The following is a 57,671-nucleotide window of genomic DNA, read 5'->3' on the forward strand; positions in this document are numbered from 1 at the left end:
ATTCTTTCAGCGCTGGCGCTGGCCATCTCGATGGTTCCCGAAGAATTCCCCGTGGTCCTCTCCATATTTATGGCAATTGGCGCCTGGCGCATCTCTCAGAAGAAAGTTCTGACGCGGCGCTTCCCTGCTATCGAAATGCTCGGCGCGGCAACAGTTCTTTGCGTCGATAAGACCGGAACCCTGACGGAAAATCGAATGGCCGTGCAAGAGGTCTTCCTCGCCCCTCAGGCAGATGGAACCGCGGCCAGGGAGGAACTGCTAAACACCGCAGCGTTCGCGTCCGAGCGCAACACTGCAGATCCAGTGGACCGCGCTGTGCTCGCGGCCGCACCGCCAACCGAACCTCCGGGAAAGCTGATTCGGGAGTACCCATTGTCTTCCGAGAGCATGCTGGTTGCAAAAGCATACCTTGATGAATCCGGTGGCACGCTTGTGGCAGCCAAGGGTGCACCTGAGGAAATACTCCGGCTGTCGACGGCTACGACGCTGCATCGGGAGGCATACGAATCAGCATTGCAGCGCATGACGCAAAGCGGCATGCGTGTGATTGCGGTAGCAAGACAAAGAATGCAGGACGGCGCGCTTCCCGATGCGAAGACACAGTTGCAGCTTGAAGTACTGGGACTGATTGGGCTCGCGGATCCGATTCGATCCACCGTACCGGCGGCGGTAAAAGAACTTGCTGAAGCGGGGATCAGAGTCGTGATGATTACCGGCGACTATTCAGGAACCGCCAGCGCGATTGCCCTTCGAGCTGGACTGCTGAATCCGTATGACGTGACTACAGGAAGTTCCGTTGAGGCTCTGGATGACGCATCGCTGCGAGCGTTGGTTCGCAGTTGCAATATATTCGCCAGAGTTCGGCCGGAACAAAAGCTGCGGCTGGTCAACGCACTCAAAGCAAATCAAGAAGTAGTAGCGATGACTGGGGACGGCGTAAATGATGCTCCCGCGATGAAGGCCGCACATATTGGCATCGCAATGGGCGCAAGAGGCTCCGATGTAGCCCGCGAGGCCGCAGCTCTGGTGCTAGCGGATGATGACTTTCCAGCTATCGTCGATGCGGTCCGGCTAGGAAGAATCATTTATGACAACCTCACAAAAGCGGTTCGCTATATCTTTGCGGTGCACGTCCCCATCGCCGGCATGGCAGTCCTTCCTGTGCTATTCAATTGGCCAATCTTGCTGATGCCGCTACACATCGTTTTCTTCGAACTCATCATTGACCCTGCATGCTCAATCGCCTTTGAAGCGGAACCGGGCGAACCCGGAATCATGCGCCGAAAGCCACGGCCCGAGCTGGCACGCCTCTATGACAAATCGACGATCGGGATAGGACTGCTGCAGGGGCTGGGACTTTTCCTTGCCGTGCTCGGCGCATTTGTTCTGTCAATGCGTTGGGGAAGCGGTCCCGAAGATGCACGCGCGATTGCATTCACCGCGCTCGTGGCTGGAAATCTGGCCCTGATCTGGGCGAACCGGTCTGCCCTCAGAACAGTTCTGGAGACGCTTGGCACGCGAAACGTAGCTCTATGGCTAGTCACACTGGGAACCGTCGCCACTCTGCTTCTCATCCTTTACGTACCGGGGCTGCGGGATGTCTTCGAGTTCTCGTTTTTGCACGCTCGCGATCTCCTCGTGGCCTTCGGGCTGGGGTTCGCGAGTATAGCCTGGTTTGAAGTGCTGAAGTTGATTCGTCGGCGGAAGGGCCTGCGGACACTGCAAAGTATTTGATTCCTGTGAACTTCCCTGGCCAAATGAGCCCGGGAGTTTTTTGATCTGCTCGATCTGTGATTCGCATCACAGACCATGAAGCATGCGAAGCTCACATTCAGAGTAGTGTGAGTCAATAGACTGATTCCCCGTTTGCTGACCAGACACGATTTCTGAAAGACTACTCAGCCCTATCTGCACCACGCACTACCCTTAGCGAAATCAGGAAGAGCATGAAAAGGAAATTTACGGATCGCAGTTCGAATCATCGTCACATCCTGGCCTGCACGGCAATTGCTCTGGTAGCAGGCCTGACCGCGTGTGGCGGCGGTAACAGCAGCACAACGACTTCGACCCCATCACCTACACCGTCAGCCAGCACAGTGGTCCAGCTAAATATGGGCGACGCGCCCGCGGACTGGATGCTCGCTTTTTCGATGAACATCAACTCTATGACGCTTACACGAAACAACGGAAGCGTCACTGCTGTTTCCTCCACGACGCCGATGGAAATGATGCATCTGATGGGCACCATGCAACCGCTTGCGATGATCTCCGCACCGCAGGGAAACTATACGGGAGCCACGATCAGCATCGGTTCGGCAAACATCACATATATGGATCCGGCAACGAAGCTCCCCGTACAGAAGACGATCCCCGGCCCCATCACCGGAATCATGAACTTCAACAGTCCGATCACTGTAGGGTCGACGCCAATGGCAATCGGGTTCGACCTGGATTTGGCCAATTCCGTCACCAGGGACGCCAGCGGCAACATGACCCTGAACCCGGTATTCCACGTCACGTCGGGAATGCAGGGCGTCGGCAATCCGCTTGATCCGGCCAATGGGGGCATTCAACAAATGATGGGAGCCGTATCGAGCGTCTCGGGAACTTCGTTCACCATGGCCTCAATGCAGGCCGCGCAGGCTCTTACGTTTCATACCAGCTCCACTACCACGTTCGACAACATAACAGGCATGAGCATGATGGCGAACGGAATGCTCGTAATTGTGGATGCTAGCCTTCAGCCGGATGGGTCGCTCATGGCAACTAGAGTGCAATCGATGATGAACTCCGGCGGCTTCATGGGCGGTGGCGTCATCACCACGATCAGTGGACAACCAGCAACTCAATTCACAATCGTCATGCAGAATGGGGCCGGCGCGGGCATGATGTCCTCATATTTTTCCCAGGAAGCAACGGTAAATTTAAGCGGAAGCACCGTCTATCAAATCAAGAATGTTGGCGTAAATCTGTCCAACCTTCCGTTTGCGCCGATCTTTGATGCAAATCACATTTATGCAGGCCAGAGTGTTATGCCAATCAGTGCCGGCGGGATGATGATGGGCGGAGGAACAGGCATGATGGGTGGCACATCGACTCTGGGCTCTATCACTGCCTCGGGCGTCGCTCTCCAGCCTCAGGGGTTTAGCGGCTCTACGTCGGCTTCCATTACCAGTGGTTCGACTGCCAGCTTCACGCTGACTCTCTCCCCCGATTCCGCTTTTACTACACTCACTGGCGCAACTGCGATCACGGTCTATCAGCTACCCGATACAACAATTTCGAGTACGTCGCCTATAGCGAGTGGGGCTACAGTTCGCGCTTTTGGACTGCTATTTCGCGACAATGGTCAGTGGAAGATGGCAGCCTTGAGAATCGGCACGAATTAACTCACTTGAATCATTCGCGCGCTCTTCTCGAAATCCGCCCGCGGACAACCTTGTTTACAACATTTTTGATGAGCACACACTCCTCAAGATCTCCTTCTAGAACCTCTGTAAATTGCCGAATGCATGGGGGCTATGAATCTCCGCCACTATTTCCGGTACACGGCGCCTGAGTGGCCGTTCTTCGCATCCAAGTGGACAATAGTATTTGAGTTTTGTTAATGTGGCGCGGAACTTTTGGGGCTTAGCTTTTCTGAGTTTTGCCGGGGCCAGGATCGAAATGACTTACCTGCTCGAGAGTAAACAGACCGGTGTTCTTCCTCACCTGGGGTAACCGGTCGTAGCTTTCGAGCAGAGGGACCCCAATTCGGAATAGAGCGCCATGATTCGCAGAATTGCAATCCCGGCATTCGTCATCCTTTTCATCGGGCTGCTGGGTTTCTGCGTCCTGGCATGGCGGCCAGCAATCGCCCCGATTGAGCGCCCGAATCCGGCTAGCTTCAGCGCTGCTTCTATCGCGAAAGGAGAGGCCCTCTCCGCCACCGGACATTGTGTATCGTGCCATATTCGACCGGGCGGACAACCCTTTGCCGGCGGGTATGGCGTGCACACCCCTTTTGGCATAATCTACGGCACAAATATAACTCCCGACCCGAATACCGGAATTGGCCTCTGGTCCCTGGCGGCTTTTACCCGCGCCATGCGCGAGGGCGTCGCGCGGGATGGATCGCATCTCTTCGCGGCATTCCCTTACAACGCGTACACAAAACTCAGCGACGACGACGTGAGCTCGCTGTATGCGTATCTGATGACCCGTCCGCCGGTACGCGCTACGGTGCCCAAAAACACGGTTCCATTCCCGCTTAACATTCGTCTTCTCGAAGAAGGGTGGAAAATCCTGTCCTTCCGAAGCGGGCGCTACCAACCCGATCCGGCAAAGAGCGAAGAATGGAATCGCGGTGCATATCTCGCCGAGGCGCTTAGCGACTGTGGCGGATGCCACACTCCGCGCAATGCACTTGGCGGGGAGAAGCTCCAACATAGTTATGCAGGCGCCGTCATTGATCGATGGATCGCTCCCCCGCTGACAGAAGCGAATCCATCACCAATCCCTTGGACGCAAGAACAGATTTTCAGCTATCTGCGTACCGGGGTGGATCCGCTTCACGGAGCAGTAGCAGCCACAATGACTCCGGTAGTCCGCGACGCGCTGGCACGACCAGTAGTCCCCGACAGCGACGTGAAAGCTATTGCAGTCTACTTCAGCGATATCAACCATGCAGCGGTTCGCAACGCCGACGTTGCGGCAAGTGCGAAGGCAGCGATACAGACGTCCTCTCTTGGCAGTGGCCAGGGGTATGATCCTGACGCCAATCTCTATACCGGCGCGTGCATGTCCTGTCACTACAATTCCGGGACAGTTCCCCTTCCAACGCGTCCGGAACTGGCGTTGAACAGCTCGCTCACAATGTCCCAACCCACCAATTTTATTCAGGCTGTTCTAGAGGGGATTGGAGCCAAAGACGGCGCTCCTGGCCTGGTAATGCCTGCCTATGCCTCGTCACTTTCGGACTCTGATGTAGCCAGACTTGCTGCCTATCTGCGCCGTACAAGGACCACACTTCCCCCCTGGACCGACTTGGAGAAAAAGGTATCCTCCGCGCGCCGGGGGCTAGCTGTGTCGCACTAACGGGAAACGGGAGAGGAGCGCTGCAATCATGACCACGTTCAATCTCAATGGCCGCACGGTTTCGGTGCACAGTCCGGATGATGTGCCGTTGCTTTGGGTAATCCGAGATGAACTCGGTCTCACAGGAACCAAATTTGGCTGTGGTATCGGCTACTGTGGCGCATGCACCGTACACGTCGAGGGACGTGCCACTCGATCCTGCATTACGTCTGTCGGTTCCATCGCTGGCGCTGATGTAACGACGATCGAGGGCCTCCATCCCGAAGGAAAACATCCGCTACAGCTTGCCTGGATCGAGTTGCAGGTTCCTCAATGCGGCTATTGCCAGTCGGGACAGATCATGCAGGCGGCCACACTGCTGAAGGACTATCCAGATCCCACCGACCAGGACATCAACGCGGTGATGGCTGGAAGCCTCTGTCGATGCATGACGTACATCCGGATACGCAAGGCGATAAAGCTGGCAGCGTCGAGGATGCGGGAAGGGAGCGCCACTTGAACAGTTCATCGGCACCCGACAAGAGCCGCGCTCATCTGCTGTCGCGCCGCAGCTTTCTGATTACCATGGCGGGAGCTGGTGTCGTGCTGGGGTACGCTCGGTCCGGCGTGGACGCCTTGGAATCCATGGCCTCAGGTGCTCCTGAGGCGAGCAGCGCCGGGGAACTGTTTGAACCGACTATCTGGTATGGCATCAGCCCTGCCGGAGACGTGACGGTCAACGTAATCCGCGCCGAGATGGGTCAGCATATCGGCACTGCATGCGCTCGCATCCTGGCCGACGAGTTGGAAGCCGACTGGGGCAAGGTTCGCGTGGTGACGGTCGACTCCGATCCGAAATGGGGAGAAATGGTCACGGGAGGCAGTTGGTCCGTATGGCAGACTTTTCCGGTATTCAGCCGTGCAGGCGCCGCTGGCCGCATGGCTCTGATTGAAGAAGGCGCAAGACTGCTTGGCGCCAGCCCGCAGAGTTGTACGGCTCGCCTTGGAGCCGTGCATGCCGGTGGAAGATCAATTTCTTATGGTGACATCATTGTGCGCGGTAATTTACGGCGCACTTATACGCCCGAGCAGCTCAAAGAAATCCCGCTCAAAGCGCCGCGAGATCGACGCTTGATCGGGAGGGATACTTTGGCGCTTGATATTGCGTCAAAAACCGACGGTAAAGGTCTCTATGGAATTGATGCCGCCGTCGACGGCATGATTTATGGACGTCCCAAAATACCGCCCACGCGGTACGACTCCAAAGTCATCTCGATTGACGATTCAGCAGCAAAGAACCAGCCCGGATACATTCGCAGCATCGCTCTGGACGACCCTTCGGGCACGGTGCCTGGCTGGGTCATGGTGTACGCGCACAACTTCCCCGCAGCCATTCGTGCAGCAGATCTTGTAAAGGTGAAGTGGAGCTCAGGCGAGGCGGCTCACGTCTCCGAGCGGGATTTGCAGCAACGCGCGGAACAACTGATCGCAGACCCAAAGGGAGGCTCCCTGGTCGTCGATGATCCAGGCGTCGATGCGGCTCTCGCCTCCGCGAAGCAGAAGATCGAGCGAACCTACACTGCAGGCACCGTAATGCACTATGCGCTGGAGCCAGTCAACGCACTGGCATTTGAGAAAGATGGCATCTTCGAAATCCATACCGGAAATCAATGGCAAACTCTGATCCTGCCAGTGCTGGCCAAGGCGCTGGGCCGCAGCCAGGACAAGATTGTGATGCGCAGCTATTTGCTTGGTGGCGGATTCGGTCGTCGGCTTGACGGTGATTACGCGGTGCCGGCCGCGCTCGCTGCCAAGGCGGTCGGCAAGCCGGTCAAAATGATCTGTACGCGAGAGGACGACATGCGCTTCGACTGTCCGCGATCTCCATCGGTCCAGGTCCTTCGTATGGGCTTTGCGGATGGCGGCCAGGTGATCGCAATGGATCATCAGGCTGCTGCGGGTTGGCCTACAGCCACAATGGCTCCGGCGTTCCTGATGAAGGACGCTCATGGCGCTCCGTTCGATCCGTTCGCAATCCACGGTGCCGATCATTGGTACACGGTGGGCGCTCAACGGGTTCGTGCAATACAGAACGATCTCGCGCAGCGTACATTTCGCCCTGGGTGGCTGCGCTCGGTGGGAGGAGGATGGCTCTACTGGGCTCTGGAAAGCTTCATGGACGAAGCGGCTCATGCAATCGGTATTGATCCCGTTGCATTCCGGTTGCGTCTTCTTGACGGTGCCGGCCGCAATGCCGGGTCAGCACCGAACTCCGTCGGAGGAGCGAAACGGCAAGCGGCAGTGATTGCCCGTGTCGCGCAAAAGGCAGGCTGGGGCACCGTAATGCCCGCTGACGTGGGACTTGGGATTGCTTCCAGCTTTGGACAGGAACGCGACATGCCCACCTGGTGCGCCTGTGTTGCTCGCGTACGGGTCGATCGCACCAGCGGCCAAGTCACTGTAGAGAAACTGACCCTTGTTGTTGACGCTGGCACGATCATTCATCCCGATGGCGCCGCGGCCCAGGTAGAGGGCTGCGCATTATGGGGATTGAGCATGGCCTTGTACGAGGGATCCGAGTTCGTGATGGGCCAGCCGAAAGATTTAAACCTGAACACTTATACCCTGCTCCGCATGGGCAATGTGCCCGACGTGGAGATTGAGTTTATCCCAAGCACAGAAGCGCCCGTGGGGCTGGGAGAACCGGCGACAGCAGTGATTGCGCCAGCAATTGCCAATGCAATCTTCGCGGCTTCAGGCGCGCGCCTTCGTCATCTGCCGATCCGGCCCGAGGACGTCCGGCAAGCGCTCGCGCATCCAGGCTGATTTGAGGGAGCCACAGCGCGGATTATTTCATTTGCTGCAACTCGCAACGCGGTATTTCGCTTACCACAGATATGCGTGGGCAGCTTACCTCGGGTTCGCGTGCCCGCGTTTGAACCACCTTTGACATGCAGATCGACTGTCTCAGTTCTCAGTTAACTTCAAAGAAACAAATCGCATCTATCTATTACAAGGACAATTGAAGAAAACGAGAAGAGGGGAACAATGAATAATCCAGCGAACATCCCAGAAAAGCCGAAGCAAGATCAGGCCAAAAATCCCGAACCGCCAACGAACAAAGGGGTGGAGCGTATCGCCAACGAAGCTGCGGAGAAAGCTCAAAAGTCGGAGCAGAAGTACGATGAGGACCATAACATCTTCACAAAATGAATTGATTCGTCTGAATGGCGCGAGGTGTCAAACGCCAATGACCATTTCGATCGCGTCCTAATGACCCATCGTTCGAACAAGGCCAGCAGCGAACACAATCGAATATGGGATGGCAGAGCATTCGGGCCACTGCTGGGAGGAATTAACGTGCCGATTCCCTGGGAACATTCACCGAACTGTTCAGCGTGTCATATAGAGGTTGTGCCGGAGTAAGTGTTGGGTTCTCATCTACAGCCGAAATGGCAAGGATACGAATCTTCTCATTGTGAGGTAACCTCAGTATTCTCGCACTACCGGATACATCTATTGGATAGGCAAACAAATAGGAGTATTGATATGGCTGGTTAAGGCCATCGGCGGTGTGCTGGTGTGAGGCGTACCATGCAAGGCTTGCCCGTTTTACGTACCCCGCCTGAAGGCCGATGTAGTCTTCGGGGTAGCGAGGAGAGACGGGGCGTTGCTCGCGCTGCTGCAGATCGGCCGGTGGCCAGACCGCGTGGTTCGCTGAGATAGCCCAGTCACGCTCCTGCTTGTTCTTCCAAAGCCGCGTATCCCATTGACCGATAAATCCGGTCCAATCCTGAATCTTTAAATCAACCTTTGCACCGCCAACCTGGAATGTCGCGTTCTGATCTCCCTCTGCCGATGCGGCAAGGATATAGATACGGTTATACCGTCCTTCGGGCAGTGTGATTGTCTGGCCTTTTGCAATCACGGCATTCGGGCTGCCTGTTTTAGCGGGCGCGAGCTCAAACTCCACGTCGTGGTATTGGATCTTTGATGGCAGCATCTCCGCTGGCAGAGCTTTGCCTGTGCTATCGAAGCCACCTGAAGTTTTGGTGTCGTCATTACTCGCGACGGCGAGATCGTAGTGAAGCGTCACCGGTTGCGACTTCACAGGACTGAGCTTCGTGGCTGGCGCACCGAGGCGGAGCGCAAAGGTTCGCGGCTGATATGGAGTAAACGACGTCATGAGCACACCGTCGCTTACGTCGGCGGTCCCAACGGGTTGCTCCTGAGCGTTTACTTCGCGTGCGGCAGCGATAGGGCCCGCAAAAGAGACCCTCACATCCGGCACTGGTTGGCCGTCGAGTTCTACCATCCTGAGAATGACCTCGTCACTTCCTTCCGCTTTCTTCAGAGCGAGCACACGGATGCGCGAGTTGTTCATATGGAAGAGAGAGAAGCTCTTGCCCAACGAGCCATTGTGCTTTGCCGTCTGAAAAGCGATCAACGGATCGCTCAGCCGGTAAGCCTGCCAATCCGTCTGGGCGGCGCGCCAATCCCCGGGATGCCCGGTCAGCCCAAACACAAACTCGTGGTGGCCCCAATCCTGGTTGGCTTGATCGCTGTATCCCGACGGACGTCCGTTGGCAGGTGGCTGAATTCCCGGCGACCGAATAAGGGTTAGGTGCAGAGTGTTGTCATTCGGCTTGTCGGACCCGTTCTTGCAATCCGTCAGGATCGTTGTTCCGAAGCTGCCGCTCTTGTCAGAGAGATCGATCCAGCGGTGAGATGCAACCTCGAACTGGCGCTCGTTGGCATTAGGCCGCTGTATGGTTCCGATATCCCAGTTGTAAGTCGCATCTTCATTAGAAGCACTTAGCAGAAACGTTGCTTTGAGATTGGCCGATAGGGTCTTCCAGTCGATTGCGTTGCCGAACTCTACGCGATTGCCGCCGTCCCCTGCCGAAAGGCTTACCGTCTGAACAAACTTGGAACCTTCGGTCTCGCGTGTGACTTCGAGAGAGACGCGAACAGGGCCGTTCTCTCTGATCCGAATGCGAGCAGCACCGCCGATGTAAGCACGCGGAGCGGCCTGCTCCTGATCGAAGTCCATATTCCACGCCGGATAAACCTTGGGGTTGTCATTCGAGATGGCTAGCCGGATTGGAGCTGCGAGCAACTCCTTGTTCAAGGACTTGTCGTAGATGCTGGCGACATCACCGCTCGTGTTCAGCTTTACGAGGTATCGAGCATTCTCAAGTGAGGAATACGTTACTTTCAGCTCTGAACTTGAGTTAGATGTGCGTCCAGGTAGAACGTTGTAGACTGCATAACCGACCGAAGGTGCTTTCGCTACGAAAAGTACCTTGCCATTTTCAACCTGAGACGGCACTTCTTTCCCTTCCGCATCCATTACCTGGACGACCTTCGGCGCGTCACCCGGAAAGTCGACGTTAGCTTCTACTACATCTTCACGAGCGACGTTGAGCGGATTAAAGACAATGATAGGGACGCCGCTAACCTCAGTGTCGAGTCCTGAAGCTACCGCCTCGCTGGCGTTCGTTAAAATACCCGCAAACTGATTCGCTGCGATAATGTCGTCGTTCCAGGCAAACTGATATGACCGTGGGGTCGCGGTTCCAGCTCCGGTATCGTGAAAATGCCCTGCCAGCGCCAGCATCCAGGCATCATTGAGCCGTTGCTGAGGGTACGTTCGTCCTCCCATCCACATAGCTGCGATAGACGCCTTCTCTGCTGCATCGGCGAGAAGTTCGTTTTTCAGAACCCAGCGCTTGTGATACGCCTGCGACGTCAACGAGCCGGCGGAATGGTTGATGAGCTCGAGGTCGCCCTTGTACTGCGGCAGCCGCGAGGACATCGCCGGGGTTATGTCGTTGAAAATCTGGTCAGCAGCGGATTCTACAACGTGCACTGGCCCCTCACCTACTCTTACCTCGGCGCCACTGACCTGAGCTGCCGGGGTTTCGCCCATTGCGAAAGGGGTTCGTGGCGGCAACGGCAACACGGTCTCGCTCTTCGTCACAATGGCTTCAAGTAGCTTCACTGTGGACTCTTGTGTAGCGCCCCCAATATCGCCCGTACCCACATAGTGATAGTCAGCAAAGATGCCAGTGACTTTTCCGTTCAGGTCGACACGCTTGACCCAGTTCTGTTCCTGCGGCCTCTGTCTTGCAACCGCAACGGCCTGCTGCGGTGTAAGGCGCGCGCGTTCCTCGCTGGTCAATTGCGGCCCCGATACCGAAGCCGCCGTAGGCTCCTTGCTGATATCTGTGTATACGTTGCTGCCGTAACCGCCAGGATTGAGCGCGGCGATCACTCCTTTTCCATCAAGGCCGAGCCACATCCCCACATTGAAAGGGATGCCTTCCGGAGTGTCTTCGGGTGAGCCCGGCCCGCCAATCTTCGGCGCCGGTTGCCATTGCGCATTGAGCTTCTGAGTCGAAAATCCCTTCACGCCTGCGTGCGCGAGAATGCTGGGTAGCGATGCGGGAAAGCCGAAACAGTCGGGCAGCATATACTCAGCGCTCGCTTTGCCGAATTCCTTTCTAAAATACTCATTGCCATAAAGAATCTGACGAAAGATCCCCTCTGCGCCAGGAAGATTGACGTCGCCTTCCTCGACGGAAGAACCCGCGGGATACCAGCGTCCGGCTGCGACATACTTTTGCAGCCTCGCGTAGTCTGCGGGGAAATATTCCTTCATCAGCCTATATCGATTCGCTCCGGTCCAATTGAAGATATAGTGCGGATATCGATCTATGTAGTCGAAGTTCACCCGCATCGTCTTCAACAGGTATTCACTGATGGTCTGCGGAAACTCCCACCGCCATTGCGTATCCAGATGCGCGTATGGAACGACATACAAAGTATGGTCCTTGGTGATGTCGGGAGCCTTCATCGTCTGACTACGAGCTGTGCCGGCCGGCAGAAGCCCCGCGATGGTTAGATAAAGAGCGGTGAGCCGAAAGCTTTGGCGAGTGAATTTGGGTCTAAGAAAAAACAAGCGGAGTTGTGGCCTCAGTCGCATATTTATAGCTGACCATTCTGTTGGGCTAAATGCGGTCGGAGTAATGTCGAAGCCTGGGTGTGAAGCGATCCCGCAAGCCCGCACAAAATGCGATTCAGATTTTCTTGATTGATAATGCTTTGATTAAACGAGACCGCTACCACTAAAAGGCATAGCGGAGGCTGAATTGGAATTGCCGTTCTGAGGGGTAGGTATTTCCCTTTCCAGTGATACGTCCGAAGGTCCCGCTGGTCGGACCCATGTCCGGATTATCGTAGTTAGGATGGTTGGCGTAGTTGAAGGCCTCAGCCTTGAAGATGAGTTGATGGTTGTCATGGCCTGGGATGACTTGGAAGGCCTTTTGTAGGGCAGCACTGAAGCTCTGGAAACCCGGGCCATAGATCAGCCCTCGGGTTCCGCGTGGAGCAAAGGTGCCAATCGGGGCCGGCGAGAAGGCCCGGGACTCAAACCACTGCTTAGAGCTTGTTCCGCCTGAGAACTGGTGATACAGAACAGGACTTCTCGTGGCGACCCAGAACTGGTTGCCCGACCCGGGGCCAACGCCTGCGCGGTCGTTGTTCTGTGAAACCGTCAGCGGGCGACCCGACTGCCCCTGAATCGTTCCGGAGAACTGCCAGTTCCCGAGCGTGTTGCGGACAAACCCGTTGGTCGAATGCGTTCCGTAGGGAATGTCCCAGACGTAGTTCGCCACAAGTACATGGCGAGTATCGAAGTCACTAGGACCATGCATAATGCTGTTGTCGTATGCGTTGATGATGTTGGTGCCGTTGGAGGACCCGTAGTCCAGGCTCTTTGACCAGGTGTAAGCAACGCCGAAGAGCAGGCCATTGGTGAGGCGGCGCCTCAGGTTAGCCTGCATAGAGTGATAAAACGATCCACCCACATTCTCTGCTTCGATAATTGTGGAGTAACCCTTGTATGGGCGAAGCGCATCGGGGTTGACGCCAGGGTTCGCCTGCACGGTTCCGGGCCGGAGCTGGTTAACGTTTGCGAGTTGCTCCAGATGATATCCACGCCGGCCCACGTAGCTAAGCGTGAAGACGCCGATATTCTGGAACTCGTGTTCCGCGGTCACGTTCCATCCCCAGGCCTCCGGACTCGGATAGGTATGAGCATGGGAGGTAAAGGCGAGTGGTGTAGCGTTGGTACCAATGCCGCCCGGATTATCTACGATGCCACGAGTTACGTTGGAAGCAGGCTGGAAAGGAGCATTGCCACCAACGTGAACCGTGTCGCTAATGCCGAGACGTTGAATGTAGCGGCCACCTCCGGCGCGCAAGACAGTACCCGGCATTACCTGATAAGCGAATCCCAAACGTGGCTGAATATTGCTGTAGACAGTGGGAGAATAGCCGCTGTCATAACCGCGGAATAGACGCTGATAGCCGCCATTCAGGATGCTGTCAGGAACGTGTCCCTTGGCTGAGCTTGGGAAGCCGCTGCCCGGGATGACCACACCGTTCAGGGGATCGCCACCAGTAATGAAGCCGGTCGAGGGGTTAACGGCAGGAGCGAGAGCCGGGTTGTAATCCTTCTCGCTGAAGAAGGCCTGGTTACCCCATAGCGCGTGATATGGCATCATGACGCTGTAGCGGGTACCATACTCCAGTACAAGCTTTGACGAAACGCGCCACTGGTCCTGCGCGAAGCCCTCAAACATATTGCCGCGGAAGAGCGTGTAGGAGCGCGTGCCGATCTCGCCGTAAGTGTCAAAGAGGCCAAGAGCGGCATTGGCAACCGCTGCCTTGGACGTCGGTACGGGCGACGCCGAGCTGCCCCCGCGCGCATCAGTAAAGACAAAGAGACCATTCTGGTTGTTGGTTGTACCAGGCCGCGTGTTATCGACGCTGATCTGGTCGTAATTATTCTCTCCGGCATACTCCCACAATCCGCCGACCTTGAGAGTGTGATTCCCCCAAACCTTAGTGACGGTATCACCGACGTCATAAACGATGCCGCCCGAACGCGATGGGTATGGGCCACCGTCAAGCGTACCGAAGTTCGACAGCTGAATAGTCGGAATCTTATTGGGAACTACCTTGGTAGCAGATCCGAAGAGATATGGGTAGTTGATGCCGTATTTGGTGCGGTCGTAACGACCCGACGATGTGTCGATGTTGATATCGACATGGTCAGCCGCACCGGAGACGTAAGCGTCGTTAACGATGGTGGGATTGACGGCCCACGTGTAGTGGAACACAGCAATCTGATTCGGCCGCTTGAAGATGCGCGGGTTGGTATTGAAGTTGCCGAAGTGCGGCTCGTAATCGTTGTAGTTATAGTTCAGAAGGCTGAAGCGGAAATGATGTGCATCGGCGGGAACGAAGTCGACGACGATGCTGTCCTTACGCTGCTTCTCTGTGTAGGGCGCAGAATCGATCCAGTTGTTTGGATTGTTGGATGCATTCGGTGCCGGATAAGCTCTGAGTAGACCGGTGCCGTTGGAACTGAGCTGGTCGGGCGGAATGATATTGCCCGGATACGGAACGCCTGTTGTCGGGTTCACAATTTGCACGGGCGAGTTGTAAAAAATGTTAGGTCCGAGCAGCTCGCTGAAGTTACCGGTACGCATCAGTTCCGTCGGAACCTTCTGCTGTGACAGATCGTCGTGGTTGTAGCGTGTCCACTCCTGTCCGAGGAGGAAGAACAGTTTTTTGCGGTCACTGTTGAAGTGGCCGGGAATGTAGACGGGACCGTTCAAATTCCATCCGAACTGGTTATAGTGGAAACCCTGCCGATTGCGATGCGCGAAATTGCGGGACCAGGTATTGGCATTAAGGGCGGTGTTTCGAAAATACTCAAAGGCGCTGCCGTGGAAGTCGCTGGTTCCGCTCTTCGGAACCATTCGGATCTGACCGCCTGATGTACGGCCGTACTCCGCCGGATAGCTGGTGGTCAGCACTTGTACTGCCGAGGTGGAATCCACATCGGCTACGCCTACGCTTGTGCCATTCGATCGCGTGCGCACCATCGGTGCGCCATCATACGTGATTACGCTCTCCTGCGAGCGCGCGCCGTTCACATTGATGCCGTTATCAAGTCCGAAGGCAAAGGACGCCATCGGGTTGGTGCGTACAACGCCTGGCTCCATCTGCGAAAGATACAAGGGATTCCGGCCGTTGAGTTGGATGCTCTTCACCTGTTCCGGAGTGATCAACTGCCCGACCGATCCGCTCTCCGTCTGCACCGTGTTGGCAAGCGCCTCCACGGTAACCGAGGTGGTGGTGTTGCCAACCTTCATCGCGATGTCAACATGGCGCCCGATGTTGGGATCAAGGTGCACGTCATTGAGAGTAGTCGTCTGAAAACCGGCAGCTTCTATGTGCATGCTGTAGATGCCGGGCGCTAGATTGGTGATGGTGAAATTGCCTGTTTCATTGCTGACGACCTCCCTGTTGATCAGGGTGGCGTTGTTGTGCACGGTAATCTTTGCACTTGCAACCATTGCTCCGGATGAATCTGAAACAGTCCCTGAAAGGGATGAAGTATCCGATTGCGCAAAAGCAGGAGCGGCACCTATCACGCCTATCGCGAGAAATAAGAAAAGCACGCGAATGCTAAAGAGTGTGTTCTTCAACTCAGCCTCCGAAATAAGATATGACTGTTGGTTGAGGACCCGTTTCTGATCAAGCCGCCACGTGTGTTTACTAGCTTCCTCGCCCTTTCCCGAAGTACGCCTGTTTCTACAGTCGGACAATTCTGAGTTATCCACATCAGAAGAGAATTAAATTTTGAGATACGGCGTCACGATTCAACCGTCAAAGCAGTGTCGATGTATGTACACAGCCACGCATGATGTTGTCAACCGAAAAAGATAATTCCAGGCGGGCGCGACGTATAAAAACTACGACCAGATAAATCGATCGCTAGCAACCAAGCGGGTGCAGCGCGAGCTGCTGGGGGTGTGGCCCCATGACTGTCTCGAGAACTATTAATGAGCATTCTTATGTAACAGAAAAGATGCCGAGGCGCGCGTGCTGCCAATCGAAAAACTCGACTATCGGCCCAACCGACGCCGGGCATGAGAAAGTGATTCCGAATAAAGCCAGATGGCAGATGGGCTGACTTGGCTGCACTTGCATCATCCGCAGTCTATCTGCTGCGATATTCCGATTCTGATGACCACGCACAGATTAAGTACATCTGGCACACATTAATCGGCACACATTCGCGAGCCGATTGGTGATCGCTGGTGCGGACCTGCGAACCGTGGCACAATTAATGGGTAACCGGACGATTCAGATGACTAAGCGATATGCCCATCTCGCTCCAGATCATCGGCAAAGCGTGGTCGAGCGCCTGGTAGACAGTGGAAGAACGAAAAGAAGTTAAACGCTTTTTATATGAATAGATACAAGAGATGCGAAAGTGGCGAAATTGGCAGACGCACCAGACTTAGGATCTGGCGGGTAACCCCCGTGGGGGTTCGAGTCCCCCCTTTCGCACCAACAACTCAGGGTTGATTCTATTCGACCCGGTTTTGCGCCACATAATTCCTTATCAAGTACCGCTCATTTCCCTTCAGCGAAAGAGGAATGCTGCGGGGATACATCCTCGCCAGCCTGCCTAAAGATGATCCTTTGGCGATGGCGATCCCCGCAATCTCTCACCTAAAACAGGATCTTCGCTCCAAACTGAATCTGCCGCGAAGTCGTTGAACTGGAGGTAATCACTCCCGCGGTAGGCGACGGCGTGTCCGCAGCAGAGGTGAAGACAACGGCATTCGGCGTATTCAGATTTGTGTGGTTGAAGACATTGAATGCCTCCGCACGGACTTGCAGACTCACTCGCTCCGAGACGGCCGTGTCCTTTCTGAAAGCCACATCTACATTGGTAGATCCTGGCCCGGTAAGTGTATTCCGCGACAGATTTCCATATGTACCCGGCGCGGGTAACACAAATGCCCTCGGATCGAAGTACCCACTTACCTTCCCCAGAATCACCTTTCCTCGGAATGCAGGATTGACGGAGGGGCGTATTGGGTTTCTGCTATCGCCGTTGTTTGTGGGATTGAAGCCAAGCTGCGGTGTAAACGGAAATCCTGTCTGCGTACTCACAATCCCGCTAAGCATCCATCCAGCTACAAACTTCTGAGTTACTCTGCCTGCCTTCGATAGAAATACCTTGCCGCGGCCAAAAGGGAGTTCATAGCTTCCATTCACAACAGCAAGCTGCCTCACGTCCGTCGTCGAGGGGCCCCAATCCAGCTTCGGCTTGGCGGGGTACATCACAAAGCCCGGAGCATTAGCCGCAACGCTGCTGTTCCACCCCGTTCCATCATCGAGACTCTTTGAGAAGGTATAGACGCCTCGCAACTGGAAGCCCCCAGAAAAGCGATGGTGAATATCCGCCTGCAAGCCGTTGTAAGAGCTAACTCCATCCGACACCCAGGTCGTCGTGTTTGCCAGCGCCGGATTGGCAAGGGGCGATCCGGGCGCATAGTACACCCGCCCTGAGGGAAGGATGGAGGGGACAGGCTCATTCACATCCTCCGATAGCATCTCGTGGTAACCATGGGAGCCTACATATCCAAGGCTCAAAGATGTGGCTGGAGCTATCTCCTGCTCAACCTTCAGCGTATAGGAGAGAAACGTCGGCGTATGCGCATCGGGCTGCACTCCACTTGGCGATACCAGGCTGTTACCACCAAGCGGCTGCCCCGGAGTTACTTTCAAGCTAGACACCGATACATTCTTCAAGGACTGCGTTGTGTTGAATGGAGCCGTCTGATCCAGTCGGTAGTCGAGGTTATCGAGAAGTGCGTTGTACATACCAAAGCTTGCGTGCACAATCGTCTTCCCTTGCTTGAATGGATCCCAAGCCAGCCCCACGCGCGGCTGCGGAAGAAACTTTGCATGGTTGACAGTAAGTGCCGAGGAGCCAATATGAGGATTCGTCTCGATAACTCCCTTCGAATCGAAAAGATAGTTGGACGCTCGTGATTGCACCTCGTTCCAGCCATCCGTCGACTCAAAACGGAAACCTATCTTGACTTCAAGGTTCGGCCGAACCTTCACCGTGTCCTGAACAAAGCCAGCCCATTCCAACGAGCGCCAGCCAAGTTCCGTTGGCGCAGGAACAACGGTGAATGTCGATACCTTGCCCTGGAGAAAATTCGCAAGGCTGCTGAAGGAAGCTTGACCATACTGATACTGCGCCAGATTGTCATTCGCCTGAATTCTCTGCAGCCACACTCCCGCTTCCAGTTGGTGGTTCCGATGCGATACGAACACGTGATCATCCAGAGTGAACAGGTTTCTCGCGGTCGTCAGATTACTTCCCGCATTCGTTCCAGCCAGGCTTATCTGGGATGCTCCATTAAGAGCCGTGCCGCCACCTATCACCAATGCGCCGATAGGACGCCCCACCACCCAGCCGGGAACATTCACGGACGTTGTACCAGTAAAGTTATAAGCTGCGCGGGAAAACCCCACGCGCGCGGTATTCAGCACATTGGCGGAGTACACATGCTGCTCCTGAATGCTGAAGACCTGCTCGCGAAGCCCTTCCACAACTGAGCTGAGTGGATTCACGCTGGGAGTATTCGCAAAGCTGTCGTCTATCGTGTAGGCGGCAGAGAGCGTATCCGCATTGGAGATATTCTGATCGAACCGCGCGGTGCCGAAGTCTTCCCGAATCTTCTGCAGCGGATGGCTGTAGGCCGTCGCGATGCCATCACCAAGCTCAGGACCATTCTGTACAGGCCACAAGGCGAGCAATGGCTGGACACTCGCGACAGCCGCCGCACGAGCTGCGTTGTCGGGCACCAGCGTCACATTGCTAAGTCCGAGATTCTGGCGAAATCCTTCATAGTTGCCAAAGAGAAAAAGCTTGTTCGTGCGCAAAGGTCCACCCAGCGACCCGCCAAACTGGTTTCTCTGGAAATTCGGAATTGAGCCGTGATCAAAGTAGTTGCGGGCATCCAGCGCGCTGTTCCGCAAAAACTCAAAGGCAGAGCCATGAAGCTTATTCGTGCCCGGAGCTGTCACAATGCTGATCTGCGCACCAGGCCGCTTGCCATACTCTGCGCCATAGCTGTCCGTCACAACGTTGAACTCACGAATGCCGTCTACGCCAAGAAGCTGACCGCTGGTGCCTCCGGGCGTGACGTTGATCAGCGAAGCGCCTGTATATTCAATGCCGTTCAAGAGGAAGATATTTTCCTGTGGACGATGACCGCTGACTGCGAACATATTTCCGACGGAGGAATTCGAAGTCCCAACTCCACCGGTTCGCTGAGCTGTGTAATTCACCACTCCAGGATTCAGAGTGACCAGTTCGTCGTAGCTGCGGCCATTCAACGGCAGTTCTTTCACCTGGCGCTCATCCACAAGCCCAGAGGTTTGCTGCGTAGTCAGACTAACTGTCGGCGGAAGCTCGGCAACTACAACCTCCTCCTGAACTGTACCGAGCGGAAGAACCATATCGACAGATGTGCTTTGGCCAACAACCAGCGTGATGCCCGTCTTCACCTGCGAGTGGAAGCCATCCTTGGAGGCGAGTACGTGATAATTGCCAACTGGGATGGAAGGTGCCGCGTATCTTCCGACAGCATCGGTCACGAGGATTCGTTGCGCGCCGGTGTCAATGTTACGCAAGGTTACGCTAGCGCCGGGCAGTTCTGCTCCGGAAGGATCGCGCACCGTTCCAGAGATCGATCCTCCAACAACCTGCGCCTCCATCGAGCCAGTCCACGCCAGGACCAGCAGCGCAGCAACAAACACAACCGCGAACCGGGTACGAATTGAGACGAACGAAGGTACAAACATTATTCAAGCTCCTAAAGAAATAGGTTTCAGCGAGCTCGTGGGCATTTCTGCACGAACTCCTGGCAATCACGGATGGAAATCTGAAATCGGAGTACTGAGTCGACAGGGCGTCAACAACAGGAGCAACAACAAAGCGAGAGCTTCGGAGTAAAGCTCATGCGCAGCAAGGGCGCGCGCCATTCGAAGATGAAATCAAGTTCTACCAAGAGATCTTCCTGAGCCTGAAAATGAAAAACCGCCGAACATTGAAGTTCTGGCGGCGGGGAATTCCGATTCCTTGAAGATGGAGATCAGAGATTCATGGTCCGATTCATGGACGCATGCCGCCACATGCAACTACGTGGAGTCCTACACATACAACACGTGAATGGGGCGGAAAGGCGCATAGCTTTCGTTGAGCATAGGGAGAGTTGCGGAAAACGTCAAGATTGATTGGGGCCATTCTTCGTTCTGATCGTCTGATTCTGTGCTGCCAGGTGGCTCCTTCGGTTGACATATCCGGCAATATCAAGCAATCTAAAAGAGCAATGATATCCACCCTTCCCATCCGCGCATGTCGCATGAACCGCAGCTGTTGTACGTGTAACAGCATGGGGGTTTGTCGGCGTGGATGCGAGCATGGATAGATAAAGACTTATCTAGATCAAGCTCCTATAAAAGAGCCCACCGCCTGACCTCCTTCGGCGCGTGGGCTTTTTCCTTTTCACCTCAAAATTTGCAGGATATCCACTCCGCGAACCAGGCGGCGAGTAGAGAAAACAATGGCTACAAGCGTAGTAGACACACAAGCAGTTCAGGCAAGGCTCAGTCACCTCCAACTGCTGGAGGCAGAGAGCATCCACATCTTTCGCGAGGTGGCTGCCGAGTTTCAGAAGCCCGTCATGCTCTACTCCATTGGCAAGGACTCCTCGGTGATGTTGCGCCTGGCGCAGAAGGCCTTCCATCCCGGCCCAATTCCCTTCCCACTGCTGCATGTGGACACGGGTTACAAATTCCGCGAGATGCTGGAATTTCGCGACTCTTACACGCGCGAGCTTGGCCTCAATCTCATCGTGCATCGCAATGAAGAAGCATTGCGTGACGGGACGAATCCAGTCCGGCTGGGAACGCAACGTTGCTGCGCACTGCTGAAGACCACGGCGCTGCTGGATGCGCTCCGCGAGCATGGCTTCGACGCGGCGTTCGGTGGCGCGCGGCGCGATGAAGAGAAGTCCCGCGCAAAGGAAAGAATCTTCTCCTTCCGCGATGCGGCAGGACAGTGGGACCCCAAAAACCAGCGTCCGGAATTGTGGAATCTCTACAACGGCCGCATCGGACCGGGAGAGAGCATCCGCGTGTTTCCGCTATCGAATTGGACCGAGCTGGACATCTGGCACTACATCCACCTGGAGAAGATCCCTATCGTGCCGCTGTACTTTGCAAAGGAGCGGCGCATGCTCGTGCGCGGCGACAGCCTCATCCCCGTGGAGCAGCCCTTCGTCAAGGGTCTGCCGGGAGAAGAGCAGTGGATCCGCTGCCGTTTACGTTCGCTCGGATGCAGCCCCTGCACAGGTGCGATTCGGTCCGATGCAGACACCTTGCCGAAGATCATCGCTGAGTTAATTTCCTTTCGCTCCTCGGAGCGAGCCAATCGCGTCATCGATCACGATCAGGATGGATCGATGGAGATCAAGAAGAGGGAGGGCTACTTCTAAATGCCGCATATTACAGATGCCCCAGATATCTTGCTGGATACGGTCGCGGATACCTCTCTGTCCATCGAAGAGTTTCTCGCTCAGGAGCAGTCCAAGGATCTGCTGCGCTTCAGCACCGCAGGCAGCGTAGATGATGGCAAATCGACGTTGATTGGCCGCCTTCTCTATGACTCGCAGAATGTGTATGAAGATCATGTGCGAGCGGTAACTCATACCAATGGTGCACAAACTGCTCCCACCATCGACTTTGCGCAATTGACAGATGGGCTGCGCGCCGAGCGGGAACAAGGTATCACCATCGATGTAGCCTATCGCTATTTCTCCACCAGCAAGCGCAAGTTCATCATCGCCGATACTCCCGGGCATGAGCAGTACACGCGTAACATGGCGACCGGGGCCTCGACCGCGGATCTAGCCATTATTCTGCTGGACGCACGCAAAGGAATCCTTACCCAGTCGCGGCGCCATGCTTACATTGCATCCCTGCTCGGCATTCCCAAGCTGGTAGCCGCCATCAATAAGATGGATCTCGTCGATTATTCGCAGGATGTCTTTGAGCAGCACCAGCGAGATCTTCAGGCACTCGCTGCCAGCCTGGGGAACGTCGAGCTGGAGTGCATACCCGTCAGCGCATTGCAGGGCGACAACGTCGTAACGCGCGGCGAGAATACGCCGTGGTACTCGGGGCCAAGCCTGTTGGAATATCTTGAGACGGTGCCAGTCGCCGAGCGTCATTCGCATCTCGGATTCCGTATGCCGGTGCAGCGCGTCATCCGTCCGCACCAGCATTTTCGCGGCTTTGCCGGTCAGATATCCGCGGGCGCCATCCATCCTGGAGACACCATCGTTGCACTACCCTCGGGTCGCAAGAGCCGGGTGCAATCGATCAGCACCTTCGACGGCGAGCTAAGCGAAGCGCACGCACCACTCTCAATCGTGGTCACGCTGGAAGATGAACTCGACATCAGCCGCGGAGACTTGATTGCCAGTGACCAGGCACCACCGCAGGTTGCGAAGAACTTTGAAGCTTCACTCGTGTGGCTGCATCCGCAACAACTAAATGTCGGCAAGACATACCTTCTCAAGCACACGACGCAAACCGTGAAGGCGCGCGTCAGTTCCATCCATCACAGGATTGACATCGAGACGCTCGCCGAGCAGCCCGCGGAAACGCTGCAGATGAACGCGATCGGCGTCGTCACGGTAGAGGCTAATCGAGCCTTGATCGTCGATGCCTACAATCAGAATCGGAGCACGGGAAGCTTCATCCTCATCGATCCCGCGAGCAGCGCGACTGTAGGCGCCGGCATGATTCGTCAGGTGATGGATGACCGCGACGGAACTTTCACTACCGAAGAACTACAGGCGTCAGCCCTCATCGCTCTCGGCAACCGGCACACGCTGGCTGCAACTCTCGAAGACAGGCTGCTCGCATCTGGAGTGGCGGTCGTTCGCACGCGCGTGCAGAACCCAGACACATGGCGGGCGCTCCTGCTCGCCGGTGTCGTCACTCTCGTCGAATCCGACTCAGCGGAGCTCTCCATCGCGTCGCTGCACGGAGGTCAATCTGAATTGATTGCAGATCCCCTGGCTGCACGCTCGGAGAGCGACACGGATCTCGTCGAAGCTGTGCTGGATGCACTAGGCGAAAAACAAATCATCGCATTGCCCAACGGAGGCAAAACAAAATGACGGAAGCAACTCAAGTGGGTACCGCGAGCCTCGCAGAGAAGGTCGCCGCAGCGAAGCTGCTTGTGAAACAGCAGGTCGAAGAAGCGCAAGGGAAACTATGCGTGACCAGCAGTTTTCAGGCCGAGGATGTAGTTGTGCTTCACCTCGTCACGCAACTCGCTCCTCGTGTTCCCGTACTCTTCCTGGACACTGGTTACCACTTCAAAGAGACCTACGAGTATCGCGACCGCATTGCAGCGGAGTGGAATCTGAATCTTGAAAATCTGTTACCTCGTTTGACCGTCCAGGAACAGGAATCGCAGTTCGGCATTCTGCATCAGACTGCCCCCGACAAGTGCTGCAGCCTGCGTAAAGTGGAGCCGCTCTTCGCCGGGTTGCAGCGCTTCGACGCGTGGTTTACCGGGCTCAGGCGGGAGCAGGCGAAAACTCGCGCCGATCTGCAGACGGTTGACCTGTTCACGCTGCCCGGAGGCAAACAGCTGCGCAAGATCAGCCCGCTTGCCGACTGGTCCACGCGAGACGTGTGGCACTACGCCGCGGAACACAACATTCCCTTGTTGCCGCTCTATGACAAAGGCTATTCGAGCATTGGATGCGAGCCATGTACCAGCCTGCCACTTGATCCGAACGATCCTCGCTCCGGCCGCTGGTCGGGACGCAAAGTAGAGTGCGGGATTCACATTCAGCCGGCATAACGGCAAGAGGGCTTACATGGAATACGCAATCGGGTTTCTGATTGCTTTTGTTATCGCGGTAACTGGAGTAGGCGCCGGATCTATTACCGCACCACTGCTGATCTTCTTTCTCCATGTTCCGGTGGCTGTCGGAGTCGGCACTGCCCTGGCCTATTCAGCCATTGTGAAGTTCCTTCTCGTCCCGATCCAGATGTGGCGGCGGCAGGTGAACTATCGCATCGTTGGTTTCATGCTGCTTGGTGGTCTTCCGGGCGTGATCCTCGGGTCCATCCTCTTCCGCTATTTCGATCTGAAGGGCCAGCAGAATGTGCTCTATGTCGTGCTGGGTCTGATCATCACCGCCTCCTCCGGCTGGCACCTTTACCGGCACTTTCGTCCGGTGGACCGCGAAACAAAACAGAAGGATCGTCCGCGATCCCTTGCTGCCCTCATGCTGCCCGTGGGTTTTGAGGTAGGCTTCTCTTCTTCCGGCGCTGGAGCATTAGGCACCATAGCGCTACTGGGACTTACTTCCCTCACTACAGCCCAGGTTGTAGGTACTGATCTTGCCTTCGGCTTCTGCGTCTCGCTCATCGGAAGCAGCATGCACATTCTGCATAGCAGCTATGGCACGGCCCTGCTCATCAAACTGGTTTGCGGCGGCATGGTCGGAGCCTTGTCCGGCTCCCTTCTCGCACCCCGCCTGCCCAACCGGCAGCTCCGTCTTGCGCTCTCCGCATGGCTGCTGATCCTGGGCCTGCAGTTCTGCTATAAGGCGGTTACGAACGAAGTGGGATCCAGGCCGATTCCATCCGCTATATCCGCACCATCCATGCGCCCAATCCCAGCCTCCATCCACGTGCGCTGAACATCGTTCCTCCAAGTGACTTAAGTCCCTGCATCGCTTCTGACAATCTTCTAATGTCAGAAGCGTGGACGATTTGTATCGAGGCTGCAGCGCATGTCCCGGAACAAACTAATGCGTGGCAGATGTCCATCCAGAATCCAGAGGACAAAACTATGAACTACACATTCATCGCCGATCTCATGAAAGAGTTTGAACTTCCCGAGCAAGGAATTTTGAGCCGCATCCTCCACAAGGACGACAAGGTAAATATCACCGCATTTTCCTTTTCGGCGGGGCAGGAGCTATCCGCCCACTCAGCACCGACGCCCGCGGTTCTCTACTTTCTTGAGGGAGAAGCCGAGGTACTGCTGGGCGAGGACAAGGTCCAGGCCAGGGCCGGCTCCTTTATCTACATGCCTCCGATGCTCGCTCACGGCATTTCAGCGCAGTCTCCGCTCAAGATGGTGCTGATCCAGATCAAGGTTCCCGCTGCCGCCTGAGTAGCCTCCAAATTAGAAGAGGCGCCAGAAGAAACATTCAGGAGTAACGCGGAAGGAGCGCGAGCCACTCGCAGTCCTTCCGCGTTACTCTAGAACCATGAACCAACCCACACAGCAGCCCCGCGTTGTCCTGACCCAAACCCCCGATTATCGCGAAACCTACGCCAATAGCGTCCAGGTTCGTGTCAGCGTCTGGGATTTCCTCCTGACCTTTGGCACGGCCCAGCAGCAAACACCAGAAGAAGTAACCATCCATAACCAGCAGGGCGTCTACCTCAGTCCGCAGCAGGCCAAAGCTCTGTGGAACATGCTGGGCCAAAACCTCGAACAATACGAGATGACTTTTGGCAATATCGCGTTGGAGCCATTGAAGCAACCCCACGGACCAGTACACTAAGAAGTCATTTAGACTGAGCCGTGACGCGCATACCTCTGAAACTCGAGCCGCCATTGGATCGTCCGCTGCCTCTATGGATCGTCTTCCCCGTGATCTTTATTGCGGTCTATCTCTCACACGCGGCGCTTCTGCGGCTCCCCTACTATTGGGATGAGGCGGGCTATTACATTCCCGCAGCCTACGACTTCCTGCGGACGGGATCCCTGATTCCCTCTACCACGCTGTCGAATGCGCATCCCCCTCTTCCCTCTCTCTACCTCGCTCTCTGGTGGAAGACCTCCGGCTTTATTCCTGCGGTCACCCGCACGGCCATGTGTATGGTGGCGGCCCTGGCTCTGCTGGCGGTTTATGGACTGGCGCTCAGGCTGAACCACCGCCCCGGAGTGGCCATCTGGACCACCTTGCTGACCGGGCTCTACCCGGTATGGTTTGCGCAAAGCACCATGGCGCACGCCGACCTGTTTGCGGCTGCCGCTACCCTCTGGGCGCTCAACTTCGTCCTTCTGCCCCTGCCCACAAGAAGGCAACTCTGGGCGGGGACAGGTTTTTTCGCGCTGGCCGCTCTGGCAAAAGAGACCGCCATCATTACGCCTCTCGCCCTGGTCCTCTACCAAGCCGTCCAGGCCCTGCGGGGAGAGGCGAATCTGCGGCTGAAGAGGCTGGCAAACGCCGCAATCCTGCTGTTTCCTCTGCTGCCCCTCGCCATTTGGTATGCCTACCACCGCGCGCGCACCGGATATATCTTTGGCAATCCGGAGTACCTCCGCTACAACGCTACCTCTACCCTTACGCCGCTGCGGGTTCTGGTTGCGTTCGGGCATCGCACCATGCAGCTCACCGCGCACATGAACCTCTTTGTTCCGGTGCTGTGCATGCTTGCAGCAATGCTGCTCGATCCGCTGCGCGAAGACGACGGAGAACTGCGTCCGCGCATTCCGCTGCCATCTCAGGCGCGAATCTACGTTGTGCTGCTGGCCAATGCGGTGGGCTTTTCCCTGCTGGGCGGAGCGCTACTCACGCGCTACCTGCTGCCCATGTACCCCCTGGTGCTGCTGCTGGCAGTTTCCACCTTTCGCCGCCGTGTCCGCTACTGGCAGGCCCTTTGCGCCCTGAGTGCGCTGGCCTTCCTTCTGGCGCTCTTCATCAATCCGCCCTATCGTTTCGCGCCGGAAGATAACCTGGCGTACCGCGATGTCATCCTGCTGCACCAGCAGGCGGTTCGTCAGATCGCCCTCCATGCCCACGATGCCACGGTTCTGACCGCGTGGCCGGCAAGCGACGAACTCAGCAAGCCGGAGATTGGATACGTTCGCAAGCCGATACGCACCTTCACAATCGACAACTTCTCCGCCGCAGAGCTTGCCAAGGCCGCAGCCCAGCCCGGTTCCTATTCCGCAGCTTTTGTCTTCTCTACCAAATACGATCCTCCCCACCTTCCTCTGAATCTAGGAGCAAGGAATGAGGCTCTGGACGAGCGTTACTTTGGCTTCCATCACGATCTTTCGCCAGATGAGATCGCCCGGCTGTTGGGCGGAAGAGTAATCTGGCGCGGAGAGCGCGACGGGCAATGGGCTGCGGTTCTTCAGTTTGACCGGACCGGACCCTCTCAGCAGTAATCCCGGCGCAGGCCCGCCGGGGCACTATAATCACCTTGACGTGAGGCCTCTTCAACCAATTCGCTCCATCCTGTCGACGCTGCTGTTCGCGGCGTTGTGCCTGTCTGCTGCCGCGCAAAATGCAGCGAACTCCGCAGCAGCCGCGATGCCCCGCAATGGACGGCTGCTCCTGGTGATGCCGTTCGACAACCGCTCCTCGCAGTCCAATCTGGACTGGATCGGCGAATCGATGCCGGAGGTGCTGAATCAACGGCTTACCTCGGCGGGTTTCCTTCCCATCACCCGCACCGATCGGCTCTATGCGCTCGATCACCTGGGATTGCCGGAGAACTTTCGGCCTTCGCGGGCAAGCATGCTCCGCATGGCGCAGACCCTCGATGCAGACTACGTCATCTACGGCACCTATACCCTCGACGGCAGCACGCTCAAAGCGACCGCGCAAATTCTTGATGTTGCGGGGTTAAAGCTCGGACAGCCCATCGAGCAACAGGCCGAACTCCCGCATTTGATCGACCTCTTGAATAGCCTCGCGTGGCGCACCGCCCGGCAACTCGATCCCAGCTACTCCGTAGCGGAACAGAGCTTTGTCGCAGCAAATTCGGATATCCGGCTGGATGCCTTCGAGAATTACATCCGAGGACTAGTCGAAGCGCAGTACGCTGAGCGGATTCGGCACCTGAAAGAGGCGGTCCGGCTGAACCCGCGCTTTTATGCCGCATGGCTGACCCTGGGCAGAGCCTACTTCGCCCACCAGGATTTCGAGCTGGCGTACACCACGCTTGGCAAGCTGCCGAAGAATGACTCGCATGCGCTGGAAGCGCAGTTCTATCGCGGTCTCGCGCTCTTCTATACCGGTAACTACGCCAAGGCGGAGGATGCCTTCGCCTTCGTTGCCGCCATGCTTCCCCTGCCCGAGGTGGTGAACGATGAAGGGGTGGCGGCCAGCAGGCATGGCCGCGATGGCGGCCCGCTGTTTGAACAGGCGATCGCAATCGATCCCAAAGACCCTGACTACCACTTCAACCTCGCGGTAAGCATGCGACGCCGCAACAATCTCGCTGGCGCGCAGCACGAGATCGAGATAGCCGGGAAACTGCGGCCGTCCGACTCCGAGATTCAGTCCGTGGCGGCTCTCCTTAAATCGGAGCCTGCCCGGGTGGTTCCGACGAAAGCCTACCCCGGAGCCCCGGAGAGCGACCCGCCCTCGGAACCGCTGGAGCGGATCAAGCGCGGATACAACGAAGCATCGTTCCATCAGGCTGCGTTTGAGCTCGAGCAGGTGCAGGCCATGCAACTCGCCACCCTGCCCGCTGCCGATCGCGCCAAGGCTCTCACCCGGCAGGGCACCCTGTTCCTGAATCGCGGATTCGTTCTCGAGGCTGAGCGCCAGTTCCTGGATGCGGTCAAGGCCGATCCCTCCAGCGCGTCCGCCCATGCCGGCCTCGCACAGGTGCGCGAGCATAGCGGAGATCCGGCGGCTGCGCGCGAGGAAGCCCAGAAATCCCTCTCCCTCCAACCCAATGTCACCGCCTATCTCGTGCTGGGACGGCTGGATCTGGCCGCAAATCAGCTCCCTCAGGCCACCACCGACGTCAAAGAAGCTCTTCGCGTAGAACCTGCCAATCCAGAGGCTCGCGCCCTGCTGCAGGCAATAGATTCGAGAGGCCAGAAACTGCCATGAGACATGGAAGCAGAATTGTCCTGTTCCGGCTGCTAATGACGGCGCTGTTCCTGACATTCTGTTTTCCTGCCGTTCTCCGTGCCGCGTCCCCCGCCGATTCCGGTCGGCACATCGTCCTGCTGCGAATTCACGATACCGTCCAGCCGATGAGCGATGAATACCTTCAGCGAGGCCTGAAGAGCGCCGCTGACACCCGCGCCGAGGCCGTTGTGGTGGAGCTCGATACGCCAGGCGGCCTGCTGGATTCCACCCGCGATATGGTTCGAGGGATTCTCGACTCGCCGGTGCCGGTCCTCGTCTTTGTTGGGCCATCCGGCAGCCGCGCGGCATCAGCCGGTTTCTTCCTGCTGGAGGCGGCAGACATTGCTGCCATGGCTCCCGGCACCAATACCGGGGCCGCGCACCCCGTTGTAGAGATCGGGAAGGTCGACCCCATCATGAAGCAGAAGGTTGAGAACGACGTTACCGCCTTTCTTCGCTCCTATGTGGGCCAGCGCAAGCGCAATGCCGAGGCGGCCAACGCGGCGGTAATGGAGTCCAAATCCTATACTGCGGAAGAGGCGCGCCAGCTCAACCTTATCGACGTCGTCGCACCCACCACCGAGGAACTGCTGCGAGCCGTGGATGGCCGCACCATTACCCGCTTCAACGGGCAGACGGTTACCCTCCATACCCACGGAGCATCGATTCTCCCGATCGAGCCTACACTGCGGGAGAATATTCTCGATCGCCTCATGGACCCGAACCTCGCGCTGCTCATCCTGGTGGTCGGGGCGCTGCTCATTTATCTGGAATTCAATACCCCGGGGACGATCGTTCCCGGAGCAATCGGCACCTTGCTGGTGCTGCTGGCGCTCTTCGCGCTCAATCTGCTGCCGGTTCGCTATATGGCGGTGCTCCTCATTGTCGCGGCCTTCACCCTCATGCTGCTGGAGGTCAAGTTCGCCAGCCACGGAGTGCTTGCGGGCGTGGCCATCCTGTGCCTGATCTTCGGTGCCCTCACGCTGGTAGCCGGTCCGATCCCCGAATTGCGCGTCCATCCAGCGACAGCCATCGCCGCCGGATTCGCCTTCGGACTGATAACCGTCTTCCTCGTCCGGCTGGCAATCCGCGCACGAAGGTCCAAGTCACGTACCGGAGTCGACGCCCTGCTTGGCGAGGTTGGAGTGGCGATGCAGCCGCTCGAGCCCAGCGGGCAAGTCCTTGTCCATGGCGAGTTATGGCAGTCCGAGAGTCCCGACCCCATCCAGAAGGGCGAGCAGGTCCGCGTCCGAGGGGTACGTGACCTTACGTTATTAGTGGAGCGGGTTCCCTCCAGCCAATCCGCGGTCGTTTCCTCCCATCACGGCTGATACGCTGCGGTACAATCCGTGCTGAGCGAGGCTCATGGAAATGGATACTCTAGGAATACCCGGCCTGATCGTTGTCGCTGTCATCATCCTCTATCTCCTCAACTCCATCAAAATCCTCAGGGAATATGAGAGAGGCGTGATCTTTCGGCTGGGCAGAGTATTGCCCGAACCCAAAGGCCCCGGCATCATCCTTGTCTTCCGCCCCTTCGACTCGATGGTCCGCATCTCGCTCCGGCAGGAAGTGCTCGAAGTGCCGCCCCAGGACGTGATCACCCGCGACAATGTAACCATCAAGGTGAATGCGGTCATCACGTTACGCGTGCTCAACCCCTCGCGGGCCGTTATCGAAGTCAGTAACTACGTCTACCAGACCTCCCAGTTTGCCCAGACAACCTTGCGGTCCGTGCTGGGTGAAGTGGAGCTCGACGAGCTTCTCTCGCATCGCGACAGCCTCAACATGCGCATTCAGACGATCATCGACCAGCGCACCGAGCCCTGGGGCGTCAAGGTTGTCAGTGTCGAAGTAAAACAAGTTGACCTGCCGGAATCCATGCTGCGCGCCATGGCCAAGCAAGCCGAGGCAGAGCGCGAAAAGCGCGCCAAGGTGATCCATGCCGAGGGTGAGTACTCCGCCGCGCAGCGGCTGGTGGACGCCGCCGCACTGCTGGCCACGCAGCCCGTCACCCTGCAACTTCGTTATCTGCAAACGCTGACTGAGATCGGAGTCGAGAAGAATACGACCATCGTCTTCCCGCTTCCCATCGAGATTATGTCTCTACTCAACAGGTTTGCCGGCAGCACGCACAGTCCGGATCACCCGGAGAAACAAGGATGAACACCATTTTCGAAACAGAAGAACGCGAAGACCGCCAGGATTCCGAGTTCACACTCAGCACCGGAACCATACTGGGCATCTTCTTTGGACTAGTTGTCGTTTGCGGAGTGTTTTTCGGCTTCGGATACTCCATGGGCAGGCGCGCAGCGGAAGCGAAGGCAGCAGCAGCCCAGACCGCCGCGACCACGGAGACTGCCGCAACCACCGTTACCCGGCCCAAGCCCTCCGCGCTCGAGGTGCTCCCACCGCAGACCCAGGCGGCCACCACACCTCCCGATGAAACCGCAGCCCCAACCCCGGCCGCACCAGCCGAGGATGCCAACTCCGCCAGTGTCGAACCGGCTGCCGCGCCGAAACCACGGCCAGCACCGCGCTTGATCGCCGCTGCCGCACCTGTGACGCCACCAGCATCGCGGCCAGCGTCCACGGCGGTACAGTCCCCCAGAGCTATTGCCAGGCCAGTCGCACAAACCCAGGGCCAAACCCAGAGCATGGTACAGATTGCCGCTGTATCCCACGCGGAAGATGCCGACGCGCTCGTAGCAGCGCTCAGAAAACATGGATATGTTGTCTCTGTTCGCAGTGAACCGCAGGACAAGTTGATGCACGTGCAGATTGGCCCCTTCGGCAGCCATGCGGACGCTGTGGCCATGCGCCAGAAGCTTCTCTCCGACGGCTACAACGCCATCATCAAGTAGTCTCCATGCGGGGGCTCGCGCTCGGCTCCCGCATCCACTCCGGCAGAGATGAGGCAACCGCATCTCGCGTTGCGCTCATTAAAGCCTCGCGGCTCGCAAAGTCCTTTGGCCACAATGGCTCATGAAAGCGAACGTGTGCCGTGCCCGGAATAACGCTCTTGCTCCCGACGGGCATCAGCTTCTCCGTTCCCCATATTGAGACCGGAATAACCGGAGCGCCACTGTCCATTGCCAGGTAGAATGGCCCTTTTTTGAAGGACATCAGCCGCCCATCCCGCGAACGCGTGCCCTCCACAAATGTGGTGATGTGAATGCCCTCCCCCAGCAGTCGGGCAGCAGTGTGCACGCTCTCCCGTGCACTGTCCAGCCGTCCCGCGCGGTCAACCGGGATAAAGTCAGCAAGCTTCATTCCCAGGCCCAGCAGCGGAATCTTCATCAGGGATCGCTTCAGAAAAATCGAGGTCCTGCCCGGAATCGCCCCCACCAGCACTGGCGGATCCATGTTTGATATGTGATTCGACATGAAGATGCAGGCTTGATTTGCCGGCACATGCTCGCAGCCTTGCACATCGGTCTCGATCCCTACCAGATGCAACCCCGTGCGCACCAACCACAGAGACATGCGATAAAGGGGCATGATGTCCCCGCTCAGCAGTCGCCAGGGGATGCCAATGGCCGCAACTGGAACAGCAAGAATGGAATACCAAAGAAGCAGGATAATTGCACGAATCATTTGATCTGGCAGCTCTACTATCTAGCCTAACAGCAACCTTTGTGTCACTGCTTCCCGGCCAGTTGGCGCAGGCGTCGCGGCAGCTTTTCATAGATCCCATCGAAGCCGCCATTCGACAAAATTGCCACTACATCTCCAGCCCGCACTTGCGGCGCAATCGCTTCGACAATCTCATCGGCGTTGGCATGCAACTCCGCCGGATGACCGGCTTCGCGTAACCGCTGCACGATGATCTCAGGATGCAAACGCTCTGCCGCCGGGATGCTCTCCTGCTTGAAGATCTGCGCCAGCACGACTTCATCCGCGAGCATCAGGCTCTCCACCAGTTCGCGTTCGAATACATTGCGGCGAAGCGTATTCGATCGCGGCTCAAGGATGGCCCAAAGCCTCGCCCCTGGATACGACGCACGCAGGGCCTTCAGCGTCTCGCGAATGGCAGTAGGATGGTGGGCAAAGTCGTCGATAATCGTCACCCCATGCACGACTGCCTTCACTTCCAGGCGGCGCTTCACGCTTTCGAATGTAGCCAGGGCCTCCGCGATCGAAGCCACATCGATTCCCTGTCCATAGGCCAGCGCCGCGGCAGCCGTGGCGTTCAGCGCATTATGCTCGCCAGCCATGCCCAATGACAGCTCGGCCCACGGCTCACCCGCGTGCAACAGGCTCCAGTGAGTGCGCCCGTCCACGTGGCGGAAGTCGGTTAGACGCCAGAGGGAATCGGCTTGAAATCCATATCGCTCGACAGGGCACAACGCACGGCTCACACATTCGGTAACATTCGCGCTGTTGTCGTATGCCACAATGCGTCCCCGCCCGGGAACCAGGTTCACCAGCCGCTTGAACGCTGTCTTTACGGCTTCCAGATCACGGTAGATATCGGCATGGTCAAACTCCACATGCGTCAGGATCAGCCCATCCGGAAAGTAGTGCATGAACTTCGGCCCCTTGTCGAAGAATGCTGTATCGTACTCATCGCCTTCGATCACAAATGGTCGTGTAGACCGCAGTTGGAAACTGGTATGAAAATTCTCCGCCACGCCTCCAATAAGAAATGAGGGAGCCAGCTCCGGCCGCCTGCGCGAAGCTACCTCGTAGATCCAGGCCAGCATGCTGGTCGTCGTCGTTTTGCCATGCGTCCCAGCCACCACCAACGAGTCGCGTCCCCGCAGAAAATGATCGTGAATGCTGGCTGCCAGCGAGGCGAACGGGATTCGCTCATTCAGCAGATACTCCACCTCTACGTTGCCCCTCGAGAGTGCATTGCCCACAATTACAAGATCGGGATGCGGCTCCAGGTTCGCAACCGCGTACGGCTGCGACACTGGAATGCCCAGCTCCGCCAGCAATTCACTCATCGGCGGATAGACCGCGCTGTCCGAGCCCGTCACCCGGTGTCCCAGCAGTTGCAGCAATCCGGCAAGTGAAGCCATTGCCGTACCGCAGATTCCAATCAGATGAATGTGTTTTTTAGCAATGTGAGTTTCAGAGGACATCAGTGTTTTCGATTTACCGCCGGCTCCAGCAGTTGAAGCATCGGCTCTCCTTCCAGATTCAATTCCGCTGTCACGCCCAGCGGCAAAGTAACATTGCCATGCGAAACATGGCCTGCGCGCAGACCGATCGCAATCGGCCCCTCAATCGAACGCAGCACCTGCAGGATCACTTCATCCAACAGTCCTGGGTCGGCTCCCGGAGAAACGCAGTCCAGCATCTCTCCAAAGATCACGCCAGTCACTCCATCCAGCTTTCCGCCCAGCAGCATCTGGCGCAGCATGCGATCCACCTGGTAAGGCTTGGCGGCAACATCTTCCAGAAACAGCAGCTTGCCTTCGGTGTGGGGCGCATAGTGCGTGCCCATCGCAGCCGTCAGGATACTCAGGCAGCCGCCGTAGAGCGTGCCCTTCGCAGTTCCCTTCCGCAGAACGCGCAAGCCGTGCGCGGGCCCGTAGCAGGCACGCTCTCCAGCGAGAACCGCGCGGAAGCTCTCCAGATCGACGCCATTGTCCGCGGCAAAATCTGCGGAAAGCATCGGCCCATAAAACCCCGGTAAGCCAACCTGATCGAGCAGCCAGGTTTGCAGTGCAGTCAGGTCGCTGTAACCGATAAGCGGCTTGGGATTGCGCCGGATAAGCTCAAGGTCAAGCCCCGCCAGCAAATAATTGGATCCGTAACCGCCACGGCTACAAAGGATCGCCGCCACTTCGTCATCCTGAAATGCAGCATGCAAATCCTGCAACCTCTGCTCCGCCGTGCCGGCAAAATAGGGACGCGCCTTCGACAACAGATGCTCACCGCGCTTCACCTTGTATCCCTGCTGCTCCAGAAATGCAATCGCACGCGCAATGCGCTCCGGACGCGGATGGCTTGCTGGAGATACGAGGGCGATCGTGCACCCTGGCGTGACTGCTGGTGGCTTTCGATTCGGCTGATCGCCCATCTACCAGGATTCTCCCCTGGCAATAAGCTCCGCTGGTCCGGTCAACACGATCTCCGCGTCGCGCTCCGGCCACTCCACCTGCTGCGTACCCCCCGGAGCGTGCACGCTCAACTTGCGGTGGACGTTTCGCAAAACCATGCTAGCCGCGGAGGTGGCACAGGTTCCGGTTCCCGAGGAAGTCGTCGGTCCGACTCCGCGTTCAAAGATGCGAATCTCAATCTCATCTGGACTCACGATGCGAACAAACTCCACATTGGTCTGCCGGGGAAAATCCGCGTGATGGCAGATCTCCTCGCCGATGCGCTGCCAGGGCTTTCCCTGCACCGTGAATTCCAAATTCTCTACGAAGATCACAAAGTGAGGATTGCCCGTGGAAACCACAGCGCCCTCAATTCGCTCGCCGGTTGCAAGCTCTACCGCACGAGCCTCAACCGTTGGCACCCCCATGCGCGAGGCAATCTGGAAATGAGGAGTCTTCGCTGCAATCAGGAAACACTCCCGCAGCCCCGCTTCCGTTTCAATCCTGAGCGATTCTCCCGCGTGGGCTCCTTTGCTGTGGGCCATCCACGCCGCCACGCATCGCGTACCGTTGCCGGAAATCTCCGCTATCGAGCCATCGGCGTTGTAGAGCGTGATCCTGCCGGAGCGCTCGCCCGTCCACTCGAAATATTCGACGCCGTCGGCTCCGATGCCCGTGTTCCGCGAGCAGAGCCGTTGTGCCACTTCGCGTTGTGCAACTGATTCCACATCGCGGCTTTCGACAATCAAAAAATCGTTGCCGCATGCATGTGCTTTGGTAAATGGAATCACTCTTCCTCCGGATCGCGAAATGTCAACACCTCGTCGATCGACTTCTTTGCGCGCAAGGACTGTTGCAGTCCCAGGTGCTGTTTACTGGTTGCTACGACGGGAAAGGAGATGCGATGCACCTGGTCGAAGTTATCCTGCTGCACGTCGAACAGTCTCCGATTCTCGGAATCCATCGCTTCCAGGATCTCTCCCATCATGCGGGTATTGTCCTTCCCGCGAGCCTCATAAATCAGCGGATACACCTTGAGATTGAAGCGCCCCTCCAGCAATCCCACCGACTCCAGCGCAATCAACACCACGGCAGTCGCCAATATCGCGGGAAGATAAAGGCCAGCGCCACACGCCATTCCGATGGAAGCAACCACGAAGACTGTCGCTGCGCTCGTCATCCCGCTGATGCGATTACGATTGTGCAGGATCAGACCCGCGCCAAGAAAACCTATGCCCTGCACGATATTCGACGCCACGCGCCCCTTATCGGGATTGGATTCCCCCGCCAGCACGACGGAGAGAAACGTGAAGAGCGCACAGCCAAAGCAGATCAGCAGATTCGTCCGCAGACCCGACGGCTTGTGGCGGAACTCGCGATCAAATCCGATAGCCGCGCCCAGCAGCGAGGCCACCAGAAGCCTGCTCATCGCTCCGCCGGCAAGCACCACCTGCTGCAGTTGATCGAAGCGGAAACCATGGCCGAGTTGAACCAACGCTATGAGCATCTCAGCATTCCATTCAGCGTGATGCTATCACTGTCCCGGGGCCGCTGGCGCCACTGGAGTATCCACTTGAGAACGATAAACCCTGGCGCAGGGCTGCCCCGTGGAACAGGTGACACTCATCAGCTCCAGGTGGTCAGGATGCAGCTTGATCGCCTTGTCCACCACATCGCCATCGGTCGCAACCACCCACCGCGCCGACTCTGCCGGCTTCTCCAGCGCCGGTTTGAAGCGGTAATAGTCCGTTTCGTTGATCGTCCGGCGCAGCGGAATCGCCGCCTGTTGCAATGCCCCTACATGCTCCGAGGTATACATCAGGATAAGTCCGTCCGGCGGCAACGATCGAAGCGCATCCGCCAGCGCACCCTCGAAAGGGATGCGGGTACGCGAGTTTGCAATAGCCTCCTGGAGAACAATGGGTCTTGCATGCAGCAGCGCCGCCGAATTTGCCAGGATCAGCAGGATCATCGTGGCATATACCCATTGGCCGGCCTTTGGAGAGCGCGCCTGAACCCAACTCAGCAGCCAACTCGCCGCGAAGGCAGCAAACAGCGCAAAGACCGGCAGCATTTCCATCCCGTAGCGCGTGTTGTACCAGGAGAAAGGCCACCATACCGGGATGAAGATCGGAACCGATCCGTAGGCGATCGAGTAAGCATAAAACGGCAGCGGAATCCACAACAGCAGCGCCGCCCCAATCGCCCGCGAACGCGCATATAGCGCCAACCCGGTGCCAGCCACAGACAGCCACAACAGCTTGTTGGCCCAGCGGATGGGTACAGCGTCAAGTTCGGCGGCCTTCAGAAAATGCAGCGCCGCCACCCGCATGCTGTGCCACCCCGGATAATGCGGCGATCCCGGAGTCGCGGTTCGCAGTTCGATTGCGCGCGCCGAGTAGGGTCCGCGCATGAAGTCCAGCGGATCCCCGAACTGTCTCGCGTTGTACGCCAGCCACAATGCGGGTGCGGCTCCCAGCATCACGGTGAACAGGATGAAACTGCCCATCACCGGCTCACGCAGTTTGTGCTGCCTCCATAGCGCAATGGCTACAACCAGCCACGCGAAGCTGGCATAAATCCACCCGTCGTAACGGGTGTAGACAGCCGCTACCAGCACCAGCCCTGCAGCGATGAGGAGGCGGTCGGCTCGCCGTCCAGCTTCTCCGCTATCCAGTTCCAGGCAGAACTCCGCAACCAGCAGCGCGACCCAGATCATCTCTGCCAGGAAGAGCGGCTCGGTCATCGCAGTGGATTGCAGATACAGCAAGCCAGGATTCAACGCGAAAAACGCCAGCGCCAGCAGAGAAACGCGCGGCGCCAGCCACAACCGCGCAAGCCGATAGATCCCCACACAGCCCGCGATGTAGCAGGCCATCGATGGAAACGCTCCGGCAGCACCGTTCTGCCACCAGTCCATCCGCTGCACGAAAGGGATCAGCAGGAGATGCGGCAGCGGCAGCCAGACGGAACCTAGCTGCCGAAAGCCTGGATTCATCGAGTCAAAGACGCGGCGAGCGATGTGCAGGTGCGCCACCGCATCGCCGTAGAGCAACAGCAAATGATGTTCGAAGCAATAGTCAAACGCAACAAGAGCGAGCGCCGTTGCGGCCACCAGTACCGGAAGCCATTCGCGGCGCTGCGATCGCCGGTCTGCCTCCGTGCTACTCAAGGTGACTGAGTCCGCGGAAAAGCCCGAACCGCTGATCGATCTCGGCACGGTCCAGCGACTGCAGCCGCTCCGTTCCGAAGCGCTCGACCGCAAACGATCCCATCACTCCGCCATAAAACATCGCCGTCTTAAAGACGAGAGGGGTCAGCCTGGGCTGCGAAGCCAGATAGCCGAAGAAACCGCCCGCAAAGGAATCGCCTGCTCCGGTCGGATCCATAACCTTGGACAGCGGCAATGCCGGCGCACGAAATGGCAGCGTCACAACCTCGGTCCCCTCGGGAAACGAGCGATCGCTGAAGAAGGCCGTGGCTCCGTATTCGCCATGTTTCACAATCAGCGTCTTCGGGCCCATCTCGAGAATCTGGCGGGCAGCGCCCACAAGATTGTCATTCTTCGCCAGCATCCTGGCTTCCGTGTCGTTGATCAACAGGGCATCCAGGCCCTTGAGTACGCGGGCCAGCTTGTCTTGATGTCCGGTGATCCAGTAGTTCATGGTGTCGCCGCCCACCATGCGCACGCCCGACATCTGGCTGCGCACGTTTTCCTGCAGCACAGGATCGATGTTTGCGAGAAACAGAAATTCGCTGTCCTCGTATGCCGCCGGAATCTTCGGCGAGAATCTCTCGAAGACATTGAGTTCCGTCTTGAGCGTCTGCGCCTCATTCAGGTTCTGCATGTAGGAGCCGGTCCAGTGGAAGCTCCGCCCATTGGCCCGCTCCAACCCCGACGTATCGACGCCACGATTGGTCAGTACGGCTTCGTTCTCTTTGGAAAAGTCTTCGCCCACCACGGCGATGACGCGAACCGGCGCAAAGTAACTGGCCGCCAGAGAGAAATAGGTAGCCGCGCCTCCCAGGCAGTTCTCCACACGGCCGTGCGGAGTCTCAATACTGTCAAACGCAACACTTCCGACTACAAGAATCGCCATTGCTTCTCCCGATTTACTGGTGCGCGTTTACTGGTGCACGGGAAGATACTTCCCGATGATCAATTCCAACTTTTCCCGCGTGGCCTGGGGTACTGCATCCGCATGAGTCAGGATGGCGTACTGCAGTGCCGTGGCGCAGGCACAGGTACGCTCCCGAGGCATCGCCGCCACCGCAGCGCGCACCACCTTAGCTGCATTCGTCGCGTTCTGGTTCAACACGGCTACAATCTGCTCCACCGTCACGGCATCGTGCGATTCATGCCAGCAGTCGTAGTCGGTCACCATTGCCATCGTCGCGTAGCAGATCTCCGCCTCACGCGCCAGCTTCGCCTCCTGCAGATTCGTCATGCCTACCACATCTGCACCCCAGCTTCGGTACAGGTTGGATTCCGCGCGGGTAGAGAATTGCGGCCCCTCCATGCAGACATACGTGCCGCCGGGTTTGCCCACAACTCCCACACTCCTGCAGGCATCGACAAATACCCCGGAGACGGTGGCGCATACCGGGTCGCCAAATGCAACGTGGCCCACGATCCCGTCTCCAAAGAACGTCGCATTGCGGAGAAACGTGCGATCGATGAACTGATCGGGCATGACAAAATCGGTGGGCTTATGCTCTTCCCTGAGCGAGCCTACTGCCGAGACTGAGAGAATACGCTCGACTCCGAGCTGCTTCATCGCGTGGATATTCGCGCGGAAGTTCAATTCTGATGGCAGCAGGCGATGTCCGCGGCCATGCCTGGCCAGAAACGCAACCTTGCGTCCTTCCAGCTCGCCCAGCACAAATGCATCCGATGGATCGCCAAAAGGAGTACGGATCCGCTCTTCATGGATCGCCGTCAGTCCCGGCATCGAGTACAGACCGCTGCCGCCGATAATCCCAATCTCCGCCTGTTGCAACATCACACTCCGCCGCTCTCTCCTGTAACGGAAAGGCGGATTGAATTAGAAAGAAGGAACGTTTCAGTATAACAACCGAGGCGGAGAACCTCAGTGCATCAAGCCCGCACGCATCATCCCGCATCCCCCCAGAAAACGGCGCAGGAATGAGGTCAGATCCTCCCGCCGCAAGCTCGAAGCATCCGCCATGCGGAGTTGCTCGCCCTGCTGCGCGCCCGTCAGCAGAAGCTCCAGCTTGCGCGCCAGCGCCAGGTCGAAGCTCTCGCTGATAAAGACCTGCCTGCCGGTCACCACGATCAGCGCCGGGCCTTCGCTTGTGTGGTAGATCTGCTCTCCGTGCGGTGTATCGCTCTCACTGTCCAGTGATACGCCGGAGTACTTCACGCCCAGTTCCTTGGCGTACATGGTGGCAAAAGCCTGCGCCGCCTCTTCCGTCTTCCAGTTGGAGAAATACAGAGTGCTCAGCGATTTTGTCGACGCCTTCTCCTCCGGCGTGTGGGCGCTCTTTCTCTGCGCCGCATAGTACAAGCCGCCATCCCACGCCGGCGTCAGCGCACGCGAGACCGCCGGCCCGCCAAACAGCTCAGTAAGAATCCGCACGTCAAGTTGCCCCATCACTCCAACATCGTAAGGGTCGTAATCCGCGTCCACCAGACCGTGAATATCGGGCATGCGCAGCAGCGGAATCTTCTGCGCCGCCTCGTAGGCATGCGGATTCATAACTTCATAGCTGGTCGAGGGCGGATGATCCAGCACCCCTGCAAACGCCGCCTCCACTCCGCGATCCTGCAACATGGCCGTTTCAAACTTCAGCCCATCCCTGTAAGGGAAAAGCAGTTCCTGCTGCAGCAGGAGTGGAGCCCGCGCCAGCACGGGCGAGTCGGCTGCATCATCCATTTGATCCATCCGATCCTCGACCTCCCGGCCTGCGGTCAACAGAGTCTTGCCCGTCGGCTTCAATTGCCAGTCGAGAAATACAGCCATCGCCTGCCCTTCCAGTACGGCATCGCGAGCTGTATCCGTTTCGTCCACCGCCAGATGCTGATTGTCCTCCGCCACCGTATGCGAGAGCCCGGTCTGCGTCTTCGATTGCCACTTTTCCAGATTCACCCGCTGATCCTGCAGGGCGTGGGTCAATTCGTGCGCCAGCACGGACTTCTGCTCCTCCGGCTCAATCCAGTCGAGCAGGTTCACCGTCTTCGTCTTGTCATCGTAGTAGCCCGCAACCTGCTCCTTCAGCAGGCTGACGAGGAACGGCCCTAGCTGGAAGTCCCGATCGATCAGCCCAAACTTCTTCAAAACAATTTCGCCGCGCTGCATCCGCTTCGCGTCTTCATCGTTCTTCAGCTTCTCCAGGATGTATTGCTCCACCGCCTCGCGGGTCGTCAGGCGCCTCTTAACCTTGCTCCGAATGGGGAGCTTGCTGTCCTCCGATGAGAAACGCAGAATCTCATCCACTGAGCGGAAAAGCTCCTTCGCCTGCTGCGGTGAGATCTTCCTGTCGTGCGGGGGCTGTCTGCTGTCCGGCTTGGTCTGGGCTGGGCTGGCCTGGTCCGGCTTTGGCTGCGCAGTTGGTGCGCCCTGCTGTGGAACGGGTACCGCTGTCTGCGCCAGCACAAACATCTGCGCGCCCGTCAGCTCGAACCCGAGTATCGCAGCACCGGCAACGGCGCCTATCTTCTTCCAATTCATTCCCAGAAACCTTCCTTGCCCTCGTCCGCAGCCATATTCATTCTGCAAGGCTATAATCTAGTTGTATTTTCCGCTATGAGCGATTCCATCCCCACTTCTAACGAAGCAACAATCGCCGAGCCCGTCGCCAGGCCAACACCTCTGGCAGAGTTCCTGCGGAGCAATGCACCTGCGCTCGAACTACGCACCTATCAAGGCGCCATAACCCCTCTGGTATTTGACGATGCAAACCAGGAAGCAGAGTCGGCCCTGCGCTCCGCCGCCGCAATGGACCTCGGCTGGCTGGCTCGTATCGCCGTTACCGGCAAAGATCGTGCCCGCTGGCTCTCCGGAATGACCACCAATGCCGTCAAGACCCTCGTCGAGGGCACCGGGAACTACAGCTTCGTGCTGAACGCACAGGGCCGAATTCAGGGCGATATATATACCTTTCAGGAGCAGGACCGGCTCGTGCTGGAAACCTCCGCGAACCAGGTCGACCGGCTCACCCAGCATCTTGACCACTTCATCATCATGGATGATGTGGAACTCGCGCCTCTGGCTGAACTTACGGCGCTGGGCGTTGTCGGACCGTCAGCCGCGGCGGTTCTGAGCAAGCTCGGTTTTGATGCTGCGCAACTGCAGCCGCTCGAAGAGCGCCCGTGGGTCTGGAACGGGATTCCGATAACCGTAGTGCGTTCTTATAGCGTGCTGATACCGCGCTTTGAGCTGTGGTTTGCCGCCGGGCACGTGGCTTCTATCTGGACAGCCTTGCTGGAGAACGGCTGCCGTCCCTGTGGTCTAGAGGCGGTCGAGACCCTGCGCATCGTCGAAGGCATCCCCGCGTACGGAATCGATATTCAAGAGAAGCATCTGGCACAGGAGACCTCGCAAACCCGGGCACTCAATTTTTCCAAGGGCTGCTACCTTGGCCAGGAGATTGTGGAGCGCATCCGTTCCCGCGCCAACATTCATCGCGCCCTGCGCGCCTTTGCCCTGCAAGGCGCAACTCCGGCGCCAGGCGCGGAGTTGCGCTCTGGAGACAAGGCGGTTGGAAATATCACCAGCGTGGCAACTCTCACGCTCAACGGCACGCCCCGGGCTTTTGCCCTGGGGACGGTTCGCCTGGATGCCATTGGCCCGGATGCAACCCTCGAGTACGACGGCGGCACCGCGGCTCCGCTGGAGAAGCCGCCGGAGATCGGAGCCGTCTGATTTCGCGAGATTGAGTCGGATCGCACAATCACGGCGTGGTCCATCCTGCCATAGATCAAAACCGGGAAGAATCCTGTACGAAGAAGATCGAAAATAATCCGTTTCGAAGAATGGACAAGAATCATGGATGAAAAAGAGTCCCAGTTCACCGTTACCGACCGGCGCAAGTTCACGCTAGAGGGGGAGCTCCGCGACGAAGCCAGCTTGCCCCCGGAAGAGCCCGTTGCTGAATCGAAGCCAGCGCCTTCTCCTGCTGCGGCAGAAAAGCCAGCGCGCGGACCACAACTCGTCACCTCTGCGCCCACAGAACCGGCCGCTGAACACGAAGAGGATGGCTCCGAAGTAGGGCCACCGCCGACGGCGCAGGAAACCGCTGAGCAGCACGCCGCTTACCAGCAATCCTCCCGCGTGCTCGACAAGATGATCCAGGACGCGAATCCCGGAATGCCCGCTTCCGAAGAAGCAACCTTTGAACAACTGGTGCAGTCGATCTATCTCTCCGCGATCGTGCAGATGGGCGGAGCCACCAAGCCCGGCGAGCAGCCACGGGTCGACATCGTAGGCGCGCGCCAGAACATCGATATCCTTGGAATCCTCGTCGACAAGACAAAGGGCAACCTCACCGACCGGGAGTCGCACCTTCTGCAAAACGCTCTCTTCGATCTGCGCATGATGTTCCTGGAGCTGACCAACGCCATCGCAGCGCAGGCTACCCAACCACCCACTGGTAAGAAATAGCTAAGCGGATTTATGGAAGCAGTGATGACAATTCTTGGCAGTGGCACTTCGATGGGTGTGCCCACCCTCGGTTGCGACTGCCGCGTCTGCACCTCCTCCGACGCGCGGGACCGCCGGACGCGCCCCTCCGTCTCCATTCGCTGGGAGAACCACTGTATCCTGATCGACACCGGTCCGGACTTCCGGGAGCAGGCATTGCGCGAAGGCATCCGCGATATTGACGCCATCCTCTATACCCACTCCCACGCAGACCACATCCTGGGACTCGATGACCTGCGCCCCCTCAGCTTTCGCAACAAACACAAGATCCCTCTCTATGCGGACGAGGCTACCGCCAGCACACTGGAGAAGGTCTTCGACTATACCTTTGCAGTCGACGCCAAGTATCCCAATCGCGCCCGCGTGGAACTCAACCGCATCCAGGGCGCAATCGACCTCTTCGGGGTTCCCTTTCAGCCCATCCCCCTCCTGCACGGAGAAATGCAGGTAACCGGCTTCCGCTTTGGCAATGCCGCCTACCTGACGGACATGAACCACATCCCCGACAGCAGCCTGCCGCTGCTGCAAGACCTCGATGTAGCGATCCTCGACGCGCTGCGGCACACACCGCACCCCAGCCACTCCACGCTCTCCCAGTCGATTGCATGGGCCAACCTCCTCAAGCCGCGCATGACATACTTCACCCATATGTCCCACGACATCCTCCACGCGGAGACCGAAAGCAATTTAGCGCCGAACATACGGCTGGCCTATGACGGCCTGCAGATTCCCTTCGAAATCTAACCATGCTGATATTCCGCAGCCTCGCTGAGATACCTCCCGGCTTTGGTCCCTGCGTCGTGAGCGTAGGCAACTTCGACGGCGTGCATCGCGGTCATCGCTGGGTTCTGGAGCAGGTCAAGGAGCGCGCCCGCACACTCGCGGCACGTTCCATTGCAGTTACCTTTGATCCGCATCCGACCTGCATCCTGCGGCCCGAACGTGCTCCCCGTCTCATCACCCCGCTCGAAGCACGGCTCGAATTGCTGGCCGCCACGGAGATTGACGCCGTACTGGTGATCCCTTTCACGCAGGAGCTGTCCAGCATGTCTGCCGTGGAGTTCGCGCAATCCGTTCTTTGCGAGAAGCTGGCGGCGGTCGAGGTTCATGAGGGTTCGAATTTTCGCTTTGGGCATCGTGCCCAGGCGGGAGTCGATGAGTTGCGCGAATTAGGCCGCAGCCTCGGATTTCAGGTGCGCGTGTACGAAGCGCTCCACCGCCGCGGCATGGTCATCTCCAGCAGCACGGTTCGCAGCCTGATTGCAGCCGGAGATGTACGGCAGGCCCGCAGCCTGCTGGGGCATCCATTTTTTGTCCGGTCCACACCGGCGCGCGGGCGCGGGATCGGCGGCAAACTCCTCGTACCCACAGTGAACCTGGCGGAGTATAACGAACTGCTGCCGGCCTTCGGCGTCTACATCACCTGCCTGCGTATTCAGGATCGGCTCTTTGAAGCGGTGACGAACGTCGGCAATCGGCCCACCTTCGGGCCCGACTCCTTCGCCGTCGAGTCTCACATCCTCAACTTCCAACCCGTTGCCCTGGACGAAACAACTCCGCTGGAGCTGAGCTTTTTCGATCGGCTGCGAGAAGAGAAGCAGTGGCCCTCGCCTGACGCCCTGCGCGCCCAGATTATGCGGGACGTCGCCCAGGCACAACGCTACTTCCGCCTGGCCAATCAATATCGCCGGAATCACTCCCGCGCCCTCTAAGCCTAACTCAGCGGACCGGGACGCTATGCACCGCTGCAACATGGCGCAGAGCAGGCGGATGCGCTGCAGCCGTCCGCCCCGAGGCAACAGGTTTGGGAGAAATGGGCCGCGTCGGGACTGGCGCCACGTTCTTCCCACCCGAAGTACCTGGCTTCTTTGCCGGTAGAGCCGTCGTTGGCGCAGCCGCTTTATTGAGTAAGGGTGCTCCAGCCGACTTGCTTCGCTCCTCCGAGGGGAAGACCTCGTCATCCTTGCCGGCGATCGCCGCCTTCATAAACTGCATCCAGATCGGCAGTGCGGCTCGTGCGCCCGTCTCCTTGTCGCCCAGCGACTGGCGGCTGTCATAGCCAACCCACACGCCGCAGGTAACGGAAGGAGAGAAGCCAAGAAACCAGGCATCGGTAAAGTCGTTGGTCGTGCCCGTCTTGCCTCCAAGGGGATGATTGAGAGACGCCGCAGCTCCTGCTGTTCCCCCATGCACGACCTCTTTCAGCATCACCATCATCAATCTCGCCGTTTTGGCGCTCGTCGCCTCGGAAACCTGCGGCAAATCCTCCATCAATGTCATTCCATCGGCATTGGTCACCTTGCGGATCAGCCGCGGCGCAATACGGATGCCGTCATTCGGAAAACTGCTGTACGCGGCAACCTGCTCTTCGAGCGTCACCTCCACCGACCCCAGTGCCACCGGCAGAAATGCTGGAATGTTGCTGGTAATGCCGAACCGGTGTGCCACCTCGATCACACGGCGGATGCCAACGCGATCCGCCAGCTTCAGCGCCGGAATGTTGCGCGAGTCCGCAAAGGCGTGCAGCAGCGAGATCGAGCCCAGATACTTGCCGTCATAGTTGTGCGGAGTATAGGAGCCAAAGCTCACCGGGCTGTCGGAGATGGAGTCCTCCGGCCGCGCACCCTCCTCCACCGCAGCCGTATAAACATAGGGCTTGAACGAGGAGCCCGTTTGCCGCTGCGCCTGGGTCGCACGGTTGAACTGCGACAGGTTGAAGTCACGTCCGCCCACCATCGCGAGCACATCGCCGGATGCATTATCCATCGCGAAGAGCGAGCCCTCCGTGCCCGAATCCTGTTCGAGCGTTCCCTTCAGCGGGCCTGCCGCCGGCAGAGTGTCGCTCAGGTGTACGTAAAGAATGTCGCCGGGGCGCAAAAATGTGTCCGCTGTCTTCTGACCGGTCCACGCCCAATCCTCCGGCGTCAGCAAGACCTCCTGCGATCCGACCTTCGCCGTTACCTGGTAGGGCAGGACGGAGGTAGCCAGCGCATGCACATACCCCCCAGCCTCCGGCGGCATCACCCAGTCCGGATGCTTAAAGTCCTCCAGCGAAATGCCGCCCGCGATGGTGTTGAGCAGATGGCCGTTCCATCCATGGCGGCGCTCATAGGCCGCAAGGCCATCCTGCACCGCACGGTTCGCGATTCTTTGCAGATCGAGATCGAGCGTGGTGTAGACACGCAGTCCCGCCTCATGCACTTCATCCGCGCCCAGCTTCTTCTCCAGCTCCCTGCGCACATCCTCCACAAACCACGGCGCCACTGAATTCGGCGGAGACTGCACGTGCAGCCCCAGCGGCTCAGCCTTGGCGGCATTCGCCTGCGCCGTCGTAATGGCCCCGTCTTCCAGCATCGCGTTGATCACCATGTTCCTGCGACGCAGGGCGCGGTCTGGATTGAGGATCGGTGAATAGCCCACCGGACCCTTCGGAAGCCCTGCCAGCAATGCGGCCTCGGGCAAAGTCAGATCCTTGGCATGCTTGCTGAAGTAGAACTCCGATGCTGCCTCAAATCCGTACATCCCATGCCCCAGATAAATCTGGTTCGCGTACAGAGTGAAGATCTGCTGCTTGGTAAACGACCGCTCAATCTGGATCGAGAGAAAGACTTCCTGCATCTTGCGCCCTACGCGGCGCTCGGAGGAGAGAAACAGATTCCTCGCCAGTTGCATGGTCAGCGTGGAAGCGCCCTGCGCGCGATTGCTGGACGTAAGGTCGTGATAAGCCGCGCCGATCACTCGAAAGACATTGATGCCCCAATGGCTCTCAAAATTCTTGTCTTCAATGGAGATGACGGCTTGGCGAAGTACCGGGGCAAAGTCCCCATAATTCACCACAACACGACGCTCCAGCGCAAAGGATCCGAAGATGCGGCCGTGTACGTCGTAAAGATCCGTAGTTGTGTTTGGACGGTAGCGCTCCAGCTCGTCTATCTGCGGCAGATCGGCGGAGTAGACCATCATCAGGCCGCCCAGCACGCCCACCAGCGCCGCCAGAACCAGCAGCACCGCGAGAGCTATGTTGCCTGCGATCTTTTTTCGGCCGCGGCCTTCCGCCCGTGCGGGCGGACGAAAGCGTCTAGGCTGGGAGCCGGGTCCAGCACCAGGCCGGGGAACTTGGTCAGTGGATTTCAAGGGGACGTCCGTTAAAGCCGAGGATAGCACGCAGGCGACTGTGAAACATCGTCCATCTCCCTGCGGACTCTAGCTGTTTACCCCTGCCGCCGGAGCGGTTTCCCGAAGCCGCTCTATGTGTTCTTCTGCTTCAGCAGCTCCAGCGCCTTGTTCAGTTGATCGTCTGCCTTGGGACCAGTCTGCGGCGGCACATCCTCTGCCCTGTCGTCCTGATCCAGACTCGACGCCACGACGACATTCGGAGTCACAGCTTCATCCTGAATCTTTTTGCCGGAAGGGGATGCATACTTTGCCACCGATACGATCACAGCAGCCCCATTCTGCATCTCGATCGTCTTTTGGATCGATCCCTCTCCGAAGGTCCGGTCTCCAACAACATCGCCCCGCTTGTTATCCAGAATTGCCCCTGCAACAATCTCGCCGGGGCCCGCCGTACCATGATTCACGACGACCGCCAGCGGCGCTGCGGTGATGAACTTCGAGCTCTCTGCCACAAAGGTCTGCTTGGCAAACTTCTGGCCTTCAAGAGTTGCGATTGTGCCGTTTTGCAGAAACGCGTTTGCCAGGCGAATCGCCTGGTCGCTGTCGCCCTCGGCCACGTCGCGCAGGTCGAGCACTACCTTCTTGTTGCCGTTCTTGCCCATCGCCCGCAGACGTGCTTCCATTTCGGAGACGCGCTCCTTCGTCAGCACCGATGGCTTCAGGTAAAGAATGCTGCTGTTCTCATACTGCTGTTCGCCCAGTGCGGGAACGACCTCAGCCGTCCGTGTCAACGTGACCTTTTCCGGTTCCGCCTTGCGTGGCCGCACCACGGAGAAGGTGACGCTGGTGCCCGGCTTGCCCTCAAGCATCAAACGGATCATCGCCAGCGACATCTCGCGCGTAGACTGGTCGCCAATTGATTCGATAATGTCGCCGTCCCCGATCTGTTGCTTTTCTGCCGGGCTTCCCGGAACAACAGAGACGACGGTTGCATAGCCGAAACGCTTGGACAGGTTGATCCCCACCTGCGCCGTGCCTTCGCTCAAGTGCTGCTTGTAAGTCTTGTACTCATCCGGGGTCAGATAGCTGGAGTCTGCGTCCAGGGACTCCAGAAGCCCATGCAAGGCCCCATTCGTCACTTTTCCGATGTTTGGCTCCGACACGTAGTCGCTCTGAATCTTCTTGAGGACTTCGCTGTAGACCTCCATCTCTTTGTAGGCGCCATCCTTCTCCGTGCCGGCGCGAACACCGCTGGGGCCGAAGCTGCCAAGAAATACGAAGAATACGAGGGCCACCGAGATGGCGAGGACAGAACGCTTGAAACTCTTGGACATGGTTTCGCTCAGAGCCCAGCAAGGGCCATTCCCTGAATCATACCGCACCTTGGTTACAGGAGGTTTCCGCGCTTTTCGCCGCGTGGAAACCGTCACAGCTATTGCAACAATCCCCCAAGGAAGCTGCAACCACAAAGGCTCAAGACATCCAGTCCAATCCGTTCTGTCAAACCTTTGTATTGCCTCACTTAAGCGAGGCACTCCTTTTCCCGGCCCCATTTCCGGTTCCAGTTTCCCTGCCCCAGTTTCCTGCGCGAGGACGAAACCGGTCTGCTCCCAGTCAATCCGGCCACATTTGATCCCGCTGAACGAGCGATAGTAAGATCTTCCCTCCGACGGAGCGATTCCGGCCGTCCACTCGGTGGTCAAGTTTTCAAGCTGAGGACTCAAGGTGCTGGCAAACAGATTTCGGAGTCGAATCCGCAAATATCTTTGTCTCATCACGGGCGTTATCACAGCAGTTCTGCCCGCTGCAGCCCAGACCGCGCCCTCTCCCCCTACGGACGACGTAAAGCAGCAACTGCAAGACCTCAAGCAGCAATATGAGCAGGTCACGCGAGACTTTCAGCAGCGGATCTCCGCCCTGGAAGAGAAGATCAACCAACAGAGCGCAGCCACACAGAGCGCAGCCACCAGCCAGAAAGAAGCAGCGACCGTATCAACCAAAGACCTCGGCGCCCAGACCGCTAACACTACCCACAATGCCAAGACCCTGCTCGAAGAGTCCGCGCAGCTCGGACAAAAATATCAAGGAAAGTTGCCCTCCGAGCCTACCTACGACCTGCTCAACGAGGCCGAGAAGCAGATCGAGACGCTGCACGAGCAGGTCAGCAGCTTTGAGTTCCACGGATACCTGCGCTCCGGTGCAGGCACAAATGGCAGAGGCGGCCAGATGGTCGCATTCCAGGCTCCTGGAGCCGACGCGAAGTATCGCCTGGGAAACGAAGCAGAGACATATGGAGAGTGGATCTTCGTTAACAACTGGCTGAATGCGGAGCACGTTCCCGGACAGGCATGGTTCAAGACCGAAGTCATGCTGGAAACCAACACTACAAACTCCGACACCTACGCTAACTTTCCCAATTCCGCGGGGAACGACCAATTTCGCCTGCGCGAAGCCTTCGTCCGTGTCGGCGATCTCTTTGAGAGCCAGCCCAACGCGAAGTTTTGGGCGGGCGAAAGATACTACCGGCGTCAGCACATCGATATCAACGACTATTACAACCTCGACACGAGCGGTTACGGTGCCGGTGTGGAAGATTGGAACCTTCGGTTCGCCAAGTTGGCGGTAGCCTACCTGCATGGCGCCCGGCCCGACTTTACAACCGAGAACGGCACGTATGCCAAGCGGAACGTCGACGTCCGGCTCTACGATATAAAAACTCCTGCCGGACAATTCGGGGCATGGTTCGATTTCGCAACCGAGAAGGGTGGCGCCACACCCACAGGCGTTGTCATTCCCACTACAAACGGATTCGCTGTCGGGGCGCGTTTCCAAACCCTGGAGTGGCATGGTGGCTATGAGACTGCATCGATCCAGTACGCAAGGGGAGCCGCCAGCAACTTCAGCAGCTCGGTCGATGATCCATCCAGGTTCCAAAGAACCTCAGAAAGATTCCAGATCGTCAACCACTTCCTGATCCAGCCCAACGACAAATTTGCCATTCTGCCTGTCGTCATCTATCAGCGAACGGAGGACGGCAATGCGCAGCACTCCCCGCAACACTGGGTATCCCTCGGCGCACGGCCGGAGGTCTTCTTCAGCAAGTACTTCTCCCTTGCCTTTGAGGGAGGCTTTGACTATACCGACGGTTTCAACTCTGCGGCAGGCGGCCCCGTGAGCGGCTGGCTTCGCAAATACACCATTGCCCCCCAACTCGGAGCAGGCCGCAAATTTTTCAGCCGTCCGGTACTGCGCACCTTTTTAACCTATGCGGACTGGTCCGATGAGTTTCGCGGTCTGGTGGGCGGCGTTCCCTATAAAAACAGGACCAATGGGCTCAGCTACGGAGTACAGGCCGAGACGTGGTGGTAATGGGTCCTGGCGCAATTCGCGATCGAACAGGCCAGCACAGACAGCAGAAGGTGAGGTAGAAAGATGGCCGCTCCAGAAGCAGCATCCAACTCCGTTCGATCCGGCAACATTCAAGCTGCTGCCGCACCCATGCATCAAGGGCGCTCTTTAGCCATTGTTACCTCCCTGTTCTTTCTGTGGGGCTTCATCACCTCTTTGAACGACATCCTGGTTCCGCACCTGAAGTCGATCTTTGAGCTGAATTACACGCAGGTCATGCTGGTGCAATTCGCCTTCTTCTCGGCCTACTTTCTGTTCTCCTTACCGTGGGCCAGGGTGATTGATAAGATCGGCTATCAGCAAACCATGGTGGCTGGCCTGCTCACCATGGGTTTTGGCGCATTTCTGTTCATTCCCGCTGCTTCGGTTCCTTCGTTCCCCATGTTTCTGGTGGCGCTCCTGATCCTTGCTGCCGGAATCACCGGCCTCCAGGTAGCAGCCAATCCATATGTGATCGCACTCGGCAAACCCGAGACCGGATCCAGCCGGCTGACGCTGACCCAGGCCTTCAACTCGCTTGGCACAACCCTGGCGCCTAAGATCGGAGGACTGCTCATCCTGGGCACCGCGGTTCCCTTAGCCCTCGAGAAGCTGCGTGCGCTCACCCCCGCCGCACTGCACGCCTATCGCTTGCAGGAAGCTGCCACCATCAAGATGCCCTATATCTCGATCGGCATTGTGCTGGTGCTGCTCGGGCTTACGATCTCCCGGTTAAACCTGCCGAAGATTCCACACGCGCATCGCCCTGCCGGGGAGAAGGTTCCGGATTCGCTCTGGAAACACCCCAACCTCATCTTTGGGACGATTGGAATCTTTACCTATGTGGGCGCGGAGGTCTCTATCGGGAGCTTTCTCGTGAGCTACCTGGGCCAACCCAACATCGCTGGCTTTTCTCCGCCGGTCGCAGCAGGTTACGTCTCCTTCTACTGGGGCGGCGCGATGGTGGGGCGCTTCATTGGCGCGGGGCTGCTGCAGCGCGTCAAGACAAGGTATCTACTCGCGACCTGTACGGTCTGCACCACCGTGCTGGTCGTCACTTCCATGCTGTCCAGCGGACACCTGGCGATGTGGACCCTGCTCGCCGTTGGCCTGTTCAACTCCATCATGTTCCCGAGCATCTTCACTCTGGGCGTGGCAGAGCTCGGGCCGCTGACGGGAGCCGGGTCCGGCGTCATGAATATGGCGATCGTCGGCGGAGCCATCGTTCCAGTGATTCAGGGAGCGATCGCAGACCGTATCGGCATTCATCACGCCTTCTTCGTCGCGTTGCTCTGCTATCTGTACATCTTCTTCTACGCCACCAGAGAATCCAAACCGAATAGCGAACGGCACGCCAAGGCCTAGCTGTGGAGGCAATCGACCTGCGGTAGTCTGTGCGCGCGACATTTCTCCTCCACGCTCCTGTTGTCATCCTGAGCGCAGCGAAGGATCTGCTCCATCCTGCCGCCGCTGCTGGCGGATCAAGATCCTGACAGCCTACAGGAGGCCAGCTACAGGGAGTCAGCCAGATCTACTCTCTGTCGTGTCTTCGGGGGATACTTTGGTGGCGGTCGAGGTTCTGAAAGAAGCCCGGTAAACTATTTGTTGTTCACATACTGAGATATCACCTTGTCGGCAAAACTGAAGATGCCATCGACGCATCCCGATGTAGTGTTCTTCCCGCACAGTCCTACACGCTGTCCAAGGAAAGCGGAGTGATACAGGATCACTTCGGATACCGCAATTTGTACTGCTCCCCCAGGATCCGCATTGTCGTCGAGCGTGATGATACTAATCTTCGGATATATCTTCTCGTTCTCCTCAGAATCCCGTCTTTCCTCATACCGGGAACTCGCTGCGATGCGGTCTCGCAAGTAGCTGAGGGAGGCTTCAGCGATCATCCCGTGGCATTCACAGGCGACGATAATCCCTTGTCGGGAAGCAGGTTGCGAATGAAGATTGGCAGGGAAAGAAAACAGAATTAAGGCGCAGGCAAACAGAGTCGTTTTTGGCATTGCGCTTCCTCCTAAGAAAAGTGGGCGGAGAAACCTGCCCACCATACCAACGCGGTAATGCCTAGTCGATCAGTACGCCCGCCTGGGCCCAGACGCGTGATCGCCATATGCTGGCAGTGGAACCAAAAGCCTCGAGGCCTCGTTCCACTGCCACTTGGATGGCGCTCCCGACATCGGTGCAGCGGGATTTCCATTCCTACGCGGCCGCGGGCGGGGTCGACCTACGGGAACGCCGCTGACCTACGGGACGGTGCCCGTAGTTCAAGGCTCGATGGCCCCCACATATCGGGGGTCACGCCGTGAGATCTACAACCTGTTGGATTTCAATTCGGTGTGGTGGCGGTGGACAGAATCGAACTGTCGACCTACGGGTTATGAGTCCGTCGCTCTAACGAGCCATACCGTGGGTCAGCACCTGGATGCACAACGACTGAATTGAAACCGAATCTGAAGTTCTCGAAAACCATACTCGCGATTTTTTTACTGCGCAAGCACTATTTTAGAAAAAAATCTAGAGCGGGCTGCGCGGGTTGCGTGCTCCGCAGTGGGGGCAGGGTTTGCGGCGCTCGCGGGCGCTCAGGGGAGCCAGGCAGCCGACGCAGGGCACGAGGTTGCGCGGCTTGCGGGGGATGCGCTTAGCAAACTCGGCCCGGATCAGCGCGTCGGGGATCGTGGTGAGATCCCATTCAGGGGTGTATTTCATGCTTACGCTTCTCCTCTAGAATGGGCTGCACGTGTTGCGCGCTCCGCAGTGGGGACAGCGGAGGTCTCTGTCGTTCAGTGGGGCCTGGCAGCCTGGGCAGGGCTGTTGATCCCACGGCACATTAGAGGATCTATCGCCATCAGCCACGCGCATAAAGACCTCGTCGTCCGCCGAATAGATCACGTCGAAGATACTCGCGGCGGCTCGTATCCATTTCGTGCGGTCGTCAATTCCCCACGCTGTTTCAGGCTGTGGAAGAGTCTTGAGCAAGCCTTCAATGAAGGGGTGTAACGTGGTGCTCTCGCGCTTTTCATCGTTGCTCATGGTTCATCCCTGCGAATCTGCGCCGGGGTTACCTACCCGGCCCCGGCTACCACGCCGGAGGCACCGCTTGCCCGAGGATGGGCACGGCGGAGACTAAGATTCCTAACTGAGGCGGAGTCTGACAATCCTAATCTTGGCGAATTCTTCGGCGCGTGGCCAGTCTGGGGAGACATAAATACTTTCCGAGTGAGCGCCGATTATCTCATTTCACGATGAAAAATCTCGCGCGGTTGCCGCGCTTGTCACGTTATTAAACCCAGTTCTCCGGGTCCGCCATGAAATCCTCGGATTCCGCGGCCTGCCTATCCTCATCCGCCATAAACTCAGCGAATTCCGCAGCCTGCCTATCCGCACGGCGCTCTTCGTCCTCGTCCTCTACAACCTGCATATAGGAGCGAGCCGCGAGCCTAGCCGCCTCCCGCCTCGCATACGCGTCCGCCCATTGCTCCTCTGTAAACGGGTTATACGAGTGCGAACCCTCTAGCCTGCCGCCAGCATAGGGGCAGTTGAGTGCGGAATCTAGCGATACATGGTGATGCCCGCACGTCCCGTGTCGTTCAACCCCGATCTCCACCCCATCAACCAGGAACCATCCAGACAGTTTGCTCCTGCGTACCCACGTATATGTTTCTGCGCGTGTCATTGTCGTTCTCCTCTGCAGGGGTTGCGGCGGCCTTGTACATCCCCGCTGACGCGGGGAACATGTCCATATTGTGCCTGTCAGTAACGACTCAACCGGTTCATCCCCGCACGGCGGGGAACGTGGTGATTATACATCCTCGTCGATGTCGAGTTCGCCATGATCTGTGATTGTCCAGACTGGAACTCGTCCGGTACTCTCCAGCACCGCTTTCGCTAACCGTTCACTCATCCGGCGCAGTTTAGCAGCAGAGCCGTAGGCCGCCTCAGAGTCTCCGCTAATGCGGAGACAGTCGATCATGTCTACGATGCCGCCACCGTGAGCCTCGTACTGGCCGTCAACCCGCATAGATACGATGCGTGCGTCAATTTTGGAATCCCGCACAGCATCTAGGACCGTGTCTCCGACGCCGTAGATGATCCCGTCGGCGTAGACTGCGTACCACTGCGGGTGCATTGCTGCGACTGCCCGCTTAACGCATTCGTGTCCATAGCGGAGGGAGTCCACTTTTTCCTCGAGCGTGAACTGCGAGGACCGGGCGAATACCAACAGGCCACGGTACACCTCCTCGACTTTGCGGCCATCTATATCGGTCCAGCGCGCGACGTACTGCTCCCCATCAAGCAACGTCTGGATTGTCATTCCGTACACCTCGGGATGCTGGATTTTGTATTCACGAATTGCGAGGATGGCCTGTTCGGCCTGCTCGACCGTGATCGATTTCACCACCTCGATAGGACTCTTGGTCTCTTGTTCCCAGTACCGGATTGTGTAGCTGATCGTGTGTTCCATGTCATTTCTCCTCTGCGGTTGGTCCGCTTGCTTCTCAACAACAATTGCGAGATTAGGCGCACATAGCCCACGTGTCAAGAGGAAAATGCAAAAAAATGAAAATAATTTTGGGCTTATTTTTGGGCGGAAAAATTCGCGACGCGGACCGGCGCGGGCCGGACGGGAGATGGAGCGAATCCCTGGTACGGGTTCGGCTGGCTGGGGGCCTCGGGCGCGAGGCGATGGAATCCATTCGCGTGCTCCATCCAGCGCCGTTGCGCCGCCGAGGAGATATGCGTGTAGTGGCGGCGCATTTTCTCGCTCACGTGTCCCGCCCGCGCCATGATGATGTCGATCGGCACGCCCGCCTCAGCCAGGCGCGTGATCGCCGTATGCCGGCAGTCATAGCACCGGAACCAGGTGAGCCGCGAGGTAGAGCGCACCTCGTTCCATTGCCGTTTGATGCCGCTCTCGGACATCGGCGCGGTGGGATCCCAGTCGATCGACGAGTTGCGCCGGGGAAACAGATAGTGCCCCATGTCTCTCGCGCCCAGCATCCGCGCCCGCTCCAGCAGCCGCTCCAGCGCCCAGAGCACGTCCGCGCCCACCAACTCGATGGTGCGCGCGCGATGGATGTTTTTCGCGCTCTTGCGCGGGACGACGAGGACGCGCTGAAACAGATTGACGTCGCCCAGGCGCAGGCCGCGCAGCTCGTCGGTACTCATGCAGGTGGAAAACGCAAGCAGCGAATACCAGTAGACGATATCCCAGCGGGTCTGCAGGCGGCTGACGTCGAGCCAGTGCTGCTGCTCCTCCGGCGTCAGCGCGCGCGGAATATCCTGCTCGTCATCGTCGATCAGCGTGTGCATCTCGTAGATCTCGCGCATCTGATCGGTCCAGCAGTCGACCTGCTGCAGCAGGTGGATCAGCAGGCCCAGCTCCTGCCGCACTTTTTTCGCTTTGGCCGGGCAGGAGGTTTTCCCCCTGGCTGGAACCTCCACGCCGCCCACCCGGCGCGGCTTCGCATCCTGCGGCCGGCGATAGCGAATGAACGGCTCCGCACCGCGCACGCGCGCCTGTTGATAGGCAATGATGTTCTCCATGCCGATCTCGCCGAGTTGCATGCCGCCGAAAAAGAGAGTGAGGGACGCGATGTATTGCCCGTAATCCTCCGCTGTCCTCTCCCGTATATACCGCGCGGACAGGGCACCTGGCCGTACATCGGTGATGGACCGCGACTGCAGCCAGCACTGGGCCGCAACCTCAAACAACGAACCAGCAGAAATCGACATCAGCAATTGAGCCCGCAATTCCCCACACAGGGGACAATCGATGTGCCCCGGCGTGTGCCGTTTGGATTCGTCTAATTGAGCGCGATCATATGCAGCCATGCGACACCTGTCGAGTACCCTTTGGTACTCTAAGAGACGCCGATGAGGTGTCTCTTAGATACACAACGCTGCCAATAGCATGGCCACATGACCAAAATGCAGCACACCACCCTGCGGCTCAGCAGCGTCCAGATCCGCCAGGTCAACCAGCTCGCGCAGAAGCTGCAGCTCGATCGCGCCAACGTCATCCGACTCGCCATTGCACGCCTGGCCGAGGCCGAAGGCATTGTGATTCCGCACCGCTCCTGAGATGACCTGCCGGCAAACTACCCACGTATCTACTTCGCCAACAAAAATGCAGCGCAGGTAACATGTACCCCCTTTTGCACTGGATTGCAATACATTTCCGATATTTTTTCTTGCGCAGCGGAGGAGGATTGACTACATTGGGTGTCCCAACAGGAGACACACATGGCGGCAGGCGAGCAAAAAACACCATCCAAACGAAACGAACGGGCGCAGGCGCGCACTATCAGCCTGCGACTGCAGGGACCGCAGCTGGCCGCGCTCGATCGCCGCGCGGAGCGCATGGGCATGACGCGCAGCGCCGTGATCCAGATGGCGCTGGCGTTGTTTTTGCAGAAGGAGTTATAGAGAGAGGAGCTGCAGGATGGGCGCGACTACGGGCAGGATGATCCGGTGTTCGGCGTGCGGTGCGGAGGTGGCTCCAGGCA

The 57,671-nt window shown here is 57.9% G+C and carries 46 protein-coding genes and 2 tRNA genes (2 of these 48 only partly in view); 27 read left to right on the plus strand and 21 right to left on the minus strand.

What is annotated here, in order from left to right; genetic code table 11:
* The 6 genes from VM554_12585 to VM554_12610 all read left to right on the plus strand — a co-directional run.
* A protein-coding gene (locus VM554_12585) for a cation-translocating P-type ATPase (protein HVJ09211.1) crosses the window boundary here: on the plus strand, window positions 1-1,734 show its 3' portion. It extends 789 nt beyond the left edge of the window; only the last 1,734 of its 2,523 coding nucleotides appear in the window; its start codon lies off the left edge, out of view; the stop codon is at window positions 1,732-1,734.
* Between the two features lie 212 nt (window positions 1,735-1,946).
* The gene (locus tag VM554_12590; GenBank protein HVJ09212.1) at window positions 1,947-3,389 is read left to right on the plus strand and encodes a DUF5666 domain-containing protein; all 1,443 of its coding nucleotides are present in this window, start codon (window positions 1,947-1,949) and stop codon (window positions 3,387-3,389) included.
* Between the two features lie 379 nt (window positions 3,390-3,768).
* Window positions 3,769-5,076, plus strand: a complete 1,308-nt coding sequence (locus VM554_12595) for a c-type cytochrome (protein ID HVJ09213.1) — start codon at window positions 3,769-3,771, stop codon at window positions 5,074-5,076.
* A 28-nt stretch (window positions 5,077-5,104) separates the two neighbouring features.
* Window positions 5,105-5,575 carry a (2Fe-2S)-binding protein gene (locus VM554_12600; GenBank protein ID HVJ09214.1) on the plus strand — a complete coding sequence of 157 codons (471 nt, stop codon included), beginning with the start codon at window positions 5,105-5,107 and terminating at the stop codon, window positions 5,573-5,575.
* Window positions 5,572-7,881: a molybdopterin cofactor-binding domain-containing protein gene (locus tag VM554_12605; protein HVJ09215.1), complete on the plus strand. Its 2,310-nt coding sequence runs from the start codon at window positions 5,572-5,574 to the stop codon at window positions 7,879-7,881. Before VM554_12600 ends, VM554_12605 begins: the two co-directional genes overlap by 4 nt.
* A gap of 222 nt (window positions 7,882-8,103) precedes the next feature.
* Window positions 8,104-8,268 carry a hypothetical protein gene (locus VM554_12610; GenBank protein ID HVJ09216.1) on the plus strand — a complete coding sequence of 55 codons (165 nt, stop codon included), beginning with the start codon at window positions 8,104-8,106 and terminating at the stop codon, window positions 8,266-8,268.
* Window positions 8,269-8,410: 142 nt separating this feature from the next.
* Here the strand turns inward: VM554_12610 and VM554_12615 are convergent, their stop codons facing one another.
* Both VM554_12615 and VM554_12620 read right to left on the minus strand, forming a co-directional pair.
* Window positions 8,411-11,914, minus strand: coding sequence for a glycoside hydrolase family 38 C-terminal domain-containing protein (locus tag VM554_12615; GenBank protein ID HVJ09217.1), 3,504 nt, complete (start codon window positions 11,912-11,914; stop codon window positions 8,411-8,413).
* 271 nt (window positions 11,915-12,185) lie between these two features.
* A complete protein-coding gene (locus VM554_12620; protein HVJ09218.1) occupies window positions 12,186-15,755 on the minus strand; it encodes a TonB-dependent receptor in 3,570 nt (1,189 codons plus the stop codon).
* Window positions 15,756-16,405: 650 nt separating this feature from the next.
* On the opposite strand from VM554_12620, the gene VM554_12625 reads away from it, so the two are divergent.
* Window positions 16,406-16,491 (plus strand) — tRNA-Leu (locus VM554_12625).
* A 162-nt stretch (window positions 16,492-16,653) separates the two neighbouring features.
* On the opposite strand, the gene VM554_12630 is transcribed toward VM554_12625, so the two are convergent.
* The gene (locus VM554_12630; protein HVJ09219.1) at window positions 16,654-19,812 is read right to left on the minus strand and encodes a carboxypeptidase-like regulatory domain-containing protein; all 3,159 of its coding nucleotides are present in this window, start codon (window positions 19,810-19,812) and stop codon (window positions 16,654-16,656) included.
* Between the two features lie 761 nt (window positions 19,813-20,573).
* Between VM554_12630 and cysD the strand changes: the two genes are divergently transcribed.
* From cysD to VM554_12685, 11 genes are all read left to right on the plus strand, one after another.
* Window positions 20,574-21,506: a sulfate adenylyltransferase subunit CysD gene (gene cysD, locus VM554_12635; protein ID HVJ09220.1), complete on the plus strand. Its 933-nt coding sequence runs from the start codon at window positions 20,574-20,576 to the stop codon at window positions 21,504-21,506.
* Window positions 21,507-23,198, plus strand: a complete 1,692-nt coding sequence (cysN, locus tag VM554_12640) for a sulfate adenylyltransferase subunit CysN (GenBank protein HVJ09221.1) — start codon at window positions 21,507-21,509, stop codon at window positions 23,196-23,198.
* Window positions 23,195-23,893 carry a phosphoadenylyl-sulfate reductase gene (locus VM554_12645; GenBank protein ID HVJ09222.1) on the plus strand — a complete coding sequence of 233 codons (699 nt, stop codon included), beginning with the start codon at window positions 23,195-23,197 and terminating at the stop codon, window positions 23,891-23,893. Before cysN ends, VM554_12645 begins: the two co-directional genes overlap by 4 nt.
* A gap of 16 nt (window positions 23,894-23,909) precedes the next feature.
* A complete protein-coding gene (locus tag VM554_12650; GenBank protein HVJ09223.1) occupies window positions 23,910-24,740 on the plus strand; it encodes a sulfite exporter TauE/SafE family protein in 831 nt (276 codons plus the stop codon).
* A gap of 152 nt (window positions 24,741-24,892) precedes the next feature.
* A complete protein-coding gene (locus VM554_12655; GenBank protein HVJ09224.1) occupies window positions 24,893-25,219 on the plus strand; it encodes a cupin domain-containing protein in 327 nt (108 codons plus the stop codon).
* 97 nt (window positions 25,220-25,316) lie between these two features.
* Complete coding sequence (locus VM554_12660) at window positions 25,317-25,616, plus strand: DUF3467 domain-containing protein (protein HVJ09225.1); 300 nt, start codon at window positions 25,317-25,319, stop codon at window positions 25,614-25,616.
* 53 nt (window positions 25,617-25,669) lie between these two features.
* Complete coding sequence (locus tag VM554_12665) at window positions 25,670-27,232, plus strand: hypothetical protein (GenBank protein HVJ09226.1); 1,563 nt, start codon at window positions 25,670-25,672, stop codon at window positions 27,230-27,232.
* A gap of 40 nt (window positions 27,233-27,272) precedes the next feature.
* Window positions 27,273-28,913: a tetratricopeptide repeat protein gene (locus tag VM554_12670; protein HVJ09227.1), complete on the plus strand. Its 1,641-nt coding sequence runs from the start codon at window positions 27,273-27,275 to the stop codon at window positions 28,911-28,913.
* Window positions 28,910-30,265, plus strand: coding sequence for a nodulation protein NfeD (locus tag VM554_12675; protein HVJ09228.1), 1,356 nt, complete (start codon window positions 28,910-28,912; stop codon window positions 30,263-30,265). Before VM554_12670 ends, VM554_12675 begins: the two co-directional genes overlap by 4 nt.
* A gap of 40 nt (window positions 30,266-30,305) precedes the next feature.
* The gene (locus tag VM554_12680; protein HVJ09229.1) at window positions 30,306-31,100 is read left to right on the plus strand and encodes a slipin family protein; all 795 of its coding nucleotides are present in this window, start codon (window positions 30,306-30,308) and stop codon (window positions 31,098-31,100) included.
* Complete coding sequence (locus VM554_12685) at window positions 31,097-31,798, plus strand: SPOR domain-containing protein (protein HVJ09230.1); 702 nt, start codon at window positions 31,097-31,099, stop codon at window positions 31,796-31,798. Before VM554_12680 ends, VM554_12685 begins: the two co-directional genes overlap by 4 nt.
* Here the strand turns inward: VM554_12685 and VM554_12690 are convergent.
* The 9 genes from VM554_12690 to VM554_12730 all read right to left on the minus strand — a co-directional run bounded on the left by VM554_12690 (window position 31,791) and on the right by VM554_12730 (window position 41,679).
* Window positions 31,791-32,531, minus strand: coding sequence for a lysophospholipid acyltransferase family protein (locus tag VM554_12690; protein ID HVJ09231.1), 741 nt, complete (start codon window positions 32,529-32,531; stop codon window positions 31,791-31,793). The two genes, VM554_12685 and VM554_12690, sit on opposite strands and share 8 nt — an antisense overlap.
* Before the next feature lie 44 nt (window positions 32,532-32,575).
* Window positions 32,576-34,024, minus strand: coding sequence for a UDP-N-acetylmuramate:L-alanyl-gamma-D-glutamyl-meso-diaminopimelate ligase (gene mpl, locus VM554_12695; GenBank protein ID HVJ09232.1), 1,449 nt, complete (start codon window positions 34,022-34,024; stop codon window positions 32,576-32,578).
* Window positions 34,024-34,968: an LD-carboxypeptidase gene (locus VM554_12700; protein ID HVJ09233.1), complete on the minus strand. Its 945-nt coding sequence runs from the start codon at window positions 34,966-34,968 to the stop codon at window positions 34,024-34,026. Before VM554_12700 ends, mpl begins: the two co-directional genes overlap by 1 nt.
* Complete coding sequence (gene dapF / locus VM554_12705) at window positions 34,969-35,778, minus strand: diaminopimelate epimerase (GenBank protein HVJ09234.1); 810 nt, start codon at window positions 35,776-35,778, stop codon at window positions 34,969-34,971. It lies immediately after the preceding gene.
* Complete coding sequence (locus tag VM554_12710; GenBank protein ID HVJ09235.1) at window positions 35,775-36,494, minus strand: MgtC/SapB family protein; 720 nt, start codon at window positions 36,492-36,494, stop codon at window positions 35,775-35,777. The genes dapF and VM554_12710 overlap by 4 nt, the downstream gene beginning before the upstream one ends.
* A 27-nt stretch (window positions 36,495-36,521) precedes the next feature.
* On the minus strand, window positions 36,522-38,159 hold the full coding sequence (locus VM554_12715; GenBank protein HVJ09236.1) for a hypothetical protein: 1,638 nt from the start codon (window positions 38,157-38,159) through the stop codon (window positions 36,522-36,524).
* On the minus strand, window positions 38,152-39,087 hold the full coding sequence (locus tag VM554_12720) for a PfkB family carbohydrate kinase (GenBank protein HVJ09237.1): 936 nt from the start codon (window positions 39,085-39,087) through the stop codon (window positions 38,152-38,154). The genes VM554_12715 and VM554_12720 overlap by 8 nt, the downstream gene beginning before the upstream one ends.
* A gap of 27 nt (window positions 39,088-39,114) precedes the next feature.
* Complete coding sequence (gene mtnP / locus VM554_12725) at window positions 39,115-39,990, minus strand: S-methyl-5'-thioadenosine phosphorylase (GenBank protein ID HVJ09238.1); 876 nt, start codon at window positions 39,988-39,990, stop codon at window positions 39,115-39,117.
* Window positions 39,991-40,077: 87 nt separating this feature from the next.
* Window positions 40,078-41,679: a hypothetical protein gene (locus VM554_12730; protein HVJ09239.1), complete on the minus strand. Its 1,602-nt coding sequence runs from the start codon at window positions 41,677-41,679 to the stop codon at window positions 40,078-40,080.
* Window positions 41,680-41,754: 75 nt separating this feature from the next.
* Between VM554_12730 and VM554_12735 the strand changes: the two genes are divergently transcribed.
* The 4 genes from VM554_12735 to VM554_12750 all read left to right on the plus strand — a co-directional run bounded on the left by VM554_12735 (window position 41,755) and on the right by VM554_12750 (window position 45,362).
* Entirely contained in the window at window positions 41,755-42,873 is a 1,119-nt protein-coding gene (locus tag VM554_12735) for a hypothetical protein (protein HVJ09240.1), read from the plus strand.
* A 123-nt stretch (window positions 42,874-42,996) separates the two neighbouring features.
* Entirely contained in the window at window positions 42,997-43,611 is a 615-nt protein-coding gene (locus tag VM554_12740) for a DUF1844 domain-containing protein (GenBank protein HVJ09241.1), read from the plus strand.
* Window positions 43,612-43,635: 24 nt separating this feature from the next.
* Complete coding sequence (locus tag VM554_12745; GenBank protein ID HVJ09242.1) at window positions 43,636-44,394, plus strand: MBL fold metallo-hydrolase; 759 nt, start codon at window positions 43,636-43,638, stop codon at window positions 44,392-44,394.
* A 2-nt stretch (window positions 44,395-44,396) separates the two neighbouring features.
* Window positions 44,397-45,362, plus strand: coding sequence for a bifunctional riboflavin kinase/FAD synthetase (locus VM554_12750; GenBank protein HVJ09243.1), 966 nt, complete (start codon window positions 44,397-44,399; stop codon window positions 45,360-45,362).
* A gap of 7 nt (window positions 45,363-45,369) precedes the next feature.
* Here the strand turns inward: VM554_12750 and VM554_12755 are convergent, their stop codons facing one another.
* Window positions 45,370-47,784, minus strand: coding sequence for a PBP1A family penicillin-binding protein (locus tag VM554_12755; protein HVJ09244.1), 2,415 nt, complete (start codon window positions 47,782-47,784; stop codon window positions 45,370-45,372).
* Between the two features lie 113 nt (window positions 47,785-47,897).
* Entirely contained in the window at window positions 47,898-49,100 is a 1,203-nt protein-coding gene (locus tag VM554_12760; protein ID HVJ09245.1) for a S41 family peptidase, read from the minus strand.
* A gap of 391 nt (window positions 49,101-49,491) precedes the next feature.
* Between VM554_12760 and VM554_12765 the strand changes: the two genes are divergently transcribed.
* Both VM554_12765 and VM554_12770 read left to right on the plus strand, forming a co-directional pair.
* A complete protein-coding gene (locus VM554_12765) occupies window positions 49,492-51,135 on the plus strand; it encodes a carbohydrate porin (protein HVJ09246.1) in 1,644 nt (547 codons plus the stop codon).
* A 63-nt stretch (window positions 51,136-51,198) separates the two neighbouring features.
* A complete protein-coding gene (locus VM554_12770; GenBank protein ID HVJ09247.1) occupies window positions 51,199-52,518 on the plus strand; it encodes a sugar MFS transporter in 1,320 nt (439 codons plus the stop codon).
* Window positions 52,519-52,751: 233 nt separating this feature from the next.
* Here VM554_12770 and VM554_12775 read toward each other — a convergent pair whose 3' ends face one another.
* The 7 genes from VM554_12775 to VM554_12805 form a co-directional block, all read right to left on the minus strand.
* Window positions 52,752-53,168, minus strand: a complete 417-nt coding sequence (locus VM554_12775; protein HVJ09248.1) for a hypothetical protein — start codon at window positions 53,166-53,168, stop codon at window positions 52,752-52,754.
* A gap of 334 nt (window positions 53,169-53,502) precedes the next feature.
* Window positions 53,503-53,573 (minus strand) — tRNA-Met (locus VM554_12780).
* Between the two features lie 106 nt (window positions 53,574-53,679).
* Window positions 53,680-53,871: a hypothetical protein gene (locus tag VM554_12785; GenBank protein ID HVJ09249.1), complete on the minus strand. Its 192-nt coding sequence runs from the start codon at window positions 53,869-53,871 to the stop codon at window positions 53,680-53,682.
* Window positions 53,872-53,886: 15 nt separating this feature from the next.
* Window positions 53,887-54,195, minus strand: a complete 309-nt coding sequence (locus VM554_12790) for a hypothetical protein (GenBank protein ID HVJ09250.1) — start codon at window positions 54,193-54,195, stop codon at window positions 53,887-53,889.
* Window positions 54,196-54,445: 250 nt separating this feature from the next.
* A complete protein-coding gene (locus VM554_12795; protein ID HVJ09251.1) occupies window positions 54,446-54,838 on the minus strand; it encodes a hypothetical protein in 393 nt (130 codons plus the stop codon).
* Window positions 54,839-54,964: 126 nt separating this feature from the next.
* On the minus strand, window positions 54,965-55,627 hold the full coding sequence (locus VM554_12800) for a hypothetical protein (protein HVJ09252.1): 663 nt from the start codon (window positions 55,625-55,627) through the stop codon (window positions 54,965-54,967).
* Between the two features lie 113 nt (window positions 55,628-55,740).
* Window positions 55,741-56,898 carry a tyrosine-type recombinase/integrase gene (locus VM554_12805; GenBank protein HVJ09253.1) on the minus strand — a complete coding sequence of 386 codons (1,158 nt, stop codon included), beginning with the start codon at window positions 56,896-56,898 and terminating at the stop codon, window positions 55,741-55,743.
* Window positions 56,899-57,084: 186 nt separating this feature from the next.
* Here VM554_12805 and VM554_12810 point away from each other — a divergent pair, with 186 nt between their 5' ends.
* The 3 genes from VM554_12810 to VM554_12820 form a co-directional block, all read left to right on the plus strand.
* Window positions 57,085-57,246, plus strand: coding sequence for a hypothetical protein (locus tag VM554_12810; protein HVJ09254.1), 162 nt, complete (start codon window positions 57,085-57,087; stop codon window positions 57,244-57,246).
* A gap of 162 nt (window positions 57,247-57,408) precedes the next feature.
* A complete protein-coding gene (locus VM554_12815; GenBank protein ID HVJ09255.1) occupies window positions 57,409-57,591 on the plus strand; it encodes a ribbon-helix-helix protein, CopG family in 183 nt (60 codons plus the stop codon).
* Between the two features lie 16 nt (window positions 57,592-57,607).
* Window positions 57,608-57,671: the 5' portion of a zinc ribbon domain-containing protein gene (locus VM554_12820; GenBank protein HVJ09256.1), read on the plus strand. The gene runs 437 nt beyond the window's last position; only the first 64 of its 501 coding nucleotides appear in the window; its start codon is at window positions 57,608-57,610; the stop codon falls past the right edge of the window.

Source organism: Acidisarcina sp., assembly GCA_035539175.1.
Classification (GTDB): domain Bacteria; phylum Acidobacteriota; class Terriglobia; order Terriglobales; family Acidobacteriaceae; genus JANXZS01.

Bases quoted from the DNA above. Each gene is read 5' to 3' on its own strand.
- VM554_12590 (HVJ09212.1), top strand. From the start codon at position 1,947: ATGAAAAGGAAATTTACGGATCGCAGTTCGAATCATCGTCACATCCTG.
- VM554_12595 (HVJ09213.1), top strand. From the start codon at position 3,769: ATGATTCGCAGAATTGCAATCCCGGCATTCGTCATCCTTTTCATCGGG.
- VM554_12600 (HVJ09214.1), top strand. From the start codon at position 5,105: ATGACCACGTTCAATCTCAATGGCCGCACGGTTTCGGTGCACAGTCCG.
- VM554_12610 (HVJ09216.1), top strand. From the start codon at position 8,104: ATGAATAATCCAGCGAACATCCCAGAAAAGCCGAAGCAAGATCAGGCC.
- VM554_12615 (HVJ09217.1), bottom strand. From the start codon at position 11,914: ATGAAGGCTCCCGACATCACCAAGGACCATACTTTGTATGTCGTTCCA.
- VM554_12630 (HVJ09219.1), bottom strand. From the start codon at position 19,812: ATGTTTGTACCTTCGTTCGTCTCAATTCGTACCCGGTTCGCGGTTGTG.
- cysD (HVJ09220.1), top strand. From the start codon at position 20,574: ATGGCTACAAGCGTAGTAGACACACAAGCAGTTCAGGCAAGGCTCAGT.
- cysN (HVJ09221.1), top strand. From the start codon at position 21,507: ATGCCGCATATTACAGATGCCCCAGATATCTTGCTGGATACGGTCGCG.
- VM554_12645 (HVJ09222.1), top strand. From the start codon at position 23,195: ATGACGGAAGCAACTCAAGTGGGTACCGCGAGCCTCGCAGAGAAGGTC.
- VM554_12650 (HVJ09223.1), top strand. From the start codon at position 23,910: ATGGAATACGCAATCGGGTTTCTGATTGCTTTTGTTATCGCGGTAACT.
- VM554_12655 (HVJ09224.1), top strand. From the start codon at position 24,893: ATGAACTACACATTCATCGCCGATCTCATGAAAGAGTTTGAACTTCCC.
- VM554_12660 (HVJ09225.1), top strand. From the start codon at position 25,317: ATGAACCAACCCACACAGCAGCCCCGCGTTGTCCTGACCCAAACCCCC.
- VM554_12675 (HVJ09228.1), top strand. From the start codon at position 28,910: ATGAGACATGGAAGCAGAATTGTCCTGTTCCGGCTGCTAATGACGGCG.
- VM554_12680 (HVJ09229.1), top strand. From the start codon at position 30,306: ATGGATACTCTAGGAATACCCGGCCTGATCGTTGTCGCTGTCATCATC.
- VM554_12685 (HVJ09230.1), top strand. From the start codon at position 31,097: ATGAACACCATTTTCGAAACAGAAGAACGCGAAGACCGCCAGGATTCC.
- VM554_12690 (HVJ09231.1), bottom strand. From the start codon at position 32,531: ATGATTCGTGCAATTATCCTGCTTCTTTGGTATTCCATTCTTGCTGTT.
- mpl (HVJ09232.1), bottom strand. From the start codon at position 34,024: ATGTCCTCTGAAACTCACATTGCTAAAAAACACATTCATCTGATTGGA.
- VM554_12700 (HVJ09233.1), bottom strand. From the start codon at position 34,968: ATGGGCGATCAGCCGAATCGAAAGCCACCAGCAGTCACGCCAGGGTGC.
- VM554_12710 (HVJ09235.1), bottom strand. From the start codon at position 36,494: ATGCTCATAGCGTTGGTTCAACTCGGCCATGGTTTCCGCTTCGATCAA.
- VM554_12720 (HVJ09237.1), bottom strand. From the start codon at position 39,087: ATGGCGATTCTTGTAGTCGGAAGTGTTGCGTTTGACAGTATTGAGACT.
- mtnP (HVJ09238.1), bottom strand. From the start codon at position 39,990: ATGTTGCAACAGGCGGAGATTGGGATTATCGGCGGCAGCGGTCTGTAC.
- VM554_12730 (HVJ09239.1), bottom strand. From the start codon at position 41,679: ATGAATTGGAAGAAGATAGGCGCCGTTGCCGGTGCTGCGATACTCGGG.
- VM554_12735 (HVJ09240.1), top strand. From the start codon at position 41,755: ATGAGCGATTCCATCCCCACTTCTAACGAAGCAACAATCGCCGAGCCC.
- VM554_12740 (HVJ09241.1), top strand. From the start codon at position 42,997: ATGGATGAAAAAGAGTCCCAGTTCACCGTTACCGACCGGCGCAAGTTC.
- VM554_12745 (HVJ09242.1), top strand. From the start codon at position 43,636: ATGACAATTCTTGGCAGTGGCACTTCGATGGGTGTGCCCACCCTCGGT.
- VM554_12750 (HVJ09243.1), top strand. From the start codon at position 44,397: ATGCTGATATTCCGCAGCCTCGCTGAGATACCTCCCGGCTTTGGTCCC.
- VM554_12760 (HVJ09245.1), bottom strand. From the start codon at position 49,100: ATGTCCAAGAGTTTCAAGCGTTCTGTCCTCGCCATCTCGGTGGCCCTC.
- VM554_12770 (HVJ09247.1), top strand. From the start codon at position 51,199: ATGGCCGCTCCAGAAGCAGCATCCAACTCCGTTCGATCCGGCAACATT.
- VM554_12775 (HVJ09248.1), bottom strand. From the start codon at position 53,168: ATGCCAAAAACGACTCTGTTTGCCTGCGCCTTAATTCTGTTTTCTTTC.
- VM554_12785 (HVJ09249.1), bottom strand. From the start codon at position 53,871: ATGAAATACACCCCTGAATGGGATCTCACCACGATCCCCGACGCGCTG.
- VM554_12790 (HVJ09250.1), bottom strand. From the start codon at position 54,195: ATGAGCAACGATGAAAAGCGCGAGAGCACCACGTTACACCCCTTCATT.
- VM554_12795 (HVJ09251.1), bottom strand. From the start codon at position 54,838: ATGACACGCGCAGAAACATATACGTGGGTACGCAGGAGCAAACTGTCT.
- VM554_12800 (HVJ09252.1), bottom strand. From the start codon at position 55,627: ATGGAACACACGATCAGCTACACAATCCGGTACTGGGAACAAGAGACC.
- VM554_12805 (HVJ09253.1), bottom strand. From the start codon at position 56,898: ATGTCGATTTCTGCTGGTTCGTTGTTTGAGGTTGCGGCCCAGTGCTGG.
- VM554_12810 (HVJ09254.1), top strand. From the start codon at position 57,085: ATGACCAAAATGCAGCACACCACCCTGCGGCTCAGCAGCGTCCAGATC.
- VM554_12815 (HVJ09255.1), top strand. From the start codon at position 57,409: ATGGCGGCAGGCGAGCAAAAAACACCATCCAAACGAAACGAACGGGCG.